Annotated in this window: 49 protein-coding genes; 20 read left to right on the top strand and 29 right to left on the bottom strand. The window is 66.5% G+C overall.

Annotation, left to right across the window (positions count from 1 at the left end):
• Positions 1-43: 43 nt before the first annotated feature.
• The 4 genes from upp to ACO07J_RS18030 all read right to left on the bottom strand — a co-directional run bounded on the left by upp (position 44) and on the right by ACO07J_RS18030 (position 3,648).
• Positions 44-676, bottom strand: a complete 633-nt coding sequence (upp, locus tag ACO07J_RS18045; protein ID WP_422031519.1) for a uracil phosphoribosyltransferase — start codon at positions 674-676, stop codon at positions 44-46.
• Positions 677-750: 74 nt separating this feature from the next.
• A complete protein-coding gene (locus ACO07J_RS18040; protein ID WP_422031517.1) occupies positions 751-1,947 on the bottom strand; it encodes a phosphopentomutase in 1,197 nt (398 codons plus the stop codon).
• A complete protein-coding gene (locus tag ACO07J_RS18035) occupies positions 1,947-3,251 on the bottom strand; it encodes a thymidine phosphorylase (RefSeq protein WP_422031515.1) in 1,305 nt (434 codons plus the stop codon). The genes ACO07J_RS18040 and ACO07J_RS18035 overlap by 1 nt, the downstream gene beginning before the upstream one ends.
• 4 nt (positions 3,252-3,255) lie before the next feature.
• A complete protein-coding gene (locus ACO07J_RS18030) occupies positions 3,256-3,648 on the bottom strand; it encodes a cytidine deaminase (RefSeq protein WP_422031513.1) in 393 nt (130 codons plus the stop codon).
• 164 nt (positions 3,649-3,812) lie between these two features.
• Between ACO07J_RS18030 and ACO07J_RS18025 the strand changes: the two genes are divergently transcribed.
• From ACO07J_RS18025 to ACO07J_RS18015, 3 genes are all read left to right on the top strand, one after another.
• Positions 3,813-6,092, top strand: coding sequence for an NADP-dependent malic enzyme (locus ACO07J_RS18025; RefSeq protein ID WP_422031511.1), 2,280 nt, complete (start codon positions 3,813-3,815; stop codon positions 6,090-6,092).
• Positions 6,093-6,098: 6 nt separating this feature from the next.
• On the top strand, positions 6,099-6,536 hold the full coding sequence (locus ACO07J_RS18020; protein WP_422031509.1) for a hypothetical protein: 438 nt from the start codon (positions 6,099-6,101) through the stop codon (positions 6,534-6,536).
• 553 nt (positions 6,537-7,089) lie between these two features.
• Positions 7,090-8,982 carry a propionyl-CoA synthetase gene (locus tag ACO07J_RS18015; RefSeq protein WP_422031507.1) on the top strand — a complete coding sequence of 631 codons (1,893 nt, stop codon included), beginning with the start codon at positions 7,090-7,092 and terminating at the stop codon, positions 8,980-8,982.
• A 59-nt stretch (positions 8,983-9,041) separates the two neighbouring features.
• On the opposite strand, the gene ACO07J_RS18010 is transcribed toward ACO07J_RS18015, so the two are convergent.
• From ACO07J_RS18010 to ACO07J_RS17990, 5 genes are all read right to left on the bottom strand, one after another.
• Positions 9,042-9,296: a CsbD family protein gene (locus ACO07J_RS18010; protein WP_422031506.1), complete on the bottom strand. Its 255-nt coding sequence runs from the start codon at positions 9,294-9,296 to the stop codon at positions 9,042-9,044.
• A gap of 125 nt (positions 9,297-9,421) precedes the next feature.
• Entirely contained in the window at positions 9,422-9,796 is a 375-nt protein-coding gene (locus ACO07J_RS18005) for a curlin repeat-containing protein (RefSeq protein WP_422031504.1), read from the bottom strand.
• Positions 9,797-9,825: 29 nt separating this feature from the next.
• Positions 9,826-10,239: a curli-like amyloid fiber formation chaperone CsgH gene (gene csgH, locus ACO07J_RS18000; protein ID WP_422031502.1), complete on the bottom strand. Its 414-nt coding sequence runs from the start codon at positions 10,237-10,239 to the stop codon at positions 9,826-9,828.
• 64 nt (positions 10,240-10,303) lie between these two features.
• Entirely contained in the window at positions 10,304-10,810 is a 507-nt protein-coding gene (locus ACO07J_RS17995; RefSeq protein WP_422031500.1) for a hypothetical protein, read from the bottom strand.
• A gap of 266 nt (positions 10,811-11,076) precedes the next feature.
• Positions 11,077-11,844, bottom strand: coding sequence for an NAD kinase (locus ACO07J_RS17990; RefSeq protein WP_422031498.1), 768 nt, complete (start codon positions 11,842-11,844; stop codon positions 11,077-11,079).
• A 169-nt stretch (positions 11,845-12,013) separates the two neighbouring features.
• On the opposite strand from ACO07J_RS17990, the gene glyA reads away from it, so the two are divergent.
• Complete coding sequence (gene glyA / locus ACO07J_RS17985; RefSeq protein WP_422031496.1) at positions 12,014-13,321, top strand: serine hydroxymethyltransferase; 1,308 nt, start codon at positions 12,014-12,016, stop codon at positions 13,319-13,321.
• A 70-nt stretch (positions 13,322-13,391) separates the two neighbouring features.
• The gene (locus tag ACO07J_RS17980; RefSeq protein ID WP_422031494.1) at positions 13,392-14,282 is read left to right on the top strand and encodes a DUF817 domain-containing protein; all 891 of its coding nucleotides are present in this window, start codon (positions 13,392-13,394) and stop codon (positions 14,280-14,282) included.
• Here the strand turns inward: ACO07J_RS17980 and ACO07J_RS17975 are convergent.
• On the bottom strand, positions 14,221-14,595 hold the full coding sequence (locus ACO07J_RS17975) for a hypothetical protein (protein WP_422031492.1): 375 nt from the start codon (positions 14,593-14,595) through the stop codon (positions 14,221-14,223). The two genes, ACO07J_RS17980 and ACO07J_RS17975, sit on opposite strands and share 62 nt — an antisense overlap.
• Before the next feature lie 77 nt (positions 14,596-14,672).
• Here ACO07J_RS17975 and ACO07J_RS17970 point away from each other — a divergent pair, with 77 nt between their 5' ends.
• Positions 14,673-15,428, top strand: coding sequence for an alpha/beta fold hydrolase (locus tag ACO07J_RS17970; RefSeq protein ID WP_422031490.1), 756 nt, complete (start codon positions 14,673-14,675; stop codon positions 15,426-15,428).
• 451 nt (positions 15,429-15,879) lie between these two features.
• Here ACO07J_RS17970 and ACO07J_RS17965 read toward each other — a convergent pair whose 3' ends face one another.
• Entirely contained in the window at positions 15,880-16,125 is a 246-nt protein-coding gene (locus ACO07J_RS17965) for a hypothetical protein (protein ID WP_422031488.1), read from the bottom strand.
• 893 nt (positions 16,126-17,018) lie between these two features.
• A complete protein-coding gene (locus tag ACO07J_RS17960) occupies positions 17,019-17,201 on the bottom strand; it encodes a CTP synthetase (protein WP_422031486.1) in 183 nt (60 codons plus the stop codon).
• 384 nt (positions 17,202-17,585) lie between these two features.
• Between ACO07J_RS17960 and ACO07J_RS17955 the strand changes: the two genes are divergently transcribed.
• Positions 17,586-17,729: a hypothetical protein gene (locus ACO07J_RS17955; protein WP_422031484.1), complete on the top strand. Its 144-nt coding sequence runs from the start codon at positions 17,586-17,588 to the stop codon at positions 17,727-17,729.
• A gap of 45 nt (positions 17,730-17,774) precedes the next feature.
• On the opposite strand, the gene lepA is transcribed toward ACO07J_RS17955, so the two are convergent.
• The gene (gene lepA / locus ACO07J_RS17950) at positions 17,775-19,574 is read right to left on the bottom strand and encodes a translation elongation factor 4 (protein WP_422031482.1); all 1,800 of its coding nucleotides are present in this window, start codon (positions 19,572-19,574) and stop codon (positions 17,775-17,777) included.
• A 148-nt stretch (positions 19,575-19,722) separates the two neighbouring features.
• Between lepA and ACO07J_RS17945 the strand changes: the two genes are divergently transcribed.
• Both ACO07J_RS17945 and ACO07J_RS17940 read left to right on the top strand, forming a co-directional pair.
• The gene (locus tag ACO07J_RS17945; RefSeq protein ID WP_300896298.1) at positions 19,723-20,121 is read left to right on the top strand and encodes a DUF2177 family protein; all 399 of its coding nucleotides are present in this window, start codon (positions 19,723-19,725) and stop codon (positions 20,119-20,121) included.
• A gap of 67 nt (positions 20,122-20,188) precedes the next feature.
• Positions 20,189-20,467, top strand: coding sequence for an acylphosphatase (locus ACO07J_RS17940; protein ID WP_422031479.1), 279 nt, complete (start codon positions 20,189-20,191; stop codon positions 20,465-20,467).
• 34 nt (positions 20,468-20,501) lie between these two features.
• On the opposite strand, the gene ACO07J_RS17935 is transcribed toward ACO07J_RS17940, so the two are convergent.
• Positions 20,502-21,425 carry a LysR family transcriptional regulator gene (locus ACO07J_RS17935; RefSeq protein ID WP_422031477.1) on the bottom strand — a complete coding sequence of 308 codons (924 nt, stop codon included), beginning with the start codon at positions 21,423-21,425 and terminating at the stop codon, positions 20,502-20,504.
• A gap of 103 nt (positions 21,426-21,528) precedes the next feature.
• Here ACO07J_RS17935 and ACO07J_RS17930 point away from each other — a divergent pair, with 103 nt between their 5' ends.
• Positions 21,529-22,173 carry a class I SAM-dependent methyltransferase gene (locus ACO07J_RS17930; protein WP_422031475.1) on the top strand — a complete coding sequence of 215 codons (645 nt, stop codon included), beginning with the start codon at positions 21,529-21,531 and terminating at the stop codon, positions 22,171-22,173.
• Positions 22,174-22,182: 9 nt separating this feature from the next.
• On the opposite strand, the gene ACO07J_RS17925 is transcribed toward ACO07J_RS17930, so the two are convergent.
• Positions 22,183-22,638, bottom strand: coding sequence for an Lrp/AsnC family transcriptional regulator (locus ACO07J_RS17925; RefSeq protein WP_350130073.1), 456 nt, complete (start codon positions 22,636-22,638; stop codon positions 22,183-22,185).
• A 124-nt stretch (positions 22,639-22,762) separates the two neighbouring features.
• Here ACO07J_RS17925 and ACO07J_RS17920 point away from each other — a divergent pair, with 124 nt between their 5' ends.
• The 4 genes from ACO07J_RS17920 to ACO07J_RS17905 all read left to right on the top strand — a co-directional run bounded on the left by ACO07J_RS17920 (position 22,763) and on the right by ACO07J_RS17905 (position 25,669).
• Positions 22,763-23,809: a Glu/Leu/Phe/Val family dehydrogenase gene (locus tag ACO07J_RS17920; protein WP_422031473.1), complete on the top strand. Its 1,047-nt coding sequence runs from the start codon at positions 22,763-22,765 to the stop codon at positions 23,807-23,809.
• A 62-nt stretch (positions 23,810-23,871) separates the two neighbouring features.
• Entirely contained in the window at positions 23,872-24,438 is a 567-nt protein-coding gene (locus tag ACO07J_RS17915) for a hypothetical protein (protein WP_422031471.1), read from the top strand.
• A gap of 144 nt (positions 24,439-24,582) precedes the next feature.
• Entirely contained in the window at positions 24,583-24,933 is a 351-nt protein-coding gene (locus tag ACO07J_RS17910; protein ID WP_422031469.1) for a hypothetical protein, read from the top strand.
• Between the two features lie 28 nt (positions 24,934-24,961).
• Positions 24,962-25,669, top strand: coding sequence for a methyltransferase domain-containing protein (locus tag ACO07J_RS17905; protein ID WP_422031467.1), 708 nt, complete (start codon positions 24,962-24,964; stop codon positions 25,667-25,669).
• Positions 25,670-25,673: 4 nt separating this feature from the next.
• On the opposite strand, the gene ACO07J_RS17900 is transcribed toward ACO07J_RS17905, so the two are convergent.
• Entirely contained in the window at positions 25,674-26,459 is a 786-nt protein-coding gene (locus ACO07J_RS17900; protein ID WP_422031521.1) for an ABC transporter permease, read from the bottom strand.
• Between the two features lie 148 nt (positions 26,460-26,607).
• Between ACO07J_RS17900 and ACO07J_RS17895 the strand changes: the two genes are divergently transcribed.
• Entirely contained in the window at positions 26,608-27,207 is a 600-nt protein-coding gene (locus tag ACO07J_RS17895; RefSeq protein WP_422031465.1) for a GcrA family cell cycle regulator, read from the top strand.
• Positions 27,208-27,288: 81 nt separating this feature from the next.
• Here ACO07J_RS17895 and ACO07J_RS17890 read toward each other — a convergent pair whose 3' ends face one another.
• The 4 genes from ACO07J_RS17890 to ACO07J_RS17875 all read right to left on the bottom strand — a co-directional run bounded on the left by ACO07J_RS17890 (position 27,289) and on the right by ACO07J_RS17875 (position 30,274).
• Positions 27,289-28,113: an MBL fold metallo-hydrolase gene (locus ACO07J_RS17890; RefSeq protein WP_422031463.1), complete on the bottom strand. Its 825-nt coding sequence runs from the start codon at positions 28,111-28,113 to the stop codon at positions 27,289-27,291.
• Positions 28,114-28,228: 115 nt separating this feature from the next.
• Positions 28,229-28,738, bottom strand: coding sequence for a YHS domain-containing (seleno)protein (locus tag ACO07J_RS17885; protein ID WP_422031461.1), 510 nt, complete (start codon positions 28,736-28,738; stop codon positions 28,229-28,231).
• Between the two features lie 47 nt (positions 28,739-28,785).
• Positions 28,786-29,643, bottom strand: a complete 858-nt coding sequence (locus ACO07J_RS17880; protein WP_422031459.1) for a cysteine hydrolase — start codon at positions 29,641-29,643, stop codon at positions 28,786-28,788.
• Positions 29,644-29,809: 166 nt separating this feature from the next.
• Positions 29,810-30,274: a DUF1348 family protein gene (locus ACO07J_RS17875; RefSeq protein WP_422031457.1), complete on the bottom strand. Its 465-nt coding sequence runs from the start codon at positions 30,272-30,274 to the stop codon at positions 29,810-29,812.
• Positions 30,275-30,545: 271 nt separating this feature from the next.
• Between ACO07J_RS17875 and ACO07J_RS17870 the strand changes: the two genes are divergently transcribed.
• A complete protein-coding gene (locus ACO07J_RS17870) occupies positions 30,546-31,115 on the top strand; it encodes a TetR/AcrR family transcriptional regulator (RefSeq protein ID WP_422031455.1) in 570 nt (189 codons plus the stop codon).
• A gap of 100 nt (positions 31,116-31,215) precedes the next feature.
• On the opposite strand, the gene ACO07J_RS17865 is transcribed toward ACO07J_RS17870, so the two are convergent.
• From ACO07J_RS17865 to coxB, 9 genes are all read right to left on the bottom strand, one after another.
• Positions 31,216-31,800, bottom strand: coding sequence for a GNAT family N-acetyltransferase (locus ACO07J_RS17865; RefSeq protein WP_422031453.1), 585 nt, complete (start codon positions 31,798-31,800; stop codon positions 31,216-31,218).
• The gene (locus ACO07J_RS17860) at positions 31,800-33,062 is read right to left on the bottom strand and encodes a M16 family metallopeptidase (RefSeq protein ID WP_422031451.1); all 1,263 of its coding nucleotides are present in this window, start codon (positions 33,060-33,062) and stop codon (positions 31,800-31,802) included. Before ACO07J_RS17860 ends, ACO07J_RS17865 begins: the two co-directional genes overlap by 1 nt.
• A complete protein-coding gene (gene thrC / locus ACO07J_RS17855; RefSeq protein ID WP_422031449.1) occupies positions 33,059-34,447 on the bottom strand; it encodes a threonine synthase in 1,389 nt (462 codons plus the stop codon). Before thrC ends, ACO07J_RS17860 begins: the two co-directional genes overlap by 4 nt.
• Complete coding sequence (locus tag ACO07J_RS17850) at positions 34,444-35,127, bottom strand: SURF1 family protein (RefSeq protein ID WP_422031447.1); 684 nt, start codon at positions 35,125-35,127, stop codon at positions 34,444-34,446. Before ACO07J_RS17850 ends, thrC begins: the two co-directional genes overlap by 4 nt.
• Before the next feature lie 91 nt (positions 35,128-35,218).
• Positions 35,219-36,025, bottom strand: a complete 807-nt coding sequence (locus ACO07J_RS17845; RefSeq protein ID WP_422031445.1) for a cytochrome c oxidase subunit 3 — start codon at positions 36,023-36,025, stop codon at positions 35,219-35,221.
• Between the two features lie 27 nt (positions 36,026-36,052).
• The gene (locus ACO07J_RS17840) at positions 36,053-36,634 is read right to left on the bottom strand and encodes a cytochrome c oxidase assembly protein (protein WP_422031443.1); all 582 of its coding nucleotides are present in this window, start codon (positions 36,632-36,634) and stop codon (positions 36,053-36,055) included.
• Complete coding sequence (locus ACO07J_RS17835) at positions 36,634-36,795, bottom strand: hypothetical protein (RefSeq protein ID WP_422031441.1); 162 nt, start codon at positions 36,793-36,795, stop codon at positions 36,634-36,636. Before ACO07J_RS17835 ends, ACO07J_RS17840 begins: the two co-directional genes overlap by 1 nt.
• The gene (gene cyoE / locus ACO07J_RS17830; RefSeq protein WP_422031439.1) at positions 36,795-37,736 is read right to left on the bottom strand and encodes a heme o synthase; all 942 of its coding nucleotides are present in this window, start codon (positions 37,734-37,736) and stop codon (positions 36,795-36,797) included. Before cyoE ends, ACO07J_RS17835 begins: the two co-directional genes overlap by 1 nt.
• Before the next feature lie 75 nt (positions 37,737-37,811).
• A complete protein-coding gene (gene coxB / locus ACO07J_RS17825) occupies positions 37,812-38,657 on the bottom strand; it encodes a cytochrome c oxidase subunit II (RefSeq protein WP_422031437.1) in 846 nt (281 codons plus the stop codon).
• 190 nt (positions 38,658-38,847) lie between these two features.
• On the opposite strand from coxB, the gene tldD reads away from it, so the two are divergent.
• The 4 genes from tldD to ACO07J_RS17805 all read left to right on the top strand — a co-directional run.
• The gene (gene tldD, locus ACO07J_RS17820; protein WP_422031435.1) at positions 38,848-40,269 is read left to right on the top strand and encodes a metalloprotease TldD; all 1,422 of its coding nucleotides are present in this window, start codon (positions 38,848-38,850) and stop codon (positions 40,267-40,269) included.
• A 10-nt stretch (positions 40,270-40,279) separates the two neighbouring features.
• Positions 40,280-41,095, top strand: coding sequence for a class I SAM-dependent methyltransferase (locus ACO07J_RS17815; RefSeq protein WP_422031433.1), 816 nt, complete (start codon positions 40,280-40,282; stop codon positions 41,093-41,095).
• A gap of 120 nt (positions 41,096-41,215) precedes the next feature.
• Entirely contained in the window at positions 41,216-42,442 is a 1,227-nt protein-coding gene (gene dprA / locus ACO07J_RS17810; RefSeq protein ID WP_422031431.1) for a DNA-processing protein DprA, read from the top strand.
• Between the two features lie 156 nt (positions 42,443-42,598).
• The coding region (locus ACO07J_RS17805) for an acyltransferase family protein (RefSeq protein ID WP_422031429.1) at positions 42,599-43,167 on the top strand (569 nt) is incomplete at its 3' end.

Raw genomic sequence — 43,167 nt, 5'->3', positions numbered from 1 at the left:
GTCGAGATTGCCTTATAATATGATGTGAGTAAACAGGTTTCCCTTACTGCGTGCCGAACATGCGGTCGCCCGCGTCCCCCAGCCCCGGCAGGATATACCCCAGCTCGTTCAGCCGCTCGTCCAGCGACGCGGTCACGATCGGCACGTCCGGATGCGCCTCCTTCATCCGAGCCACACCCTCCGGCGCGGCCAGCAGGCATAGGAATCGGATGTCCTTCGCGCCGGCCTTCTTCACGAGGTCCACCGCCGCGGCCGAGGAATTGCCGGTCGCCAGCATCGGGTCGACAACGATCGACAGCCGCTCGTCCAGCAGTTCGGGCACCTTGAAATAGTACTGCACCGGCTGCAGCGTCTCCTCGTCGCGATAGAGGCCCACGAACCCCACCCGGGCCGAGGGAATCAGCTCCAGCATCCCGTCCAGAAGGCCGTTCCCCGCCCGCAGGATCGAGATCAGCGCCAGCTTGCGCCCGTCCAGCACCGGCGCGTCCATCTCCTCCAGCGGGGTCTCGATCCGCCGCGTCGTCATCGGCAGCTGGTGAGTCACCTCGTAGGCCAGCAACTGGCTGATCTCGCGCAGAAGCTGCCGGAACACGGCCGTGGATGTGGTCTTCTCCCGCATCAATGTCAGCTTGTGCTGCACCAGCGGGTGTTTCACGACGGTCAGGTGCTCTTTCATCTCCGGCTCCTCTCAGGCTGTCTGCCCCGCCTTTTCCCGCAATCGCGCCCCGAGGGCAACGCCGGATGCCGCGTTCAGCCCTCCGGCGGGGTCAGAAAACTGCGCCCCGGCCCGCCATCCTCGAGGCCCAGCCACGCCGCCACGCTCGCGGCCACGTCGACGAACCCCACCAGCCCCAGCGCGCCCGTCCCGGCCCCCGCCACCAGCACCGGCACCCGCTCGCGCGTATGATCGGTGCCGGGCCATGTCGGGTCATTGCCGTGATCCGCGGTCAGGATCATCACGTCCCCCTCCCCCAGCCGCGGCAGCAATTCCCCGATCTTTCCGTCGAACCATTCCAGCGCGGCGGCATAGCCCTCCACGTCGCGCCGGTGGCCATAGACCGCGTCGAACTCCACGAAATTGGCGAATGTCAGGCTCCCGTCCTCCGCCGTCTCCAGCGCATCGGCCAGGTGCCCCATCAGCTCCGCATCGGTGCCCTTGGCCACGTCGGTGATCCCCTGCATCGAGAAGATATCGCCGATCTTGCCGATCGCATGAACCTTGCCACCACCGGCCCGCACCCGGTCGCACAGCGTCCAGCCCGGCGGCGCCATGGCGAAATCCCGGCGATACCCGGTGCGCCGGAAGCCGCTTTCGGCATCGCCGGTGAACGGCCGGGCGATCACCCGGCCCACCCGCATCTCGTGCAGCATCGGCGCGATCTCGCGACAGAGCGTCAGCAGGCGCTCGCGCCCGAAAACCTCTTCATGCGCGGCAATCTGGAACACGCTGTCGGCCGAGGTATAGCAGATCGGCCAGCCCGTCCGCATATGCGCCTCGCCCAGTTCCTCGAGGATCACCGTGCCCGAAGCATGGCGATTGCCCAGCACGCCCTCCGTCCCCGCCAGCCGCTTCACCGCCTCGGTGATCTCCTCCGGAAAGGCCGGCTCGGCGTCGGGAAAGTAATGCCAGTCGAACGGCACCGGCAGCCCGGCCAGCTCCCAATGCCCCGAGGTCGTGTCCTTCCCCTTCGACACCTCGCTCGCCGCGCCCCACAGCCCCTCCGGCACGGCCCCCAGCCCCGGCGCCATCTTGCCCGACGCAAGCTTCACAGCCGCGCCCAGCCCCAGCCTGTCCAGCACCGGCATCTTCAGCCCGGCCCGCGCCTGCGCGATATGCGCCACGGTGTTCGACCCCGTATCCGGTTCGCCCGCGTTCAGGTACTCGCCCGCATCCGGCGCCCCGCCGATGCCCACGGAATCCATCACGATCAGGAACACCCGCGCCATCAGCCGACCCTCTCATGCACCAGCGGCGGCAGCTCCGGCGCGACCTCGCCCACGGTGATCGCCCGCCGCAGGATCGCCTCCGCCCGGTCGGCATGTTCGGCCCGTGCCGCATGGATGCGCAGCAGCGGCTGGCCCGCCTCCACCTCCGCGCCCAGAGGCAGAATATCCGACAGCCCCACGCTCGGCTCGATCACGTCGCTTTCCACCTGCCGGCCACCACCCAGCTCGATCACGGCAAGCCCCATCGCCTCGCCATCCATGGCAGCGACGTACCCGGCCCGCTCGGCCTTGAACTCCCGGATCACGGTCGCCTCGGGCAAGAACCAGGCCCAGCGCTCGACGAACCCCACCGGCCCGCCCATCGCGCCAACCATCCGGCCGAACCGCTCCGCCGCACGCCCGTCGGCCAGCGACGCGCGGATCTTCTCCGCACCCTCGCCCTCGTCCTTCGCCAGCCCCGCCCCGGCCAGCGCCAGCCCGCCCAGCACGGCGCACAGCTCCGCTAGCGGCCCGGTCTCCTGCCCGGTCAGCACCCGCATGGCACAGGCCACTTCCAGCCCGTTGCCCAGCGCCGGCGCCAGCGGCTGGTTCATGTCGGAAATCACCGCGCTCGTCCGGCATCCAGCAGCATTCGACGTCTCGACCAGCGCCTCTGCCAGCGCGCGGGCGTCCTCTTTACCTTTCATGAACGCCCCGCTGCCAAGTTTCACGTCCAGCACGAGGCCATCCAGCCCGGCGGCCAGCTTCTTCGACAGGATCGACGCGGTGATCAGGTCGAGGCTCTCCACCGTCGCGGTCACGTCGCGGATCGCGTAAAGCCGCCGGTCCGCGGGCGCCACCTGCCCCGTCGCGCCGACAATCGCGCACCCCGCGGCGTTAACGATTTGGTAAAGCTGCGCCTCGCTCATGTCGGTCCGCAGCCCCGGGATCGCCTCCAGCTTGTCGAGCGTCCCGCCGGTATGGCCCAAGCCCCGGCCCGAGATCATCGGCACGAACGCCCCGCACGCCGCCAGCGCCGGCGCCAGCACAAGGCTCACGCAATCCCCCACCCCGCCGGTCGAATGCTTGTCGATCACCGGCCCGTCCAGCCGCCACCGCAACGTCTCGCCACTGTCCCGCATCGCCAGCGTCAGCGCCGTCCGTTCCTCGGGCCTCAGCCCCTTCAGCAGCACCGCCATGGCAAACGCCCCGGCCTGCGCATCGCTCACATGCCCGCTCGCCAACCCGTCGGCAAACCACGCCATCTCCTCCGCCGAGGCGCCCCGCCCGTCCCGCAGGGCGGCAATGATCGCACGCGCATCCAACCTGTCAGTCTTTCGCCATATGGGCCTGCTCGAACGCCAGGGGCAGCAACTCCGCCAGCGTCACGGTCTTCTCGACCCCCGCCACCGTCGCCATCGTCACCCTGACATCGGCCGCACCGAACTCCGCCAGCTTCTGCCGGCACCCGCCGCAGGGCGTCACCGGCGCCGGGCTGTCGGCGATCACCGCCACCTCGGCGATCTCGCCCTCGCCCGCCGCCACCATCGCGGCAATCGCCCCGGCCTCGGCGCATGTCCCCTCCGGATAGGCCACGTTCTCGACATTGCAGCCCACGAACACCCGGCCCGACCCGCTCCGGATCGCCGCGCCCACCTTGAACCCGGAATAGGGCGCATAGGCTTTCTCCCGCACCTTCGCGGCCTCCTCGATCAACGACATCTGGCAATCCTCTCCCGTTCCGCCGGCGCACCGGCCAGATAAAGATTGCGCGCCATGAACCCGATATGCAAGCTGACGCTGCGCGAATTGCCGCGCCGGAAGGCAACGGCTTGCGCGCCGCAGGAAATGGTTTAGCACTAAACCAAATCGCGGGAGGGACCAGAATGACCGACAACCCCAAGGACGCCCAGACCCAGGCGGCGCTGGCCTATCACCAGTTCCCCAAGCCCGGCAAGCTCGAGATCCGAGCCACCAAGCCGCTCGCCAACGGCCGCGACCTGTCGCTCGCCTACTCCCCCGGCGTGGCCGAGGCCTGCCTTGAAATCAAGGGCGACGAGAAGGCCGCCAGCCTCTACACCTCCCGCGCCAACCTCGTCGGCGTGGTCTCCAACGGCACCGCCGTGCTCGGCCTCGGCAATATCGGCGCGCTCGCCTCCAAACCGGTGATGGAGGGCAAGGCGGTGCTCTTCAAGAAATTCGCCAATATCGACTGTTTCGATATCGAGGTGAACGAATCCGACCCCGAGCGCCTGGCCGAAATCGTCTGCGCGCTCGAGCCCACCTTCGGCGCCATCAACCTCGAAGACATCAAGGCGCCCGACTGTTTCATCGTCGAGAAGATCTGCCGCGAGCGGATGAACATCCCCGTCTTTCACGACGACCAGCACGGCACCGCCATCGTGGTCGGCGCCGCCGCCCGCAACGCTTTGCACGTCGCCGGCAAATCCTTCGAGGAGATCAAGATCGTCTCCACCGGCGGCGGCGCGGCCGGCATCGCCTGTCTCAACCTCCTGCTCAAACTGGGGGTGAAGCGCGAAAACGTCTGGCTCTGCGACATCCACGGCCTCGTGTACGAAGGCCGCGAGGTCGACATGAACCCCCAGAAAGCGGCCTTCGCCCAGGCAACCGACCTGCGCACGCTCGACGACGTGATGGACGGCGCCGACCTCTTCCTCGGCCTCTCCGGCCCCAACGTGCTCAAGCCCGAACACGTGGCGAAAATGGCCGACCGCCCGATCATCTTCGCGCTGGCCAACCCCACGCCCGAGATCATGCCCGACGTCGCCCGCGAGGTCGCGCCCAAGGCCATCATCGCCACCGGCCGCAGCGATTTCCCCAACCAGGTCAACAACGTCCTCTGCTTCCCCTTCATCTTCCGAGGCGCGCTCGACGTGGGCGCGACCGAGATCAACGACGAGATGCAGATCGCCTGCGTCGAGGGCATCGCGGAACTCGCCCGCCACACCACCTCGGCCGAAGCCGCGGCCGCCTACAAGGGCGAACAACTCACCTTCGGCGCCGACTACCTGATCCCCAAACCCTTCGACCCGCGCCTTTCGGGCATCGTCTCCACCTCCGTCGCCCGCGCGGCCATGGAAACCGGCGTCGCCGCCCGCCCGCTCGACGATCTCGACGCCTACAAGCACCGGCTCGATGCCAGCGTCTACAAGTCCGCCCTGCTCATGCGCCCGGTCTTCGAGGCCGCCCGCACCGCCTCGCGCCGCATCGTCTTTGCCGAGGGCGAAGACGAACGTGTCCTCCGCGCCGCCCAGGCCATTCTAGAGGAGACCACCGAACAGCCCATCCTGATCGGCCGCCCCGAGGTGATCACCACCCGCTGCGAACGCCTCGGCCTCGAGATCCGGCCCGAGCGCGACTTCAACATCGTCAACCCGGAGAACGACCCCCGCTACCGCGATTACTGGGGCAGCTACCACGCCCTGATGAAGCGTCGCGGCGTCTCGCCCGATCTCGCCAAGGCAATCATGCGCACCAACACCACCGCCATCGGCGCCGTCATGGTCCACCGGGACGAGGCCGACAGCCTGATCTGCGGCACGTTCGGCGAATACCACTGGCACCTGAACTACATCTCGCAGGTGCTCTGCTCCGACGATTGCCACCCCCAGGGCGCGCTCTCGATGATTATCCTCGAAGATGGCCCGCTCTTCATCGCCGACACCCATGTCAACGTCTTCCCCACGCCCGAGCAACTGGCCGAGATCGCCATCGGCGCCGCCCGCCACGTGCGCCGCTTCGGGATCGAGCCCAAGATCGCCCTCTGCTCGCAATCCCAGTTCGGCAACCAGGGCAGCGATTCCGGCAAACGCCTGCGCGCCACGCTCGACCTGCTCGACAGCAAGCCGCGCGATTTCGCCTATGAAGGGGAAATGAACGTCGACACCGCGCTCAGCGCCGAACTGCGCGAACGCCTCCTGCCCGACAACCGGCTCGAAGGGGCGGCCAACATCCTGATCTTCTCGAACTCCGACGCGGCCTCGGGCGTGCGCAACATCCTCAAGGCCAAGACCGGCGGGCTCGAAGTGGGGCCGATCCTGATGGGCATGGGTAACCGCGCCCATATCGTCACCGCCGGCGTCACGGCGCGCGGCCTGCTCAACATGGCGGCCATCGCGGGCACGCCGGTCGCGCATTACGGTTGATCGTCCATGTCGGAGTTCATGCTGCACCTCTATCGCGACGACCATCACCTGAAACGCATCGGCGCCTGCAAGGACGGCTCGCTGTTCTGGATAGACAGCCAGTTCGTGACGGAAGACGGCGCACCCGTGGATTACCTCTGCACCTACCGCTTCGCGGCGGATGGCCAGTTCACCTTCTGCAAGATCGAAAGGCTGGGTCCGCGAGACGAGATCGACACCGCCGAGTGGGAGGCCCGTCTCGCCGCACATATCCGCTGGCTAGGGCCGCATTCGTTCGGGGATATCAGGGTGCAACCGTTCTCGATCCGGCATGACGGCCATATCTTCGGCGCGGCCATCCGCACCGAAGAGGTCGCGCCTGATGATCCGCCTCTGGTCGACCTGCTGCCGGGGCATACGTTGATGTTCTTTCCGCCATGGGAAGAGGGCGGCTACGACACCTGAAAGGCTTGCGCAATAACGAGGTGCCGCAGCGCAGGGGCTGCGCTGCGGCGTCGAGATGGGGATCTGGGAAGATTACTTGTTCGTCGGTTTCGTGCCGGGTTTGGCCGGCTTTTGTTTCTTGTCGCCCATGGCAACAGCACCCTGTGATGATCGGCCCGGCACCGCGCCGGACCGTAGCCCGAAAATAGGCCCGCGCCGCCCGCGATTCTGATATGTTTTCGACATCGCCGATGTCGAAATTCACCCTGAGCGAAAAACCTCCGTACGTTGGCCGCCTTTCCGCGCAACGCCGCGCCGGACGTGGTAAACCGCCCCCTCGGGATGGCAGGGTGCCGGGTAGATGATTCTCCGCCCCGGTTCTGCAAACTTTTGCAAACCGACCGCGAAAAACCATCTCGGTTGAAAATTTTTTAAACTTTGCAAAAGTTTGCAGGTGACATCGGGCAGAAACTGCAAATTCTGTGCGGTAATCTGCCACGCATCGCATCGCCCCTCTTGCCGCAGCGGCAGCGCGTCCCGTAACACGTATCCCAACGGAGCGGAGGAGAACACCATGGGATACAAAGAGGTCTACGAGAGCTGGAAAAAGGATCCGGAAGGGTTCTGGATGAAAGCCGCCGAGGGCATCGACTGGGAAGAGAAACCGTCGAAGGCGCTCTTCGACGACAAGGCCCCGCTCTACGAGTGGTTCCGCGACGGCAAGGTCAACACCTGCCACAACGCGCTCGACCGCCACGTCGCCGCCGGCAACGGCGACCGCACCGCGATCATTTATGACAGCCCGATCACCGGCACCAAGGAAAAGATCAGCTATGCCGAGATGCTCGACCGCGTGGCCTCCCTCGCCGGCGCGCTGAAGAAACAGGGTATCGAGAAGGGCGACCGCGTCATCATCTACATGCCGATGGTGCCCCAGGCGCTCGAGGCGATGCTCGCCTGCGCCCGCCTCGGCGCGATCCACTCGGTCGTGTTCGGCGGCTTCGCCGCCAACGAGCTGGCCGTTCGCATCGACGACGCCCGCCCCAAGGCCATCATCGCCGCCTCCTGCGGGCTCGAGCCGGGCCGCGTGGTCGAGTACAAACCCCTCTACGACGGCGCCATCGAGCTGGCGAAACACAAGCCCGAGTTCTGCGTCATCTACCAGCGCGAACAACACCCGGTCGAGCTGACCGAGGGCCGCGACCATGACTGGCACGCTTTCCAGGACGGCGCCGAGCCCGCCGACTGCGTCCCGGTCGAGGGCGACCACCCGGCCTATGTCCTCTACACCTCCGGCACCACCGGATCGCCCAAGGGCGTCGTCCGCCCCACCGCGGGCCACCTCGTGGCGCTCAACTGGTCGATGAAGAACATCTACAACGTCGATCCGGGCGAGGTGTTCTGGGCCGCCTCCGACGTGGGCTGGGTCGTGGGCCACAGCTACATCTGCTACGGGCCCCTGGTCCACGGCAACACCGCCGTCGTGTTCGAGGGCAAGCCCGTCGGCACCCCCGATGCCGGCACCTTCTGGCGGGTGATTTCCGAGCACAACGTGCGCAGCTTCTTCACCGCCCCCACCGCCTTCCGCGCCATCAAGCGCGACGATCCCAAGGGCGAATTCGTCAAGAAATACGACCTGAGCGGCCTCCGCGTCCTCTACCTCGCCGGGGAACGCGCCGATCCCGATACCATCAACTGGGCCGCCGATCAGCTGGGCGTACCCGTGGTCGACCACTGGTGGCAGACGGAAACCGGCTGGCCCATCACCGGCATCCCCGTCGGCATCGAGAAGATGGAGGTCAAGATCGGCTCGTCCGGCGTGCCCTTCCCGGGCTACGACATCGACATCCTCGACGAGACAGGCCAACCGCAGGCCCCCGGCACCCTCGGCGCCGTGGCGATCAAGCTGCCCCTGCCGCCCGGCACCCTGCCGACGCTGTGGAACGCCGAGGACCGCTTCCGCAAATCCTACCTCACCACCTTCAACGGCTATTACGAGACCGGCGATGCCGGGCTGATCGACGAGGACGGCTACCTCTACATCATGGCCCGCACCGACGATGTCATCAACGTCGCCGGCCACCGCCTGTCGACCGGCGGCATGGAAGAGGTGCTGGCCAGCCATCCCGACGTGGCCGAATGCGCCGTCATCGGCGTCACCGACCCGATCAAGGGCCAGCTTCCGGTGGGCTTCGTCTGCCTCACCAAGGGCGTGAACCGCCCGCACGGGGAAATCACCGTCGAATGCGTCAAGCTGGTCCGCGACCGGATCGGCCCGGTCGCGGCCTTCAAGCTCTGCGTGGTGGTCGACCGCCTGCCCAAGACCCGCTCGGGCAAGATCCTGCGCGCCACCATGGTCAAGATCGCCGACGGGCAGGACTACAAAATGCCCGCCACCATCGACGATCCCGCCATCCTGGGCGAGATTTCCGAGGCGCTGCAGACCATAGGCTACGCCAAGACCTGACGGGCAAAAGAAAAGGCGGCCCGCAAAGGGGCCGCCGGAAACTCGTATGAAGCTGCGGGTCAGACCCGCCGGGCGAACTCGTCGGCTTCGCGCTCCGCCTCTTCGCGGGCCCAGCCGTAGCGTTCCTGAAGCTTGCCGATAAGCTGCTGACGCTTGCCCTTGGCCTCGTCCAGCTCGTCGTTGGTCAATTCACCCCAGCGCTCCTGGGCCTGACCTTTGACTTGCTTCCAGTTGCCTTCGATTTGATCCCAGTTCATGACATCCTCCATGGCGTCGATGGTTGCTGCGTGTTCAATTCCAACGTGACCGCCCATGAAAGGTTCCGTTCGTTTCAGCACCCGCCCCGGCAAAGCGGCGGCTTTCGGCACAAACCCCGGATATCTGTCAGGAACCGTACAGAACTACCTGAGTTTCAAGCGAAATTCCGCCGCTCGCCAAGTTACCACGTAAGCACCAGCGCCCCGCCCGGCCCCTCGCCGTGCTGGTCGATCGTCACGTGGGTGTCGTTGCCGCGCTGGACCACCGTGGCCCGCTTGTTGTTGCCCCGCTGACTGACCGTGGCGGTATTGTTGTTCCCCGTCTGCACCACCGTCGCGCGGCTGCCTTTGGTGCGGGCACGGCCAAAGATGGCGCCGGCATTCTGGGCCCGGGCCTGGCCGAAGGCATTGCTCCCGGTCCAGCCGACATTCTCGCGCGACTGGCCGTACATGGCCTGTCCGTTGGTAATGCCGACCACCCGGTCGCTCGGGTCGGCAGAGGCGATACCGGCACAAAGCGCAAGACCGGCGGCAAGGGAAAGCGTGAAGCGAGACATGGGGAAACTCCTGTGGTGACGATGTGGGATCAAAGGTCTTTGGTGTCGGCCGCGGGTCGGCAGCGCAGCCGCTGCCCATTCACGGTCAGTTCGAGATCGGCGGTATAGGACTGGGCCGTGCCCCCCATGGTCGCCTCGCCAAGGGTGACGGTGCGGCCGGCCGCGACGGTGAATTCCCCGCCCTGGTCGATCACCGCCTGCCCGCCGCCGCTCGACTGGCGGATGCTCAGCGCATAGTCGCCCGACACGTCACGCTCTGCGGTGACCTTGCCGGAAATCTGCACCGCATCTCCAAGGTCGCGGGTGACGATGGCGCATCTCAGGCCCTCCGCGGTGACGCGGGCCGTTTCATGGGCCTCGCCCTTGCCGACGAAGGTGCCGAAGGCGGTGGCCGATCCGGCGGCCAGTATGACGAGGGCGGCTGTGGGTAGCTTGCGTTTCATCCTCTTGGTCCTTTCCCGGTTGGGCGGGGCGCATGCCGCCATGGCGCGCGCCCCGCCGGTTGCGTCAGTCCTGAACGATGACCGAGACGTTGCCCCGGCCGGTCTGGCGCGAGGTCGCGTGGTTGCCGTTGCCGGTCTGGATCACGCCGACGGCGTTGCAGCTGCCCGACTGGTCGACATCGGCCGAGTGGTTGCGCCCGAACTGGGCGACGCCGGCGATGTTGCACCGCCCCGACTGGCTGGTGAGCGCGTTGTTGTGCCGGCCCTGCTGGCCGATGACCGAGCGGTTGCTGCGCCCGATCTGGCCGGTCACCGCGTCGTTCATGCGGCCCGACTGTTCGACCGAAACGCTGTTCCGGCGCCCGTCCTGCGTGTGGATCGACAGGTTGCTGTTGCCGCGCTGGTACACGTTGAGCCGGTTATAGGTGCCGCCCTGAGACGCGCCGATGCTGTGGTCGCGGCCGAACTGGCTGATCGACACGCGGTTGCTGTCCGCGAAGGAGGTCGACGCCGCGCCGAGCCCGATCAGCAGCGCGAGAGCAGCGGTCTTGATGTGATATGCCTTGGTCATGGTCATGGTCCTTTCAGACGAAGCGTTCTTGTTTCTGGCGGGCCGGCATCGTGTTGCGTCGGCCTGTGTCGAACGATGGGGCCGGCGCCGCGAGACAGGCAATAACCGGGCCCCGACATGGGATAACCATGGCGTTGCTATCGGATAACAATCGCGAAAAACGCTTGTTTACAGGGGGTTGCCAAAAGGCCCCGGGATTTCCGCATCGGCGGAAAAACGACCGCGCCCCTTGCCGGGATCGCCGATATCACGCGATGACAGGCGGCTTATTCGAACTGTTCGCGGATCAGGCGCTCTTCCAGCCCGTGCCCGGGATCGAAAAGGATTCGGTGCGCGATGCTGGGCTCCGACCGGATCACCACCCAGACGACATTCTCCACCCACAGGCTGTCCGCATTGGCCATTACCGGCCGCTTCCCGGCGTTCAGCACGTCGAATCGCACCTCGGCCGACTTGGGCAACAGCGCGCCCCGCCACCGCCGCGGCCGGAACGCCGCCACCGCCGTCAGCGCCAGCACGTCCGACCCGATCGGCAGGATCGGCCCGTGCGCGGAATAGTTGTAGGCGGTCGATCCCGCCGGCGTCGCCAGCAGCGCCCCGTCACAGACCAGCTCGGCCAGCCGCAACCGCCCGTCGACGGTGATCTTCAGCTTCGCCGCCTGCGGCCCCGACCGCAAGAGCGAAACCTCGTTGATCGCCAGCGCCTTGTGCAGCTTGCCATCCACCGTCTTGGCGGTCATCGACAGCGGGTTGATCACCTCTTCCGCCGCCTTGGCCAGCCGCTCGGTCAGGTCGCTCTCGCTGTATTCGTTCATCAGGAACCCGACCGTGCCCCGGTTCATCCCGTAGACCGGCGTATCGAGGTTCTGCGTCCGGTGCAGCGTGTGCAGCATGAACCCGTCACCGCCCAGCGCCACGATCAGGTCGGCCTCGGCCTCGTCGGTCTGGCCGAACCGCTGGACAAGCGCGGCACGCGCCGTCTGCGCTACGGCCACGTCGCTGGCCACGAAGGCGATCTTGAAGTCCTTGGCCATGAGCTTGGGTTTCCGATGCGCCTTCTTCTTGGCTCTTACGATACGCGTGTCTCCGGTGTTGCGCGGAATATGCCGGTACTGCAAGGGGTTTTGTCGCTTTACCACCTTTCAACCAAACCCCGTTTCCGATAGGAAATCGCGTCAAAGGCAATCGGACGGAGTCATCACCATGCCGCACGACGGAAACCAGCCCTTTGAGGGCAAAGACTTTTTCACCCAGTCCCTCGCCGAGCGCGACCCCGAGATCGCCAAGGCCATAGAATCGGAGCTTGGCCGCCAGCGCGACGAGATCGAACTGATCGCGTCCGAGAACATCGTCTCGGCCGCCGTGATGCAGGCCCAGGGCTCGGTCCTGACCAACAAGTACGCCGAAGGCTATCCCGGCCGCCGCTACTATGGCGGGTGCCAGTATGTCGACGTGGCCGAGAACCTCGCCATCGAGCGGGCCAAGCAGCTCTTCAACTGCGGCTTCGCCAACGTGCAGCCCAACTCGGGCTCGCAGGCCAACCAGGGCGTCAACCAGGCCCTGCTCCAGCCGGGCGACACCATCCTCGGCATGAACCTCGCCTCGGGCGGCCACCTCACCCACGGCGCGGCCCCCAACCAGTCGGGCAAGTGGTTCAACGCCGTGCAATACGGCGTCCGCAAGCAGGACAACCTGATCGACTACGACCAGGTCGAGGAGCTGGCCAAGGAACACAAGCCCAAGATGATCATCGCCGGCGGCTCGGCCATCCCGCGCGTGATCGATTTCGCCCGCTTCCGCGAGATCGCCGACATGGTCGGTGCCTACCTGCATGTCGACATGGCCCACTTTGCCGGCCTCGTCGCGGCGGGCGAGCACCCCTCGCCCTTCCCCCATGCCCACATCGCCACCACCACCACGCACAAAACCCTGCGCGGCCCCCGTGGCGGCATGATCCTCACCAATGACGAGGAGATCGCCAAGAAGGTCAACTCGGCCATCTTCCCCGGCATCCAGGGCGGCCCCCTGATGCACGTCATCGCCGCCAAGGCCGTGGCCTTCGGCGAGGCGCTTCAGCCCGAGTTCAAGACCTACATCAAGCAGGTCCGCGCCAATGCCGACGCGCTGGCCGACCAGCTGATCAAGGGCGGTCTGGACATCGTCACCGGCGGCACCGACACCCATGTCATGCTCGTCGACCTGCGCCCCAAGAAGGTCACCGGCAACATCACCGATGCCGCCCTTGGCCGCGCCCATATCACCACCAACAAGAACGGCATCCCGTTCGACCCGGAAAAGCCCACCGTGACCAGCGGCATCCGCCTCGGCACCCCCGCTGGCACGACCCGCGGCTTCAAGGAGGCCGAGTTCCGCCAGATCGCCGACTGGATCGTCGAGGTGGTCGACGGGTTGGCCGCCAACGGGCCCGACAATAACGGCGAGGTCGAGGCGAAGGTAAAAGGCGAAGTCATGGCCCTGTGCCAGCGCTTCCCGCTCTACCCGAACCTCTGATCCGGGCTTCGTCCACGGAAAAAGGGCCGCGGCGCTGGACATACCGGCGCCGCGGCCTTCTTATGTCGCCATGACGACGACCCGCCGGATAGAGCGCCATCTCGGCGACTGGATGCGCGCCCGCCTGCCCGGCTGGGCGGCCGAGCTTGTGATGTTCCTCCTCAAGATGGGCTGGTCCGGCCTCTTCGGCCTGTCGCTTCTCGTGGCCATCATCGGCACCAGGCTGATCTGGTCCGACGCCATGCCGCTCTACCGCTACGATTTCCTCGTCATCGTGGCCCTCGGCCTTCAGGCCCTCTTCCTCGCCCTGAAACTGGAAACATGGGAAGAGGCCCGCGTCATCGCCCTCTTCCACCTCACCGGCACGGCGATGGAGTTCTTCAAGGTCCACGCCGGATCATGGAGCTACCCGGAACCGGGCCTCTTCAAGATCCTCGGCGTGCCGCTCTTCTCGGGCTTCATGTATGCCAGCGTCGGCAGCTTCATGGCCCGCACAATCCGCGTGTTCGACATGCGCTTCGCCCCCTACCCGCCCTATTGGCTGACCATGCTGCTGGCCATTGGCATCTACGTGAATTTCTTCGCCCACCACTTCCTGCCCGATATCCGGCTCATCCTCTTTGCCGCGACCGTCCTACTCTTCCTGCGCACCCGCATCTGGTACCGCATCGGCGACAATCTCTACTGGATGCCCCTGCCGCTGGCGGCCTTCCTGTCGGCGATCTTCCTCTGGGTGGCCGAGAATATCGGCACGATGACGGGCACATGGGTCTATTCCGGCCAGGCCCGGCTGGAACTGGTCAGCCTCGGCAAGCTGGGCTCGTGGTACCTGCTGCTTTACGTGGCTTTCGTCACGGTGACGCTCGTGGTCCGCCACCCGCTCTCACCCCGACCGCTGGTCAGAGAGGAGCTTGCCACCGCACCAGCACCACGACGAGCCCGCCCAGAAGCAGCAGGTTGAACACCACCACCGCCAGCCATGTCATGACGGCATTGCGCCGCGCCTCCGCCCGGTCGAACCGCTTGAGATGCCCGGTGATGCTGTCGAACGCCTGATCCGTCTCCACCGGGTCGGCCAGCCGCGCAAGCTTCGGATGCCCCATCTGCCGCTCCGCCCGTACCAGCGTCTCGCCCGCGCGCCGCTGCGCCCTGGGCAGCCGCCGGCCCGCCCGCGAAAGCCGCACTTTCAGGCTCTTGCCCCGCACGCCCAGCCGCTTCTGCAGCAACTCGCTCAGGCTCTCGGCCCGCTGGTGAAACTTCGCCGTGTCAATCATCCCGACTTCCCTAGCGCAGCCCCGCGGCACACTCAACAGGGCTGGCGATCCACGCGCGTCTGCGCTATCGCTCGCCCATGCTCAACGTCATCGAACATGGTGAACCCACCGACAGGCCCGGCCTGCTGATCGCCCACGGGCTCTACGGCTCGGGGCGCAACTGGGGCGTGATCGCCAAGCGTCTCGCCGACGAACGCAAGGTCATCGCCGTCGACATGCGCAACCACGGCCACAGCCCGTGGTTCGACACCCACAGCTATCCCGATCTCGCCGCCGACCTGGCCGAGGTAATCGACCATTTCGACGGACCCTTCGACGTGCTCGGCCACTCCATGGGCGGCAAGGCGGCGATGACGCTGGCGCTCACGCAGCCCGACCTCGTCAACCGCCTGATCGTCGCCGATATCGCGCCCGTCGCCTACGGCCACTCACAGGCGAAATACATCGACGCCATGAAGGCGGTCGACCTCTCGGGCGTCGAACGCCGCTCCGACGCGCAGGAGCGGCTGGCGCCCCATGTCGACGATCCGGCGCTGGTGCCGTTCTTCCTGCAATCGCTCGACGTGAAGAACCGCGAATGGCTCCTCAACCTCGACACGCTCGGCGCCGAGATGGACAGCATCATGAGCTTCCCCGACCTCTCCGGCCGCTACGAGGGCGAAACCCTCTTCCTGACCGGGGCCGAGTCCGACTACGTCACCCACGACCACCGCGACACCATCAAGACCCTCTTCCCCAAGGCCCGCTTCGCCAAGATCCCCGGCGCGGGCCACTGGGTCCATGCCGAGAAACCGCGCGAGTTCGAGGCCGCGGTCCGCACCTGGCTGGGCTGAGGATAACCCGCGCCTTTATCGCGTTTGTGAAAGCCCCCGGCCCGAACGCGCGAGTGAAACGCCCGCGCAACGCACGCTTCCTTCAGACGGAATTTCCGGCAACGCGCCAAACCTGACTGTCGGGAAAGTTCGGGCGGCGGCGGGCTCCTCCTCCGCACCGCCGCCCGTTAACCCTTCCTTAAGAAGGGGTGTGCCGCCCGGGTGTCCTAATCATCAGGCGACACCAACACCGGACCGTCCCGCCGGAACCCCGGCTGGTGCGGCAATCGGGCGATCGCGGGCATCCCCACACCCGCCGCCCGTTCCGCCTGCGCGACGGCCCGCCCAGCACGGGCACCGTCGGCAGATGCGAAATCAACGCAGGGATCGACGTGCGATCCGGTCTTGTCAGAAAGCGGTTTACCCAGCGGAAGGCAAAGCCGCCTTGATATGAATCAAACGCGATGAAAAATTACTCGATCCCGAGAATTTCCATCGCCTTTCCAAGCTCTTCGACCGACGCGGCATGATCGCCGGCGTCGTGCAGCTCTTCCCCCTTGGCGCGCAGCTCCTTCACCTGGGCCAGGTCCTCCTCGCTCAGGTCGGCACTGCTCGCGGCCAGCGCCGCGTCGATCTTCGCCATATCCTGCGGGCAATGCGCCGCCATCACGGGTCCGGCGGCCAGCGTCAGGGCGGCGGCAAGGGCGTAACGTATCATGTGGGTCTCCTCGTGGGCACAGGGTGACGCAACGGTAACCCGATTCCCGGGATCCCCATAGCGCCCTCGCAGGGCTCTGCGGAAAGGCGCCGACGCATATCTTGCGGAAATGCCATAGCCTTGGCGGAAAAGCCCGTCAGCCCTACCAGATGTTGTTGCCAGCCGCCCGGGCCCGGTGTAAGGCTTCCCCCACAGGTGCAACAGACGCGGTAGCATCAAAGACGGCGGGACCCGATTGCCATTGGCACGGGTCCCGTTTGCCTTGGGAGAACCAAGAAATAGGAAAGGCGTCAGGTGCTCAGACGCGGTCCTTGCATCGCGGTTCCGGTCGAACGACCTTTCCCGCACCCTGACGCCTAGCTGGTCATCTCGCCCCGAAGGGTCCGTCGGCCAGTTTGCCTCCAGCCTTGCGGCCATCAGCGTGCCTCCGGCCTTGCGGCCTTTGGCTGTCACGGCGACCAAACCCCTGGGGGCCATACGGTCTGACGTGACCCGCTCGGAACCCTGTCATGATCACCGCGATCCGGACGGCTGCGAAGCAACCCGTCTCGCTGCGGCCATGCCATGAACCCTTGCGGAGGGGCCGTTAAACGCCGGGCTCGCGCCCCTTGTCTCGTCTCCCTTCGCGCCGGCTCCGGGCCTTTGCGCACCGTCCGGTCTCTACTGATCCCGTCCGGTCATATAACTGTTACGCGGCCCCCCGAGTCGCGCAAGAAAATAGCACTGCAGCATCGAAAAAAGCTGTGGATCAAACGGTTGATAACCTTGCAGAAATCCTGTGGACAAGGCCGGAAAACCGTTTTGCCCGGCTGGCTTGCACGGGGATAAGTTGACGCATGGTCAAACGCGTGGCGACGCCCGGGTTTTCTGCACCCGCGAAGGGTTTCGCCCCCTCAGGACAGCCCGCGCAGCCGTTTCGCCACCACCCACGACACCGGAAGCGCCAGGATGAATCCCACCCCGGCGGCGACAAGGATCGCCCCGAACGTATCCTGACCCGAGACAAGCGCGGCGATGACCGCGCTCCCGGCAAGGGTCGATCCGATGAACAGGTGAAGAATGAAGGTCAGCCACATGGTATAACTCCCGGGATTGTCGCGTTCCGATGGGCGGGTCTTACCGCGAAGCGCGACGCGACGCATTGACCAGTGTCAAACTGCACCTGTTGCCCCTCACGAGGGCTTTGCGCCCGGAAACACTGTCATCCCAACAACCAATCGCGCTTTTCGGCAGAGCCTTGCCGATACACAACCGCAGATTTTGCAATCGCCGGCTTCCGCCACATATCGCAACGTAAAGAACGCCAGCGAGGCCCGACATGACCCGACTTCTCCTTGCCCTGCCCCTGATCGCCGCCCTTGCCGGCTGCGAAACGACCAAAGGATTCATTCAGGACGTCGAGGACGTGACCACCGCCGTGATCCGCTGACACACCCCAAGAAAAACGAAAGGAGCCCCCGATGACCCGCAAACTCTGGACCGCCCTTGCCCTCGCCTGCACCCTGCCCCTGCTGGCAAGCTGCGCCCCCCTCATCGGGGCCGGCGCCGTCGTCGCCGCGGACAAGATCGCCGAGGAAGAGAACAACGACGAAGGTCTGTTCTAGGCTTTAGGGCTCAGGAATACGGGCGCCGGCCGGCAAGTGCCGGCGTCACCCATCCATCTTAAGCGCCGAGATGAACGCTTCCTGCGGGATCTCCACCTTCCCGAACTGGCGCATCTTCTTCTTCCCGGCCTTCTGCTTTTCCAGCAGCTTCTTCTTCCGGGTGATGTCGCCACCATAGCACTTCGCCGTCACGTCCTTGCGCAGCGCCGACAGCGTCTCGCGGGCAATCACCTTGCCGCCGATCGCCGCCTGGATCGGGATCTTGAACATGTGGCGCGGGATCAGGTCCTTGAGCTTCTCGCACATCGCCCGCCCGCGCATCTCGGCCCGGTCGCGGTGCACCATCATCGACAGCGCATCGACCGGCTCGTCATTCACCAGAACCTGCATCTTCACCAGGTTGTCGGCGCGATACCCCTCGAGCTGGTAATCAAACGACGCATAGCCCTTGGTCACCGATTTCAGCCGGTCGTAGAAGTCGAACACCACCTCGTTCAGCGGCAGGTCATAGACCGCCATCGCCCGGCCGCCCACGTAGGTCAGGTCAAGCTGGATGCCGCGCCGGTCCTGGCACAGCTTCAGCACGTCGCCCAAGAATTCGTCCGGCACCAGGATCGTCGCCTTGATTCGCGGCTCCTCGACATGGTCCACATGCGTGAGGTCGGGCATGTCCGCCGGGTTGTGCAGCTCGATCTGCGAGCCGTCCTTCATGTAGACATGGTAGATCACCGATGGCGCCGTGGTGATCAGCTCGATATCGTATTCCCGCTCGATCCGGTCGCGCACCACTTCGAGGTGCAAGAGCCCAAGAAACCCGCAGCGGAAGCCGAACCCCAGCGCGGCGGAGCTTTCCATCTCGTAGCTGAACGACGCATCGTTCAGCGCCAGCTTCTCGATCGCGTCCCGCAGGTCCTCGAACTCGGCCGAATCCACCGGGAACAGACCACAGAACACCACCGGCACCGACGGGTTGAAGCCCGGCAGCGGCTTCTCGCAACCCTTCTTCTCGGTCGTGATCGTGTCGCCCACGCGGGTGTCGCGCACCTGCTTGATCGAGGCGGTGATGAACCCGATCTCGCCCGGGCCCAGCTCGTCGACCACGGTCATCGCCGGGCGGAACACGCCGATCCGCTCGACATTGTAGACCGCGCCGGTCTGCATCATCTTGATCCGGTCGCCCTTCTTCATGACACCGTCCATGATCCGCACCAGCACCACGACGCCCAGATAAAGGTCGTACTTGCTGTCCACCAGCATCGCCTTCAGCGGCGCATCCCGGTCGCCCTTGGGCGGCGGCAGATCGCGGATGATCGCCTCCAGCACCTCTCGGATGCCCTGCCCGGTCTTGGCCGACACCGGGATGGCGCCCGAGGCGTCGATGCCGATCACGTCCTCGATCTGCTCGGCCACCCGGTCGATATCGCTCGCGGGCAGGTCGATCTTGTTCAAGACCGGGATCAGCTCGTGATCCGCGTCAATCGCCTGGTAGACGTTGGCCAGCGTCTGCGCCTCGACCCCTTGGGTGCTGTCCACCACCAGAAGCGAGCCTTCGACCGCCCGCATGCTCCGCGATACCTCGTAGGCAAAGTCCACGTGGCCAGGCGTGTCGATCAGGTTCAGCACGTATTGCTCGCCATCGTCGGCGGTATAATCGATGCGCACCGTGTTGGCCTTGATGGTGATGCCGCGTTCCCGCTCGATATCCATCGAGTCGAGCAACTGCTCCTTCATGTCGCGTTCGGCCACCGTATCCGTCATCTGGATCAGGCGGTCGGCCAGCGTGGATTTCCCGTGGTCGATATGCGCCACGATAGAGAAATTGCGGATGTGCGAGAGCGGTGTCATGACGTTGGGATATGAGGCGGATTGCGCTTAGGGTCAAGGTGGGTTGAGCGGCGCATGCCCCTCCGGATGACGATTATACGCGCGCCGCCGCCCCCACCCATGGACCGCCCGCCGCCCCGCCCTACCTCCTTGCCGAAAGGAGACCCCAATGCACGCCATCTGGCTCTATCTCGTCACCGCCGTGATCTTCTTCGGGCTCGATTTCCTCGGGCTGCGCTACCTCGTGAAACCGGTCTTCGAACGCCACGCGGGCGAACTTCTGGCCGACAGCGTGCGCATGGGCCCGGCCTTCGCCTTCTATGCCGCCTACGTGGCCGGGCTCGTCTACCTCGTCTCGCTCCCCGCCCTGCGCGCGGGCCAGCCCTCGATGGCGCTTCTCAACGGCGCGGTGGTGGGCGCGCTGGCCTACGGCACCTACGAGTTCACCAATTTCGCCACGCTCAAACACTGGTCCTGGCAGATGGTCGCGACCGACCTCGCCTGGGGCACCGCGCTGACGGCGGTCTCGGCCTGGCTGGGCGTTGTGGCGGTCAGCCGCCTGTCCTGACTCTATCCCCGACGATTCCCGCCCTCCCTGTGATATACTGCCGGTAAAACCGCCAGGGAGGGCTGCGATGTCCGATACGAAAGCCGTTCAGGCCCGGATCGAGGGCCGGGTACAGGGGGTCTCGTTCCGCGCCTGGACGCAGATCGAGGCCAAGGTGCGGGGGCTGACCGGCTGGGTCAGGAACGAGGCCGACGGCGCGGTCACCACGCTGATGGCGGGCCCGGTCGCCTCGGTCGACGAGATGCTGCGCGAGCTGAACCACGGCCCGCCCGCGGCTGTCGTCCATTCCGTCGAAGTAAGCGAGGCCGACTGGCCCGGCGAGAACGGCTTCGAGATCCTGCGCTGACAGGGCTTCCGCCCTCTGCCCCGTAGGCCGGGCTTCAGCCCGGCCCCGCCGGCACCCCCGGCCCCCGCCCCGCTCCCGCAAAAAACTCCGCCAGCATATCGAACACCAGCCGGATCCGCTTCGACGTGTGCACCTCCCTGTGAGTCACCAGCCAGACCGGAATGCGCAACGGCTCCACCCCCGGCAACAGCGCCTCCATCCCCGGCGTCGGCCCGCCCACGTCATCCACCATCATCGCGATCCCCAGCCCCTGCCGCGCCAGTTCCCACGCCACCACCCCGTTCTCCGAACCGACCCGGAAATTCGCCTCGGTCAGCGGATAGCCCAGCGGCGCCAGGAACCCGATCATCCGCGCCACGTCCCCGAACCCGATGAAATCATGGGCGCCCATGTCGGCCACCGTCTCCGGCCGGCCCCGCCCCTCCAGGTAAGCGGTCGCCGCGTAAGGCCGCGCCGTCGCCTCCTGCACCAGCCGGGCGGTCAGGCCGGGCTGTTCCGGGCGCACGTGGCGGATGGCGATATCGGCCTCGCGGCGCTGCAAGTCGCGGATATCGTTGGCGGCCACAAGTTCGATCCCGACCCCCGGCGCCGCATGCCGGATCCGGGCCACCACCGGCGGCAGGATGAGGGCGCACATCACGTCGGACGCGGTGATCCGCACCTGCCCCTCCACCTCCTGGGCGGCACCCGACGCGGTCAGCGCCATCCGTTCCGCGGCGGCCCCCATGGCGCGGGTATGCTCCAGCAGATCCAGCCCCGCCTTCGTCAGCATCAGCGCCCGCCCCGCCCGCTCGAACAAGGTGACGCCCAGCGTCTGCTCCAGCGCGGCCACCTGCCGGCCCAGCGTCGGCTGCGTCTGCCCCAGCGCCCGCGCCGCGGCCGAGAACGACCCTTCCTCGGCGGTGGCCCAGAAGGCCCGCACCTGGTTCCAGTCGAACGCGATGGACTGCCAATTCATGCATTATTGCATATCATCACTGCAAAATTCGGCAATTCCTCTTCGACATCCGCATGGGATAAAGCCGCCACAGACCCACACGCCATGCAAGGACCAACCCGCCATGATCGCCGCACAGCAATTCTGGGACAAGGCGGCCGAAGGCTACGCAAGATCGCCCGTCCGGGACGAGGCCGCCTATGCCACCACCCTGAACCGCGTCCGCGCCCATCTGACTCCACGGGATCGCGTGCTCGAACTCGGCTGCGGCACCGGCACGACCGCGCTCAAGCTGGCCGATAAGGTGGCCCACATCACCGCGACCGACATCTCGGGCGAAATGGTGCGGATCGGGCAGGAGAAGGCGGCTGCCGAGGGCATCGCCAACGTCACCTTCCTGCAGGGTGTTCCGGGCGACGCGGCGCTCGCGACAGGCGGCACCTACGACGTGGTCACCGCCTTCAACCTCCTCCACCTGATCGACGACTTGCCGGCCTTCCTCGCCCGCATCGCACCTCTGGTGAAACCCGGCGGCCTCTTCATCTCCAAATCCGTCTGCCGGCCAGCCCCCGGCGAAGGCGGTCTCAAGTTCGCCGCGCTCCGGCTGATCCTTCCGGTGATGCAGGCCCTGGGCAAGGCGCCCTTCGTGGCCTTCCGCCCCATCCCCGCGCTCGAAGCAACAATCGAAGCGGCCGGCTTCACCATCCTCGAGACCGGCAATTACCCGGCACGCCCGCCCAGCCGGTTCATCGTCGCCCGCAAACTCTGACCCCCGGCCTCACCCCTGCGGCAGCGCATCCCGCCGGATCATCGTCCGCAGCGCGAAGCTCGACCGCATCGAGCGGATGTTCTCGGTCTGCATCAAGCCGTCCTCGAGAAACCGGTCGAACGCCGCAAGATCCGCCGCCACCACCCGGATCAGCACGTCGCGCGTGCCGGTCATCAGGTAGCATTCCATCACCTCCTCGAACCGCCGCAAGTCACGCTCCAACGCGGTGATTGCCGCGCGCGTCTGCTTCTCCAGTTCCACGAAGATGAACACGTTCAGCGGCAGCCCCAGCCGCTCCTGGTCGACCCGGGCGGAATAGCCGGTGATGATCCCGTCCTTCTCCAGCCGCGCGATCCGCCGCGCCAGCGGGGTGGGCGACAGGCCGATCCGCTCGGACAGGTCGGCCAGCGTCTGGCGCCCGTCCCGTTGCAGCGCGGCGATGATCTGGCGATCGGTCTTGTCCATTTCCTCCACCATGTGTGGCTGTTCTGGTGATTTTCACCAATCATACATCAAATCAAGCCGATCTTTGCTGATTTTTTGCACGACGCTTCGATTATGCCTACCTCCATCGCAGGAGGAGATTGCCATGCTGACACGTCTGTCATCCGACACCCACGAAGAGGTCTACCGCGTCGACGACCCCGCCAGCGGGCTCCGCGGCTTCATCGCGCTGCATTCCACCACCCGTGGCCCGGCAGCGGGCGGTCTTCGAATGCGGGTCTATGACAGCGACGAGGCGGCACTCCAGGACGTGCTCAACCTCTCCCGCGGCATGAGCTACAAGAACGCCGCCGCCGACCTGCCGCTGGGTGGCGGCAAGGCGGTGATCATGGGCGATCCGGTCAAGGACAAGTCCCCCCAACTCCTGCGCGCCATGGGCCGTGCGGTGGAACAGCTCGACGGGCGCTACTGGACCGCCGAAGACATGGGCATGACGCCCGAGGACATGGCGATCATGGCCGGCGTCACCCGCTTCGTCGCGGGCCGCGACGACGGTGTCCATGCCAGCGGCGACCCCTCGCCGGTCACGGCCCAGGGCGTACTGGGCGCGATGAAAGTGGGCGCCGCCCGCATCTTCGGCAGCCGCGACCTTTCCGGCAGGACCGTCGCCGTTCAGGGCCTCGGCCATGTCGGCTGGCACCTCTGCCGCCTGCTGCACGAGGAAGGCGCGAAGCTCATCGTCGCCGACATGAACCCCGCCCGCACCGCAACCACGGCCCGCGATTTCAACACCGCCGTCGGCGACCCGCGCACCATCCACACAACCGACGCCGACATCTTCGCCCCCTGCGCCATCGGCGGCATTCTCAACGCCGAAACCATCCCGCAGATCCGCGCGAAACTCGTCGCCGGCGCCGCCAACAACCAGCTTGCCACCGACGCCGATGCCGACCTCCTGCACACTCGCGGCATCCTCTACCTGCCCGATTACGTCGCCAATGGCGGCGGCATCATCAACGTGGCTGCCGAGATACTGCATATCGAGAACCCCGCCCCCTGGGTCGCCGACAAGCTCCGCGCCATCGAGACCACGATGGAGCGCATCCTCGCCCGCGCCGAGGGCGAGAACGCCAGCCCCGCCCACCTCGCCGACCGCATCGTCGAGGACCGGATGCTGGCCCGCGCCGGCTGACAGTGCTTGCCGGGCGGGCGTACCGGGCGTACCCTTCATCCAACCCGATGAAGGAGGCCCCGATGCGCCCGTTCCGCCTGATTGTACCCCTCGCGCTTGCGCTCACCTGCACCGCCGCCGCGGCGGGCAACACGGTCAGGCTCGGCCCCTCCCCGGTGCTGGGCGGCGGCGAGTATTCCACCGGCGGCGGCGTCACCGTCGCAGTCGAGATGCGCAACTGGGCCGGCAAGACCGGCCTCTGCGGCGTCTGGGCCGAAAGCGAGCGGCTCACCGCCTATGTTCGCCACAAGGGCAACGTGGTCCTGCGCAAAGGCTCCATTGCCCTCGGCGGCGAAGTGCTCACCCACAACCTCAATTTCCTCGAACAGGTCGCCCCCAGCCAGAGCTACGCCGGCGCCCCCGCCGGCTGCGTCCGCCTGCAGCGCGACTGGCGCGCGAGCGATGCAAACCGCCGGCTCGAGGTGCGCATCCCCCGGCAGGAACTGCATTTCGACCGAAACGGCACCAAGGGCGGTGGCCTCCGCGTGACCTTCCGCGACACCGGTCACGCCAACCCGGCCCTGACCTCCGGCTCGCTCTTGCCGAAGAAATGGACAAGCTACGGCTCATGGAGCGGCAAGGTCGAGTAGGCCACCCTGCCCGCGTACCGCCCCCATCTTGCCGATTGTAAATCCCGCCCGTTTGAGCGATGATCGTGCAAATCGACCCGCACCTGCCTGACCGGTGGATCAACCCCGGCAGGTTTCGCGGGCTGGCAGATACGGGCAAGGGCGATGAAGCGGGCAACATTCCTCGGACTGGCGGTATTTCTTGCAGGTTGCGGCGGCAGCGGCCCGCGCGAACCTGATCGCGTGGTGGTGATGCGATCGGCCCCGGTCGCGTTCGGCCCGATCAGCAAGGCCTGCCTGCAATCCGGCCGCGATGGCCGCACCCGCGAGCTGTGCGGCTGCATCCAGGCGGCGGCGGACAAGACCCTCACCAATTCCCAACAGCGCCGCGCCGTCAGCTTCTACTCCGACCCGCACCGCGCCCAGGAGATCCGGCAGTCGAAACGCCCGGTCGACGAGGAATTCTGGGACGCCTATGTCAGGTACGGCAAGCTCGCCGAGCAGCTGTGCACCTGATACGGCAGGCAAGACGGAGACAGGCGGCATGAGCGGATTTTTCGATTTCCTCAAATCCCTGCCGCCCTATGACGACAACGCCACCACCGTCCACCGTCTCGACCAGCGGCACCGGCTGATCATCGACCCGTTCCAGCCCCAGATCGCCGGCGCCCGCGTGCTCGACCTCGCGGCCCATGACGGGCGCTGGTCCTACGCGCTGGCCCATGCCGGCGCGGAGGAGGTCATCGGCGTCGAGGCCCGCGCCGACCTCGTCGCGCGCTTCGACAAATTCCCCGACACCCCTTTCAAGCCGCGCGTCACGCTGCACTGCAACGACCTCTTCGCCGAGATCGAGGCGCGCATCGCGGCGGGCGAAAGCTTCGACGTCGTCGCGGTCTACGGCATCTTCTACCACATCATGGATCACTTCCGCCTGCTCTCGCTCCTGCGCCGGCTGGGCCCGCAACTCATCATCATCGACAGCGAGTTCATCCAGGCCGACAACGCCATGGTGCAGGTGCTCAGGGAAGAGGTCTCGAACCCGCTCAACGCCGTCACCGATGTCGCCGGCCAGACCCATACCGTTGTCGGCGTGCCCAGCCGCCGCGCGACCGAGTTCATGGCCGAGGCGCTGGGGATGCAACTGACCTGGGTCGACCACGCCCTCCTTCTGGGCGATGACCGCGCCGGCATGAAGGATTACTTCCGAGAGGGCCGCAAGGTCCGCCTGACCTGCGCTCTCACCCCGGCCTGAGCGATCACGCCTTCAGGCGATAGCCCCGCCGGAACATCAGCCACGCCAGCGCCGACACCGCCAGCGTCGCCCCGACGGCCACGGTCAGCCCCAACCAGGGAGAGCTGTCCGAAACCCCGATCACCCCGAACCGCACCCCGTCGATCAGGTAGAAGACCGGGTTGGCATGGGTGATCTCGCGCAGCCCCGGCGGTAGCGCCTCGACCGAGTAGAACGTGCCCGACAGGAAGGCGAGCGGCGTGATGATGAAGTTGGTGATCGCCGCCATCTGGTCGAACTTGTTGGCGAAAATCCCCGCCACCATACCCAGCCCGCCCACAAGCGCCGATCCCAGCACCACGAAGCTCAGCGCCCAGAGCGGATGCTGCGGCACGATCCCCAGGAACAGCAGCAGCCCCGCACTGATCGCCAGCGCCACGAACACCCCGCGCCCCACCGCGCCCGCAAGATACCCGATCACCAGCTCCGCCGGGCTCAGCGGCGGCATCAGCGTATCGACGATGTTGCCCTGCACCTTGCCGATCACGATCGACGACGAGGTGTTGGCGAACGCATTCTGGATCACCGTCATCATCAGGATGCCCGGCGCGATGAAGGTGGTGAAATCCACCCCCATCACCTCGCCCCGGCGCGGACCGATGGCGATCGAGAAGATCACCATGAACAGCCCCGCCGTCACCAGCGGCGCCAGCAGCGTCTGGGTCCAAACCGACATGAAGCGCTGGATCTCGCGGGCGCACAGCGTGTACAGCCCCATCCAGTTGACCCGGCCGAACCGGCGGCTGCCCATCCGGATCGCAGGTGTGCCCGGGGCGCCCTCCGGCGTGACTGCGTGATTCGATACCTTGTAACTCATGCTGCAGTGATTAGAATAGAAGCCTCTGAAAAGGAACCGGGCGGCCCGCCGATTGGCCGCCTTTTGACATAAGGGGTGGCGCATGTCCTGGAGCGACGAGCGTGTCGAGAAGCTGAAGAAAATGTGGGCCGAGGGCCAGTCTGCCAGCCAGATCGCCAAGGAACTGGGCGGCGTGACGCGCAACGCCGTGATCGGCAAGGTGCACCGCCTCGGCCTGTCGAACCGCAACGGCTCGGGCGGCGGCGCCGCGGCCGAACCGGCGCCCAAGCCCAAGCCGGCAGCGGCTGCCAAACCGCGCAGCAAGGCCAAGCCCGCCGCCAAGCCCGCCCCGCGGCCCGAGGCCAAGCCCGACGTGACGGCAGAAGAACCCGCCGAGGCCGCCTCGCCCACCGCCAGCCGCGCCAAGGCGATCATCCCCGCCGGCCAGCCCCTGCCGCCGCAGCCTTCCGCCAACGAGATCGACCCCGAGGCGCTGGCCAAGGTCAGCGAGATCGAGAAGAAGGCCAAGAAGCTCACGCTGATGGAGCTTACCGAACGCACCTGCAAATGGCCCGTCGGCGATCCCGCGACCGAGGATTTCTGGTTCTGCGGCCTGCCCGTGCAATCCGGCAAACCCTATTGCGAGGCCCATGTCGGCGTGGCCTTCCAGCCGATGAGCTCGCGCCGCGACCGTAAACGCTAGGCGGCGCCCCTCCCCGGGCCTGACCCGGGGCCTCGCAAGCCCCCCGCCCCGGCCCCCGCGCCGGGGCCTCTTCTTTCCGCCTCACTCCCCCTCGCGCAAAAACGCCGGCCGCAGCACCATCACCGTCGGCTTTGCCGGCAGCCGCTCCAGCGACACCGTCAACTCGCTCCCCTCGGTCAGCACCACGTCGAACCGCTCCGCCATCCCGTCCAGGAAGGCCCCCAGCGTGCCATCCCCGAACCAGTGCATGGGGATCACGATCGACGCTTTCAGTCGGTTCATCACCCGGAACACCGACGGCAAATCCAGCGTCAGCCCGCCATCGACGGCCACCATCACCACGTCCATCCGCCCTATGGCGACATATTGCTCGTCCGTCGGCTCGTGATGCAGGTGGCCCAGGTGCCCGATACAAAGCCCCGCCACCTCGAACACGAAGATCGAGTTGCCCTCCGGCTCCACCCCCTCGCCCCAGGCCGAACGGATGTCGGTCGACACGTTCCGCACCACCATCTCGCCCAAGTCGAGATAATGGTCGATGCCCGCCCCGAACTCCTCGCCCCAGCCTTGCAGCACATGCGGGATCGCCGGGTCGGGATGCGCCGTCCAGTGCGTCGAATGCGCATGGTTCATCGTCACCACGTCGGGAATGAAATCCACATTGCCCAGGAACCCGGTGAAATCCGTCACCGCCGAAAGCCCGCCTTCCGTCTGCAGCAGGAAGCTCGCATGCGTCACGTAGCGGAGGCGCACCGACTGTTCCGGCACCGGGTCGGTATAGGCCACCGGCTGAATATACTCGACCCCCGGCGTGGCCTCGGCCACCGCGATGCAATGGCTCGGCTGCCGCTCCTGCGCCACGGCGGCGGAGGAAACGGCAATCAGAAACAGCGCAAGACGAAGCATCGGCATCACCTCCCTTACGCGAAGTTAGCACGACCCGCCCCGATGTCACCGCCCGCCACGGCAAGAGCCCCGGCACAACCGGGGCTCCCGTCACGCTTTGCCCAAGTTTTGCGCCTCAGAGCTCTTCGATCGGCGTCGCGCGAAGGCCCGGCCACTTGTCTTCGGCCCCGGCAATCACGGCCTCCCTGTCCTCGAGATACTTCTCGAAGATCGCCGCGTTGACGAACAGATAGAGCTTCCCGTCCACGATATCGGCATAGCGCACATCCCCGTCGAGCTTCTTGCCCACATAAACGCCGAAGGCGCAGAAGCCCCCGAACTGCGGCAGGTACTCCCCCGGCGCGGCGTCGAACTTGGCCTTGGCCTCGGCATCGGCGAAGTAGTAATCCACCCCGTCATGCGCCGAGCTATGGGCGGCATCGCCGATGGCGGGGCCCTCGCCCTCGAACATCGCCACCGCATCGAAACCGTGCAGGCCCAGCGGGTTGCCGGTCAGCGTCAGGCCGTTATTGACGTTGTACTCGTCCGCGGCCAGCGCCCACGTGGCGAAGGAAAAGGTGGCGATCGAGGCCAGCGTCAGCGTACCGGCCCAGTGCAGGGTGCCTTTCAGAAAGTCGGAAGTCATGGGTATCTCCTATAATGCAAGGTTGGTCGGGTAATGTCAGGAAGGGCTCAGGCGGCTTGGCCGATCCGGATGACCGCATCGTCCGTCCACCAGACGCCGTTGGCCACCATGCGAAAGTTGATGATGGCGGCGAGGTAACCGTCGCCCTCGGGCACCTTCGCCCCGGCGGTCGCATCGCGCACCACGGCCACCTCGAAGCCCAGCTCCAGCAGCTCGTACAAATGCGCCTGCGTACACAGGTTGGCCGACATGCCCGCCAGGATGACCTTGTCGATCCCCCGCTTGCGCAGCTGCAGGTTCAGGTCGTTCTGCGCCGGGCTGTACACCTTGTGGGGCGAACAGATCACGGTCTCGCCATCCTCGATGTAGGGCTTGTACTGCGGCATCCAGTCGGCGCCCGATCCCTCGAACCCGGTCAGGTTCAGCGGCCCGGGCCGGTCGAACATGCCGATCCCGTGCATGGTCGCCTCGAGCGTGCCCTCGAACTGCCACTTGTGATCATGCGGGTAGTAGTAGTGGGGCGAAATGAACACCGGTATGCCGGCGGCCTTGGCGGCAATGAACAGCCGCTCGATATTGTCGACCGTGCCCTGCTCGGTCACGCTCTCGCCGACAACACCCCAGGTCACGCCCTCCTCCGACAGGAAGTCGACCTGCGGATCGGTCACCACCAGCGCGGTGCGCTTGAGGTCGATCTCCATATCGATCTGCGGCAGGCCCGGCGTGTCGGGGTCGGCATAGGCCGCCCGCGCCGCTTCGGTGGCAGCGACGGCACCCTGCCCGGCCAGCGCGGCCGCACCGGCGACGCCTGCCACAGCAGCGCCGGCCAACACCCGCCGGCGGGCGTGGTCCACATGCTCCGGCGTGACGCCGCAGCCGCAATCGTGTTCGTGTTTCTGTGTCATGGCAGTATTCCTTTGCTTGAAGTTGCGACGGCCCGGCTTTCCGGCGCCGCCAGTCGGGCAGACCTCCCCCGTCCGCAGCCAACATCCCGCTGCGCCGGAATCGGTCCGTCTCCCTCGGAAACCGGCGCCATGCGTCACACCGCGCCGGAAATCTCTGTGCCGGGCGCTAAAGCCCCAGCGCGCTCAGCCCCGGATGATCGTCCGGCCGCCGCCCCTGCGGCCAGCGCATCAGGCGCTCCGCCTCGGCAATCGGCAGGTCGTTGATCGAGGCGATCCGCCGCCGCATCAGCCCGTCACCGGCGAAGTCCCAGTTCTCGTTGCCGTAGGAGCGGAACCACTGTCCGGCCCCGTTGTGCCACTCGTAGGCAAAGCGCACCGCGATCCGGGCATCGCCGAAGCTCCACAACTCCTTGATCAGCCGGTATGACTGCTCCTTCGCCCATTTCCCTGTCAGGAAGCGCAGGATCTCGTCGCGCCCCTCGAGAAACTCGGCCCGGTTCCGCCAGACGCTGTCGGGCGTATAGGCCTTCACCACATGCTCGGGCAGGCGCGTGTTCCACGCATCTTCGGCAAGCCGCACCTTTTCGGCAGCCGTCTCGCGGGTGAAAGGGGGAAGCGGGGGTCGTGCCATGTGTCTCGTCTTTCCTGTCAGGGCGCCCCGGCCGGCCGGGCAGGGAGGAGTGGGGAACAAGAGCCAGCCGGAGCGCAATGAGTTAACCGATCGGTTAACCACCGTTTAAATGTACCGATCTGTTAACCCTGTCAACACGATTTCTGCGACACCCAGTTACATGTCTGCGGCGACGCCAGAATTACCTTTCAAAATAACCTGTTACCCCATCCCTCTTGAACCGGACCAATCCTCGACCTAGAAACAGATCGGTCAACTCTAGAGGCGAATCATGCAGCAGACGAAGCGGGACGAACTCGTTCGCAAGGCGCTCGACACGTTCTACCGGAACGGCTTCCACGCCACCGGCATGGACATGATCGCGTCAGAGACCGGCGTCTCGAAAACCTCGATCTACAAGCATTTCCGCACCAAGGAGGACCTGATCCTCGCCGTCCTGCGCCTGCGGGACGAGAATTTCCGCAACTGGCTTTTCCGCCGGATGGACGATCTCGCCTCCAACCCTCGCGACCAGGTGCTCGCCATGTTCGACGCGCTCGGGGAATGGTTCGCCCAGGACAGCTATCGCGGCTGCATGTTCATCAAGGCCAGTGCCGAATACCAGGAACTCGACGACCCGATCCACGCCCAGTCGGCCGAGCACAAGCGCCTGCTGCAGGACCATGTCACGACCCTCTGCAAACAGGCCGGCGCCCCCGCTCCGCAGGATCTCGCCCGCCAACTCCTGCTCCTGAAGGAAGGCGCCATCGTCATGGCCGTGCTCGGCCGTGGCCCCGCCGCCGCGCAGGACGCCAGGACCGCCGCCCGCACCCTCATCGACGCGGCCCTCCCCAAAGCCTGAGCCTGGGAAAGCACCCGCCGCTTCTTCTTGGTCAAAATATCCCGGGGGAGACGTTGAAATTCCATGGGAATTTCAACGTCGGGGGCAGAGCCCCCAAACCCTACCCGATCTCTGTCCGCCCGCGCCGGTCCGCGCGCAAAGCCGCGTACAGCACATGCGTCCGCCACCGCCCGTTGATCTGCAGATAGCTCTGGGCCACGCCCTCGTACTTGAACCCGCACTTCTCCAGCAACCGCCGCGACGCCTGGTTCTCCGGCAGGCAGGCCGCTTCCAGCCGCGACAGGTCGAGCCGTTCGAAGGCGTGATGCACGATGCCGGAGATCGCCTCGCGCATGTAGCCCTGCCGCGCGAATGGCGCGCCCACCCAGTAGCCCAAAGTGCCCGACTGCGCCGGCCCCCGGCGGATATTGTCCAGCGTGATCGCCCCCAGCAGCATCTCGTCCTCGCGCCGCACAAGGAAAAGCGGCACCGCCGAGCCCGCCGAGATCGACCGCTGCGCCCAGTACACCCGGTTGGTGAACCCCTTGCGCGACAGGTGATCGCTCGCCCATTGCGGCTCCCACGGCACCAGGAAATCGGCACTTTGTTCGCGCAGCGCCGACCACTCGCGGAAATCGGAAAGCTGCGGCTGGCGCAGCGTCAGGCGTTCGGTTTCGATCCGCGTTTTTCGGCGCGGCAGGAACATCAGGCCGCGCGCCTTTCCTGCAGCGCCTGCAGCGTCGGCGCCTCCTCGACCGGGCCGTAAAGCGCCATGGCGGCGGGCGCCTTGCTGATCGTCGTCTCGGCAATGTCGCGCAGTTCCGACAGCGTCACCGCGTCGATCCGCTCGACCACCTCGTCGATCCCCGGCACCCGGCCCCAGATCTGTACCATCCTTGCCAGCCGCTCGGCCCGGTTCGACGGGCTTTCCAGCCCCATCAGCAACCCGGCCTTCATCTGCGCCCGGGCCCGCTCCAGTTCCGCAGGGCTCAGGTCTTCGGCCGCCCGCTTCATCTCGTCCACGGTGATCTGGGCGAGGTCCTGCATCTGGGCACCTGCAGTGCCCGCATAGATCGTCATCATCCCGGTATCCGCATAAGCCCCGGCCTGCGCAAAGATGGTATAGCACAGCCCCCGCCGCTCGCGGATCTCCTGGAACAGCCGCGACGACATCGAGCCCCCCAGCGCACAGGAATAGATCTGCGCCGCGTAGACGCCGGGGTCGGTGTAGTTCGGGCTCTCGAAGGCCAGCGCAAAATGCGCCTGTTCGAGCTGTTTCACCCGGCGGCTTTCGCCGCCTTCGAACCGCGCGGTCGGCGCCGGCCCGGCATTGTCGCCGCGCATGTCGCCGAAGAACCGCTCGGCATCGCGCACCAGCGCGTCATGGTCCACGGCGCCGGCGGCGGACAGGATCATCTGCCCGGGCCGGTAATGCTGCTCGACGAAGCCGGTCAGGTCCTCGCGCGAAAACCCCTTCACCCGCGCCTCTTCCCCCAGGATCGTGCGGCCCAGCGGATGATCCGGATAGGCCTTCTCCTGCAGCCAGTCGAAAATGATGTCGTCGGGCGTATCGAGCGCCTGCCCGATCTCCTGCAGGATCACGCCCCGCTCAACCTCGATCTCGCGCTGGTCGAACACCGGCTGCCGCAGGATATCCGCCACCACGTCCAGCGCCAGCGACACGTCCTCCTTCAGAACCCGCGCATAGAACGCCGTCACCTCGCGCGAGGTATAGGCGTTGATATACCCGCCCACATCCTCGATCGCCTCGGCGATCTGAAGCGAACTGCGCCGCTCGGTGCCCTTGAAGGCCATGTGCTCGAGGAAATGCGCGATGCCGTTCTGCGGCTCAGTCTCGTGCCGGGCGCCGGCCAGCACCCACACGCCGATGGCGGCCGATTGCAGGCCGGGCATGTATTCGGTGACGATGCGGAACCCGTTCGGAAGGGTGGTGAGATTAACGGTCAATGGCCGGTGCGGTCCTTGATGATGTCTTCGATGGCGGTCAGGTCGTTCTCGACCCGTGTCACACGCTCTGAGCGGTCATACAGGTCGGCCATGTGCAAGGGCAAGGGGGGTCGAAGGCCGCTGGCCTCTTCCACCGCGTCCGGGAACTTGGCCGGGTGCGCCGTGGCCAGGGTGATCATCGGCGTGCCGGGCGCGTGATGCTCCTCGGCCACCTTCACGCCCACGGCCGAATGCGGGCAGAGAAGCTCGCCGGTGCCATCCCACAGCCGCGCGATCGTGGCCCGCGTCTCCTCCTCCGAGCAATTCCCGGAATCGAAGCTTTCTCGCAACGCCTCCAGCGCGCCCTGGCTCACCTTGAACCCACCCGCCTTCAGCTCGTCCATCAACTGCCCCACGGCGTTGCCGTCCTCGCCATAGGCATAGTACAGCGCCCGCTCGAAATTCGAGCTCACCTGGATATCCATCGACGGGCTGATCGACGGGATCACCCCGTCGGGCGTGTAATCGCCCTGGCTCAGGCAGCGATGCAGAATGTCGTTCTGGTTCGTCGCCACCACCAGCCGGTCGATCGGCAGGCCCATACGTTTCGCGATGTACCCGGCAAAGATATCCCCGAAATTCCCCGTCGGAACGGTGAAATTCACACTTCGGTGCGGGGCTCCCACGGACACGGCCGAGGTGAAGTAATACACCACCTGTGCCAGCACCCGCGCCCAGTTGATCGAGTTGACCCCGGCCAGCCCCACCGCGTCGCGGAAGGCGAAATCGTTGAACATGTCCTTCACCCGCGCCTGGCAATCGTCGAAATGCCCGGTCACGGAAAGCGCGTGCACGTTGTCCTCCGACGGCGTGGTCATCTGGCGGCGCTGCACCTCAGACACCCGGCCATGCGGGAACAGGATGAACACGTCCACCGCCTCCAGCCCCCGGAACGCCTCGATCGCCGCGCTGCCGGTATCGCCGCTGGTGGCGCCGACGATGCAAACCCGGTTCCCCGACCGCGTCAGTGACGCCTCAAAGAGCTGCCCGATCAGCTGCATCGCGAAATCCTTGAAGGCCAGCGTCGGCCCGTGGAACAGCTCCAGCAGGAAATGGCCCGAGCCAAGCTGTTTCAGCGGCGCCCGCGCGTCATGGGCGAACCCGGCATAGGCCCGCTCGATGATCCCGCGGAACTCGTCCTCGGTGAACGCCCCGCCAAGGAAGGGCCACATCACCCGGAACGCGGCCTCTTCATAGCTCACCCCCTCCAGCGCGGCGATATCCGCGTGGCTCATCTGCGGAATGCTCTCGGGCAGGTACAGCCCGCCGTCCCGGGCCAGCCCGGTCAGCATCGCCTCCTCGAAGCTCAGAACGGGGGCGTTGCCCCGGGTCGAGATGTATTTCATGTCTCTGCCCCTTTCGCGGGTTGACGCATGCGCCAGATAAGCAGGCCGGTCATCGCGGCCCACAGGACGGCCAGCGAGAACCACGTGATCGCGTATTCGAGGTGATCGTTGGGAATGCCGCTCGTGTCCACCGGCAAAGGCGTCGCGCCCGTGTCCTCCGGCGACATCTCCCGCACCACCACCAACAGCGGTTCGGTCTCGAACACCCCGGCCATCTGGTCGATATCGCGGGCGAACCACATGTTCTCGGCCCGGTCGTTCTCGGGGGTCGAGGAGTTGCGGTCATCCGGCCAGTGCAGGTTGCCCGTCACCTCGACCGGCCCGGTCGGCGGCGCGCGCATCTCGCCGTCGATCTTGATGAACCCCCGGTCGAGCAGCACCCGCCGCCCCTCCTCCGTCTCGAAGGGCGAGATGATCCGGTACCCGGCGCCCACGTGCTTCTGGCTCACCAGCACCCGCAACAGCCCGGGCTGGAACCGCCCGGTCAGCTCGACCGGCAGGTACTTGTCGGCCTCCGCCTCCGGGCTTTCCGGCAGCGCAACGGGCTCGGCCGCGATCTTCGCCTCGATCTTGGCGAGCTCCTCCTGCTTCCACGCCAGCCGCTGCACCTGCCAGACGCCAAGGCTCACCAGCACGGCGACACCGGCGATACCGAACAGCAGGGGAAGGATGAAACGCACGGAAGGTTTCCCTGAATGGAAAAGGGTGCGCCAGAAGCGCACCCCGTGGATTATGTGCAGGCTGCGCCTCGGCGCGCCGGTCGGCGCGCCCTCAGCCGCCCCAGATATAGACGGCGGCGAACAGGAACAGCCACACCACGTCGACGAAGTGCCAGTACCACGCCGCGGCCTCGAAGCCCACGTGGTTCTCGGGGGTGAAGTGCCCCTTCAGCACCCGCATCAGGCAGACGAACAGGAAGATCGTCCCGATGATCACGTGCGCCCCGTGGAACCCCGTCGCCATGAAGAAGGTGGCGCCATAGATGTTGCCCGAGAAGCCGAACGCCGCGTGGCTGTACTCGTAGGCCTGGAAGAACGTGAACAGGACGCCCAGCGCGATCGAGATGATCAGGCCCCATTTCATGTCCTCGCGGTTGTTCTCGTGCACCAGCGCATGGTGCGCCCAGGTGCAGGCCATCCCCGAACACAGCAGGATCAGCGTGTTGATCAGCGGCAGGTGCCAGGGGTCGAACGTCTCGATCCCGGCCGGCGGCCAGATCCCCTCGACCAGCGGGCTCGCGCCCTCGGGGTCCATCGGGTACATGGCGTGCTTGAAGAAGGTCCAGAACCACGCCGAGAAGAACATGACCTCCGACATGATGAACAGGATGAAGCCATAGCGCAGGCCGATGCGCACGACGGGCGTGTGATCGCCCATGTGGTTTTCCTTGATCGTCTCGGACCACCAGCCAAACATCGTGTAGGCCACGCCCACCGTCCCCATCAGCAGCACCCAGGGCCCGCTTCCGTGGAAATAGAGGACGGCGCCAAAGAGCATGACGAACCCTGCGACCGCGCCGATGAACGGGTAGGCCGAGGGGCTCAGGATGTGATAGTCGTGGTTTTTCTCATGTGCCATGGTGCGTATCCCTCGCCAGAGCGTGTCTTAATTCGTGGTTGTACTTGTTTCGCCGTCCGTCGCAAGCGCTGCCTGCTCTTCGGGGAGGTCGATTTCGTAGAACGTGTAGGAAAGCGTGATCGTATGGGTGTATTTCGCGTCCCGGTCCTGCAGGATCTCGGGGTCGACGAAATAGGTCACCGGCATCTCCACCCGTTCGCCGGGCTGAAGCACCTGTTCGGTAAAGCAGAAACAGTCGATCTTGTCGAAGAACCCGCCCGCCTCGTACGGGGTGACGTTATAGGACGCCTGCCCGGCCACGGGCCGGTCGGTGGGGTTGTAGGCCTCGAAGAAGGCCAGCCCGGTCTCGCCCAGCCGGATCTCGACCTCGCGCTGCATGGGCTTGAATTCCCACGGCATGTCGCGCTCCTTCGAGGCCGAGAAGCGCACCTTGATCGTTTCGTCGAGGATCTCCTGCGACCCGGCCGAGGCGGTGCCGGTGGTGCCGCCGAACCCGGTGACCCGGCAGAACCAGTCGTAGAACGGCACCGACGCCCAGGCCAGCCCGCCCATCACGACGACCACGCTGACAAGCTTGACCACAGTCTTGCTGTTGCCATCCATCGCCATCAGTTTGCCACCTCGTTCGTCGGCATGGTGAAATCGTCGGTCGACACCTTCGCCACGGTCAGCCCGAAGACCAGCGCCACGAACCCGGCCAGCACAAGGCCGAGGCCCAGGTTGCGCGAGAAACGCCGCTTGTGCAGGTCATGCTGTTTCGACAGCGCCATCACCAGCCTCCCAGGCCCAGGGGCGCCATCGCGGTATCAAGCGCGATCGCCCCGAAATGCGCAAACAGGTACAGCAGCGACAGCTTGAAGAACGACCGCTCCACCTTGTAGGCGTCGGCCTCCGCCATCGCCTCGTCGCGCCGCCAGATCGCCCAGGCCCCCTTCAGGAACAGCGCGTTCAGCACCACGGCCACGGCAAGATAGACCGGCCCGCCGATCGAAGTGAACCCGGCGCCGATGGCCAGCGCGGCCAGCAGCACGGTGTAGACAAGGATATGCACCCGCGTCGCCCGGCGCCCGTGGGTCACCGTCAGCATCGGCACGCCCGCATCGTCGTAATCCGACCGCATGAACAGTGCCAGCGCCCAGAAATGCGGCGGCGTCCACATGAAGATCAGCGCGAACATCAGCACCGATTCGAGGCTGAAGCTGCCGGTTGCGGCGACCCAGCCGATCATCGGCGGAAACGCCCCGGCGGCCCCGCCGATCACGATGTTCTGCGGCGTCCACCGCTTCAGCCACATGGAATAGATCACGACGTAGAAGAAAATGGTGAAGGCCAGCAGCGCGCCCGCCAGCAGGTTCGTCGCCAGCGCCAGCATCACCACGGCAAAGCCCGCCAGCGCCATGCCGAAGCCGAACGCCTCGGATTCGGTGATCCGCCCCGCCGGGATCGGCCGGTTCCGGGTGCGCTTCATCACCCGGTCGATATCGGCATCCCACCACATGTTCAGCGCGCCCGAGGCGCCGCCGCCCACGGCGATGAACAGGATCGCGGCGAAACCCACCACCGGGTGCACGGCGCCCGGCGCGGCATAGAGGCCGACAAAGGCGGTGAACACCACCAGCGTCATCACCCGCGGCTTGAGCAGGGCGAAATAATCGCCGAACCCGGCCTCGCCGGTCTGCGGTGTGCTGGCTGAAACGCTTGCGTCGCTCATCTGGGTCTCCGGATGGCGGCGGCACCCACCCTACGCGATCCCGTAGGGCGGGTGCCGACCCACCACATACTTACATCACTCGGCGGCCGAAGCCACGTCGACCGACCGCGGCGTGCCGGCATATTCCTCGATCGCGCCGTCAAGCCACTCGTCGTATTCCTCCTGGCTCACGACCTTGACCGTGATCGGCATATAGGCGTGGTCCTTGCCGCAAAGCTCCGAACACTGGCCGAAATAGGTGCCTTCCTTCTCGGCGGTGAACCACAGCCGCGCGGTCCGGCCCGGCACCGCGTCCTGCTTCACGCCGAAGGCCGGGATGGTCCAGGAATGGATCACGTCGGCGCCGGTCACGTGCATCACGACGGTCTGGCCCACCGGCACCACGACGGCCGTATCGGTCGCCAGCAGGTACTCGTCGGGGCTGTAGCCGTTCTCTTCCAGCTCCTCGCGCGGCAGCAGGAAGCTCTCGAAGCCGAAATCGTGGTCTTCGTACTCGTAGCCCCAAAACCACTGGTAACCGGTCACCTTGATGTTGATGTCGCCCTCGGGAATCTCCTGCTGCTTGAACAGCACCGGAAGCGAGAACGCGCCGATGAACACCAGGATCACGATCGGGATGATCGTCCACGCCACCTCGACCGGCGAGTTATGGGTGAACTTCGCCGGCTCCGGGTTGGACTTGCGGTTGTACCGCAGGATGCAGATCGCCAGCAGCGCACAGACGAACAGCACGATCACCGTGATGATGATGTTGATCATCCCGTCCAGCCAGTGAATGTCGCGCGCCAGTTCGGTCGCGGCGACCTGAAAGCCGATGCCCCCCTCGTGCGGCTTGCCGATGTTCTCTGCCGCGTCCTGCGCGATGGCGGGGAAGGCGGTCATTGCGGCCATGGCGGCCAGCAGGCTGGAAAGTCTTCGCATTTTGCACCCTGATCGGTTGAAGCGTTCGTCGTGTATAAGTAAATCTCTGGGCAGGCCGCAGGGCAGCCCCCTCGTTCGCTGACGGTAAAAACCATATTCTGCCCCCGCAGACAAGAAAGACCATTGCGGCAAACGGACGCTTTTTTGATTCAGATCAAGTTTTCGCGCCCCCCGTGACAAGGACAACGCCATGAGTGACACCCCATTCCGCCCGTTCGAGACCGCCCTCGACCGCGATCTCGCCCTGAAACGGCTGGGCGAGGCGACGGCCGGCGCCGATGATGGCGAGCTGTTTCTCGAACGCCGCCGGTCCGAGGCCATCGTCTTCGACGACGGCCGGGTGAAATCCGCCTCCTACGACGCTTCCGAAGGCTTTGGCCTGCGCGCCGTGCGGGGCGAGGTGGCAGGCTACGCCCATTCCTCCGACATCTCCGAAGGCGCGCTCACCCGCGCGGTCGAGACCGCCCGCCTCGCCGTGGGCGACGGCGGCGGCACCATGGCCGCACCGCCCGCCCGCACCAACACCCACCTTTATACCGAAGACGACCCGATCGCCGGCGCCGCCTTCCCCGTCAAGCTCGAAACCCTGCGCGAGATCGACGCCTTCGCCCGCGATCTCGACCCGCGCGTCGTGCAGGTCAGCGCCACCATCGCCGCCTCGCACCAGGAGGTGGTGATTCTCCGCCCCGATGGCACCGAAGTGACCGATATCCGCCCGATGACCCGCCTGAACGTGGGCGTGATCGTCGAACAGGACGGCCGCCGCGAATCCGGCGGCGCCGGCGGCGGCGGGCGACTCGGGCTCGACGGTCTGCTCGACCCGGCCGACTGGCAGGCCAAGACGCAGGAAGCGCTGCGCATCGCCCTCGTCAACCTCCGCGCCGAACCCGCCCCGGCGGGGGTGATGGACGTTGTCCTCGGCCCCGGCTGGCCCGGCATTCTGCTGCACGAGGCCATCGGCCACGGGCTCGAAGGCGATTTCAACCGCAAGGGCTCCTCGGCCTTCGCCGGCCTCATGGGCCAGCGCATCGCCGCCCCCGGCGTCACCGTGCTCGACGACGGCACCATCCCCGACCGCCGCGGCTCGATCACCGTCGATGACGAGGGCACGCCCAGCCGCCGCAATGTCTTGATCGAGGACGGCATCCTTGTCGGCTTCATGCAGGATCGACAGAACGCCCGTCTCATGGGGGTCGAGCCCACGGGCAACGGCCGCCGCGAATCCTACGCCCACGCGCCGATGCCCCGGATGACCAACACCTACATGCTGGGCGGCGATGCCGACCCGGCCGATATCCTCGCCGATCTGCAGGACGGCATCTATGCCGTTGGCTTCGGCGGCGGGCAGGTCGACATCACTAACGGCAAGTTCGTCTTTTCCTGCACCGAGGCCTACCGCGTGAAGAACGGCAAGGTCGGCGCGCCCGTCAAGGGCGCCACCCTGATCGGCGACGGCGCCACCGCGCTCCAGAAGATCCGCGCCCTCGGCAACGACATGGCGCTCGACCCGGGCATGGGCAATTGCGGCAAGGCGGGCCAGTGGGTGCCGGTCGGCGTGGGCCAGCCGACGGTGATGATCGGCGGGCTGACCGTGGGCGGGTCGGCCGCCTGAGCAGGCCCCCATGTCGCAGCCCTCCGCCCCGCAAGACCCCGACGCCCTCCGCGCCTTCGGCGGCCGCGTCTCCTTCGGCCGCACCGCCGCCGATTACGCCACCCACCGCGCGGGTTTTCCGCAGGCCTTCTTCGACATCCTCACCGCCCGCGGCTATGCGACACCCCCGGCCCAGGCCCTCGACATCGGCACCGGCACGGGCACCCTCGCCCGCGGCCTGGCCCGCATGGGGCTCCAGACCACCGCCCTCGACCCGTCCGACGACCTGATGGCCCAGGCCATGCAACTCGATACCGAGGCCGGTGTCACAACCGCCTATATTAAAGGTGCCGCCGAATCCCTGCCCTTCGACGATGCCGCCTTCGACCTCGTCACCGCCGGACAATGCTGGCACTGGTTCGACCGGCCCCGCGCCGCGGCCGAGGCCGCCCGCGTCCTCCGCCCTGGCGGCCGCTGCCTCATCGCCCATTTCGACTGGCTGCCGCTGCCCGGCAACGTGGTCGCCGCGACCGAGGGGCTGATCCTCGCCCACAACCCGGCCTGGGCCGGCGCGCACGGCACCGGTCTCTACCCCGCTTGGCTGTCCGACCTCGCCATCGCCCGCTTCACCGGCCTCGAAACCGCCTCCTTCGACATCGACCAGCCCTATTCCCACACAGCATGGCGCGGCCGCATCCGCGCCAGCGCCGGCGTCGCGGCCAGCCTGCCCCGGGACGCGGTGGCAGAGTTCGATTCGGCCCTCGCCGACATGCTGACCCGCGAGTTTCCCGAAGAACCGCTCCGGATCCCGCACCGGGTGTGGCTCGCCACCGGCGTCAGGGCCTGAAAACAGCGGCCACCTCAAAGAATCATACCTCCGACAGCTTTCGACGAAATTTTTTCGTTTGATTTACCCGGCGTTAACCCTGCGTACGCTACCCATGGTCTGCAAGCAGGCGGAGTCACGATGTCCGAGGATACACATCCTTCCACTCACCCCCCACTCCCACCCACCACGGAAGATGATCGGATATCGTGGCTCCGTTTGCTGCGTTCACGGCGGGTCGGCCCGTCGACCTTCTACCGCCTGATGGCCGAGAACGGATCGGTCACCGCCGCGCTCGAGGCCCTGCCGGACCTCGCCCGCGCTTCCGGCGCCAAGGATTATTCCCCCTGCCCCGCCGGCGTGGCCGAGGCCGAACTGGCCACCGCCCGCGCCACCGGCGCCCGCATGATCACCATCGGTGACGACAGCTACCCCCCATCTCTCGCCGAAACCGCCGATGCCCCGCCGCTTCTCTGGGCCATGGGCGACCTCTCGGCCCTCTCCCGCCCGATGATCGCCCTCGTGGGCGCGCGCAACGCCTCCTCTCTCGGCCTGCGCATGGCCCGGGCACTCGCCAAGGAACTGGCCGAGGCGGGCTATGTCGTCGTCTCCGGCCTCGCCCGTGGCATCGACACCGCCGCCCACACCGCCGCCTGCGACAGCGGCACCATCGCCGTTCTGGCCAGCGGGGTCGACGTGATCTACCCGGCCGAGAACGCCCGGCTGGCCGACGACCTTCTCGCCCGTGGCCTGCGCCTGTCGGAACAACCGATGGGCCTCGTGCCGCAGGCCCGCCATTTCCCGGCCCGCAACCGCATCATCAGCGGCCTCGCCCGGGCCGTGGTGGTGGTCGAGGCGGCGGCGAAATCCGGCTCGCTCATCACCGCCCGCACCGCCCTCGACCAGGGGCGAGAGGTGGTCGCCGTGCCCGGCCACCCGTTCGACGCCCGCGCCTCGGGCTGCAACATGCTGATCCGCGACGGCGCGACCCTCATCCGCAATGCCGCCGACGTGATCGAGGCGCTGCCGGCCGCCCACACCGAACCGGCCGACACCGCCGCACCCGAACTTCCGCTCTCCAGCCCGCCTCTCAAGCCCGACGCTCCCCAGCCTAACCGCACCCGGCCGGAAACCGCCCAGGCCGTGCCCCCGCCCGACAAGCGCAGCCTGCGCGAGACCGCGAAGCTGCACAGCCAGATCCTCCACCGCGACATCCTCCAGCGCCTCGGCCCCACCCCGCTGGCCGAGGATCAGCTGATCCGCGACCTCTCGGCCCCCGCCGCCGCCGTCGCCCCGATCCTCACCGATCTCGAGCTTGACGGCCGCGTCATCCGCCACCCCGGCGGCCTCCTCTCGCTCAGCGCCTGACCCCCGTGCGACAGCCCGCAAGGGCCGGCAAGCCGTCGCCATCCCGCCACCGGGCGACGCGGGGGCTTGATCCCCACTCCCGCTTGGGGGCAAAAGACGCGGACAAGACCGCGTGCCCGCCCTGACCTGCCGGGCCCCCCGCGCAGGAGATCCCGCTTGCACTATCGCCCCGATATCGACGGTCTGCGCACGGTCGCGGTGGTGCCTGTCCTGCTCTTCCACGCGGGCCTCGGCCTCTCCGGCGGCTTCATCGGCGTCGATGTCTTCTTCGTCATCTCGGGCTACCTGATCACCACCCTCCTTCTGGGCGAGATGGACGAGAGGCGCTTCTCGCTCCTGGGCTTCTACGAGCGCCGCGCCCGCCGCATCCTGCCGGCGCTCTTCACGGTCCTCATCGCCACCACCGTGGCGGCCCTCCTGCTGATGACCCCCACCGACCTCGTCAGCTACGCCAAGAGCGCGGCCTCCACCGCCGGTTTCCTCGCCAATATCTGGTTCTACACGCAGGAAGGCTACTTCACCGAAGCCGCCGAACTCAAACCGCTGCTCCACACCTGGTCACTCGGCGTCGAGGAGCAATACTACCTCCTCTTCCCGCCCCTCCTCTGGCTCGTCCTCCTCCTCGGTCGCAACCGCCCGCCGGCAATCCTCCTCGCTCTGGCCGGCCTCGCCTCCTTCGCCCTGTCGGTCCAGGGTGCCATCGACGCACCGAAGGCCGCCTTCTA

Origin of the sequence: Roseovarius sp. (assembly GCF_965228755.1) — a bacterium.
Taxonomy (GTDB): Bacteria; Pseudomonadota; Alphaproteobacteria; order Rhodobacterales; family Rhodobacteraceae; genus Roseovarius.
This window is presented reverse-complemented; position numbering and strand designations above follow the sequence as displayed.

Excerpts from the sequence above, each read along its gene's own strand:
- cyoE (WP_422031439.1), bottom strand. The coding sequence starts at position 37,736 with ATGAGCGACGCAAGCGTTTCAGCCAGCACACCGCAGACCGGCGAGGCC.
- ACO07J_RS17870 (WP_422031455.1), top strand. The coding sequence starts at position 30,546 with ATGCAGCAGACGAAGCGGGACGAACTCGTTCGCAAGGCGCTCGACACG.
- coxB (WP_422031437.1), bottom strand. The coding sequence starts at position 38,657 with ATGCGAAGACTTTCCAGCCTGCTGGCCGCCATGGCCGCAATGACCGCC.
- ACO07J_RS17900 (WP_422031521.1), bottom strand. The coding sequence starts at position 26,459 with ATGGGCAGCCGCCGGTTCGGCCGGGTCAACTGGATGGGGCTGTACACG.
- glyA (WP_422031496.1), top strand. The coding sequence starts at position 12,014 with ATGCCGCACGACGGAAACCAGCCCTTTGAGGGCAAAGACTTTTTCACC.
- ACO07J_RS17995 (WP_422031500.1), bottom strand. The coding sequence starts at position 10,810 with ATGACCAAGGCATATCACATCAAGACCGCTGCTCTCGCGCTGCTGATC.
- ACO07J_RS17880 (WP_422031459.1), bottom strand. The coding sequence starts at position 29,643 with ATGACACAGAAACACGAACACGATTGCGGCTGCGGCGTCACGCCGGAG.
- ACO07J_RS17865 (WP_422031453.1), bottom strand. The coding sequence starts at position 31,800 with ATGTTCCTGCCGCGCCGAAAAACGCGGATCGAAACCGAACGCCTGACG.
- ACO07J_RS17905 (WP_422031467.1), top strand. The coding sequence starts at position 24,962 with ATGAGCGGATTTTTCGATTTCCTCAAATCCCTGCCGCCCTATGACGAC.
- ACO07J_RS18005 (WP_422031504.1), bottom strand. The coding sequence starts at position 9,796 with ATGTCTCGCTTCACGCTTTCCCTTGCCGCCGGTCTTGCGCTTTGTGCC.
- ACO07J_RS17980 (WP_422031494.1), top strand. The coding sequence starts at position 13,392 with ATGACGACGACCCGCCGGATAGAGCGCCATCTCGGCGACTGGATGCGC.
- ACO07J_RS18010 (WP_422031506.1), bottom strand. The coding sequence starts at position 9,296 with ATGGGCGGTCACGTTGGAATTGAACACGCAGCAACCATCGACGCCATG.
- ACO07J_RS17990 (WP_422031498.1), bottom strand. The coding sequence starts at position 11,844 with ATGGCCAAGGACTTCAAGATCGCCTTCGTGGCCAGCGACGTGGCCGTA.
- csgH (WP_422031502.1), bottom strand. The coding sequence starts at position 10,239 with ATGAAACGCAAGCTACCCACAGCCGCCCTCGTCATACTGGCCGCCGGA.
- ACO07J_RS17960 (WP_422031486.1), bottom strand. The coding sequence starts at position 17,201 with ATGTGGCTGACCTTCATTCTTCACCTGTTCATCGGATCGACCCTTGCC.
- ACO07J_RS18025 (WP_422031511.1), top strand. The coding sequence starts at position 3,813 with ATGACCGACAACCCCAAGGACGCCCAGACCCAGGCGGCGCTGGCCTAT.
- thrC (WP_422031449.1), bottom strand. The coding sequence starts at position 34,447 with ATGAAATACATCTCGACCCGGGGCAACGCCCCCGTTCTGAGCTTCGAG.
- upp (WP_422031519.1), bottom strand. The coding sequence starts at position 676 with ATGAAAGAGCACCTGACCGTCGTGAAACACCCGCTGGTGCAGCACAAG.
- ACO07J_RS18030 (WP_422031513.1), bottom strand. The coding sequence starts at position 3,648 with ATGTCGTTGATCGAGGAGGCCGCGAAGGTGCGGGAGAAAGCCTATGCG.
- ACO07J_RS17835 (WP_422031441.1), bottom strand. The coding sequence starts at position 36,795 with ATGGCGCTGTCGAAACAGCATGACCTGCACAAGCGGCGTTTCTCGCGC.
- ACO07J_RS17815 (WP_422031433.1), top strand. The coding sequence starts at position 40,280 with ATGTCGCAGCCCTCCGCCCCGCAAGACCCCGACGCCCTCCGCGCCTTC.
- ACO07J_RS17910 (WP_422031469.1), top strand. The coding sequence starts at position 24,583 with ATGAAGCGGGCAACATTCCTCGGACTGGCGGTATTTCTTGCAGGTTGC.
- ACO07J_RS17970 (WP_422031490.1), top strand. The coding sequence starts at position 14,673 with ATGCTCAACGTCATCGAACATGGTGAACCCACCGACAGGCCCGGCCTG.
- ACO07J_RS17840 (WP_422031443.1), bottom strand. The coding sequence starts at position 36,634 with ATGGCGATGGATGGCAACAGCAAGACTGTGGTCAAGCTTGTCAGCGTG.
- ACO07J_RS18020 (WP_422031509.1), top strand. The coding sequence starts at position 6,099 with ATGTCGGAGTTCATGCTGCACCTCTATCGCGACGACCATCACCTGAAA.
- ACO07J_RS17915 (WP_422031471.1), top strand. The coding sequence starts at position 23,872 with ATGCGCCCGTTCCGCCTGATTGTACCCCTCGCGCTTGCGCTCACCTGC.
- ACO07J_RS17945 (WP_300896298.1), top strand. The coding sequence starts at position 19,723 with ATGCACGCCATCTGGCTCTATCTCGTCACCGCCGTGATCTTCTTCGGG.
- ACO07J_RS17845 (WP_422031445.1), bottom strand. The coding sequence starts at position 36,025 with ATGGCACATGAGAAAAACCACGACTATCACATCCTGAGCCCCTCGGCC.
- tldD (WP_422031435.1), top strand. The coding sequence starts at position 38,848 with ATGAGTGACACCCCATTCCGCCCGTTCGAGACCGCCCTCGACCGCGAT.
- ACO07J_RS17890 (WP_422031463.1), bottom strand. The coding sequence starts at position 28,113 with ATGCTTCGTCTTGCGCTGTTTCTGATTGCCGTTTCCTCCGCCGCCGTG.
- ACO07J_RS17975 (WP_422031492.1), bottom strand. The coding sequence starts at position 14,595 with ATGATTGACACGGCGAAGTTTCACCAGCGGGCCGAGAGCCTGAGCGAG.
- ACO07J_RS17965 (WP_422031488.1), bottom strand. The coding sequence starts at position 16,125 with ATGATACGTTACGCCCTTGCCGCCGCCCTGACGCTGGCCGCCGGACCC.
- ACO07J_RS17935 (WP_422031477.1), bottom strand. The coding sequence starts at position 21,425 with ATGAATTGGCAGTCCATCGCGTTCGACTGGAACCAGGTGCGGGCCTTC.
- lepA (WP_422031482.1), bottom strand. The coding sequence starts at position 19,574 with ATGACACCGCTCTCGCACATCCGCAATTTCTCTATCGTGGCGCATATC.
- ACO07J_RS17895 (WP_422031465.1), top strand. The coding sequence starts at position 26,608 with ATGTCCTGGAGCGACGAGCGTGTCGAGAAGCTGAAGAAAATGTGGGCC.
- ACO07J_RS17885 (WP_422031461.1), bottom strand. The coding sequence starts at position 28,738 with ATGACTTCCGACTTTCTGAAAGGCACCCTGCACTGGGCCGGTACGCTG.
- ACO07J_RS17875 (WP_422031457.1), bottom strand. The coding sequence starts at position 30,274 with ATGGCACGACCCCCGCTTCCCCCTTTCACCCGCGAGACGGCTGCCGAA.
- ACO07J_RS17930 (WP_422031475.1), top strand. The coding sequence starts at position 21,529 with ATGATCGCCGCACAGCAATTCTGGGACAAGGCGGCCGAAGGCTACGCA.
- ACO07J_RS17920 (WP_422031473.1), top strand. The coding sequence starts at position 22,763 with ATGCTGACACGTCTGTCATCCGACACCCACGAAGAGGTCTACCGCGTC.
- dprA (WP_422031431.1), top strand. The coding sequence starts at position 41,216 with ATGTCCGAGGATACACATCCTTCCACTCACCCCCCACTCCCACCCACC.
- ACO07J_RS18040 (WP_422031517.1), bottom strand. The coding sequence starts at position 1,947 with ATGGCGCGGGTGTTCCTGATCGTGATGGATTCCGTGGGCATCGGCGGG.
- ACO07J_RS17955 (WP_422031484.1), top strand. The coding sequence starts at position 17,586 with ATGACCCGCAAACTCTGGACCGCCCTTGCCCTCGCCTGCACCCTGCCC.
- ACO07J_RS17940 (WP_422031479.1), top strand. The coding sequence starts at position 20,189 with ATGTCCGATACGAAAGCCGTTCAGGCCCGGATCGAGGGCCGGGTACAG.
- ACO07J_RS18015 (WP_422031507.1), top strand. The coding sequence starts at position 7,090 with ATGGGATACAAAGAGGTCTACGAGAGCTGGAAAAAGGATCCGGAAGGG.
- ACO07J_RS17925 (WP_350130073.1), bottom strand. The coding sequence starts at position 22,638 with ATGGACAAGACCGATCGCCAGATCATCGCCGCGCTGCAACGGGACGGG.